Here is a 54,378-nt window from a genome sequence, read left to right as displayed (position 1 = left end):
AAGAACGCCAATGGAAACTCTGATAGATGGCAAAGAGATCTGGAAGGAAAAATTTGTAGCCTGAATTTGACCTGACAGACACCCTCTGAAAAATCGGTGACTGTCAGATCAGGTCTGAACTACTACAATTTAAAGGAGGCGGATCAAATCTGTATTCCATACTCACTTGCCAGCTTTATAATAGCTTCCAGAGCTGATTCAAACACCTCAACATAGGTTTGAGCCACGCCTTCTGCTTTATTAGCAAACTCTTGCTTTTCATTGGCAGCATCAAATAGCCTGACCATCAATACTTTATCCATAAAGACAAGCTTGTTTAGAAAATCGTACAAATAGGGATATGCCTCCAAAAAATCATCTAAACTCATGGCCATGTCCCAACATGAAGTACTGCAGCCCATTTACTAAACAACAATAAGCTACACATGTTTAATAAAAGATCGCCAAAAATGGCGCCAGAATGCCGTTTCCTGGAGAATAGGTGGAAACAAATGCCTGTCAAGGCATGCACAGGATTACTGAAAAAAGGTGGGTGGAGCGGAATCGAACCGATGTACTCTCATGTGTTTCGTTCGGTTTGATGAATCAGCAAACCCTTTTTCACAAAACATACATTTATAAGGCCTCTCACCGGTGTGCTGCCTGATATGTATAGTCACACCCTCAGCGCGGGTGAGCGTCTTTTCACACCCTTCCCATGGGCACTCAAATTTACCATCAGCGGTTTTCTGGTATTTAACCACGGGTCTCCCCCTGTCTTTGATCGGGGTTGACGGAAATGACTCAGAAGGCCTGCCGATTGAGTTCCAAATGTCCTTATCCAAATATTCAGCAGCCTCTGCAAGCTTGAGCAGCCTCTGGGAAAAGAGTGACTCCTTAGGGGACATTGATACCGGCTCATCAGAACGGGCAGAACCCCGTGCTTTAGTACTTAAAACCAAAGGCTGGTATTCTGGTGTCTGAGTGGCACTGGCTGTCGATACGGATAGGGGCTGCATAGCTTTTTGGGATCCTCAGTCAATGACCAATAACAAGTCTGAACTGCTTAGAGCTCAGGCTTTCCCAATAGTTCCCCTGGCCGGGTCATGATTGCCCCCAGAAGACCAGACCGTGCATTCCCGGGCTCTCTAAGGTATTGTCCTGATGCAATATGCTAGGACGCTTTTACACTATTTCCTGTAAGCCTCCCTCCCCTTACAACAACATCTTTAATTTTCAGGGCAAATTTACATGAAAATCAGAAAATTGCCCTCCCTGAAGCACTTTCCCAAGATCAAATTCACCGATACCTTCAGGCACTGGCTCAGCGTTTCCCATTTCATTGGCTGGAAGCGGTCTTTGAAGATCATCTTTAAACGGACAAAGAACCAGCATTTTTCTCTTCAGTCGAACATCAGCACCATCACTTTCATGCTCTTCAAGAAAATAAACCACTCTTTTCAAAAAGAAATCAGGCTTCATAAAATAGACAGCCCCTACCTCATCCCCCAAAACATCTATTATTCTTTGACTGTTCTGTAAAGCTGACCAGTCCAGCACCAACCGGTTTCGATATTTTTTTTCGTAATTCGGGCTTCGGTAAACCTCAGGGTTAAAGGGAGTTGTCATATCCTGAAGAGCGTAGACATACTCCATAACCGCAGCAACATTATGCTCAGTCGTTGAGGAATGAATGTCACGCACCTGTTGGAATTGATATTGATGGGGCTTCAACCATTGATCAATCTTTTTATACATATTCCAATTAGTCATTATTGAAACATCCAGTGTAAAAATCACAACCTCAGTATTCTCAGCAGCAAACTCCATACTCTTTTTAAATCCTTGACTGCCTGTTCCGCCGAGATCATGAATACTTTGCCTTCCATTTTCCACTTGACTGAAGGTATTCATTGTCCTAAATTTTTGATATTTCCGATAAGATAAGTGATTTTCCCACAACTCATTCAAAGCTTCCTCATTTTTCAGGTAATAGACGCACTGATCTCTGGTATTCCATGCCTCTGATACACCAGCCAATAACAAACAGTAAACACCAACATATAATTTTACAGTAAATCCTGGTTGTTTCATCTGGAAATCACTCCCCAAAATATGGTGAGAGAGTAGACTATCCCAGAGCATTTTTCACAAATATTGCACCTGATCTTTTTTTTAGAAAGGTGATCAAGACAGAGTTAAGCTCATGCGTTATGTAACAGTCGATTGGCTGCACACTATTGTCAATTGACCCCCCTACTACACAGCCATGCCACCCAGCCGTCTCCTTTAATGGTTCCCCCGTCATCTTTTTGATAAACTGTAGTGGTTCAAACCAGGTGAAAGATCCATGCTCTACCGGAACGTCAATCTCAAGAATATTTTTATTTACTTAACCCTTCTTTTATTCAACCAACAGTCCCACTCAGAAACCGCTATTGAGAAAGACGAGACCACCCAACACAAACAGCATCATTTTTTTGCTATAAGTAAAAACGTTTGTTTATTTCCGAACACTTTAAAAATCATCACTCCAATTCAACTCTCACTGTCAGGGTATTTATTAGCCCATCGTCAACACAGAGGAATTGGGAAAGAGATAATAGTATCCGGTGTGTTTTTAATGTTATTATCGCCTGATGGTAAGGCCGCCTGGCAATGCTATAAATGCACCGTCGAGTCCCTTGCTCTTTTTTTTCTAATGTCCCATGTCCTTACTTATCTTACCCGTCACTTAAACATTCATATTGAAAACGAATAACAACAACCGGCCTTTCACAATAAAATACACCACCGGCTTTCCCCAGAAAAACTTGACTCGGCACGGTCAACTTCCCTGCTCCGTAACCAGTAATTCCTGCAGACCAGATACACTCCAAGCTGCTCAATAAGATACCAGTCGTCGTTTGTCACCAACTGGCTTACTATCCTTCCGCCAGCTTCATCCAATATATGGTCTTTTATATGATGGGCTAAAACCTTTCTGCAGGGGGCAATTAACTCCAGTTTCTGAATCAACGTCCATTGACCATCATTGATCAGTCGGCCAATAAAACTCATACCACTGCTATCCACCCATTCCACATTAGCATTGTGACCCAGCAAAAGTGACATTAGCTGGGTATTTCCCGCTTTATAAGCCTTTACCAGAGGGAGGATAGATTCATGTCTCATCATCAGGTTGGGCTTGGCACCGTGAAGCAAAAGCAGTTTTGCACAGGCCGTGTGCATTTCAGTATTATTCTCCGAACAATGCAGTAATGGAGTAGAAAAACCCCATCCCTTTGAAAAAACAGCATCCGGTAAAAAGACCTTTCTGTCCAGAAAGATCTGCAATATCTCAGGCCCTGCATCCAATACCCTTTTAATCAAACTGACATCCCTATGATCTGGAAACAGTTCTCTATCTAAATCAGGCTGAGTTAATAGTAACTGACGGACCGCTTCTGCATTCCTGGTATGAACGGAATAATGAGTCAGAGAGAAACGATTGTATTTTTTCATAGAATCAAACTGGGGATGGTGCAGCAGATAACCAAAAATATCGATTCTTTGGTGATGCAATGCCTGAAAAGCCATTGGTTTGGCTCCACCCCCTCCAAATAAAAATACTATTAACGAAAAAGACTCCATCCATTCAGGGGTAAAGTTGGGGCAGCCTCCAGATTCAATCAATGCCTTAAATGCTTTCAGCGGCATTCCCTGCTCTATCCCCAGATAAGCTGAAACTGATTTTTTCCTGATTTCCGCCTTATGGCGGTCCCGGGGGCTCATTTGTGTGGACGTTACTTCAGCCATGTCCCTGCCATCGGGCCATACCCCCATATCAGAGACAAAACGGCTATTAGCAATCTCAAGCTTTGCATCGCCTGGCATCCGTACAGATTCAATTTCATTGAAACTGATGCCTTTTTGAAACAGTAACTCATGAAGGTCCAATAGGGCGGGTCTGGAGCTGGCCCCGGGGTTCTCTCTGTAAAATTCATCAATCCGGTTCCTTACCCCCTCAGATAACTCACTGAGAGTATTGAACGAATAATTGTCTATTGAAAGACGGTGTATCTGGGGCGAGAAAGCTCCGTGATTATCCTGGAGAAGAATGGCCACATCCGTTCGCCTGAATACCTGAGGCTTCAGTATGACAGCATAATCCGGTAAATAGGTTGAATGGTCGGGGTTTACTGCAGCATAACAGCAGTCCCCTCCCCCCTCTGCCAATGCAGAATACCATTGACCGCTATTAACCCCAATCCTCAGGCGTTCAGCCATAGAACAGAGCACTTCACCGGAATGCATCAACGATAGCAGCAGGTCCAATCGCCCTCCGGCATAACCTGAATACTGCTCATCCATCATCACAAAGTTGGCTACATGGCAAAGTTTGAAAGGTAATGATTGTTCCATAAAGGTTTCAGGGGGGTAATACAGAATCAGCCGACCATTTTCCACACTATGATTATCCTCCCAGCGGGGAGTCATCCCTTCGAGCATCGTTTGCCTTTCACCGGGAAGGCGACTCACCTGATCCTGATAAAACGACTGAATCTCATGAAAACCCGGCCGGCGGATATCAATACCCAGCTGTGCCAGACAGGTCAGCAAACGTCCGGCCTGATATGCATCTCCGGTCATGGACAGCTTTAAAACATCCCTTACTCCTCCGGCTGAATACAACCGGGGTTTCCACTGAACCGTGATGCCCGTCTCTCCCTCATTGCCATAATGAACCCCAAGATCATCTGCCCTGCAGATCAGGCAGTTATCAATTTCCGGCACAGTCTTTTCAGGTAACTGCTCCGTTTCAAAGCCATAACCATAACGCTGATGTTTTTTTATCCAGAAACCACCCGCCTCTTCTTCCAGTTCATTCGTTGCCGATGAAACCCGGGGCGGGAATATTATCAGCCCCTTAAGAAAAGCATTCTCATTCCTGATGGACTGTGGCACTTTCAACCGGCAATCCGGGTTGCCCTGCTCACAAATCACCAGATCCTTATCAATATGTTCTGTTAATAAGCAAAGAGGTTCGCCGACAGTCATGCTCGCAACAGCCCCATAAAAGGCCTCAGCCTCTGATAAAAAAGCCAGCCGCGAATTCAATACGCCCGTGTTTTCCTCCACCAGCTGACCGCTTTTATGCATTCGCACTAAAGCGTGTCTTATTTCAGCACAAGCCTCTTTCTGCCTGTCAGCCTCTGACTGGATCGCCCTGGTCACCTGATCGAACTTGCATAATTTCTTTTCTGGCACCTGCAGAAAAACAAACTGGAGTATTTCATACAGCTTGTCAGACAAAGTATCAGGAACACCAAAGCGATCCGATAGCTGATTGCCCGCGTCCGGGTTCAAGGTCAATTGACAGGCAATTCTGGCAGCCCCATCCCGCCCCTGATACCCATAAAATCTCAAATCCCCTCCCTGGATACCCCTGAAACTGACTGGTACGGAATAGCCGTTCACCCCACAGGCGGCAATGGTCACCTGCTCCGCTAATGAGAGACATCCCTCCGCGCAGGATTCAGGAAATCGCCGGTTTAAATAAGCGAGCCGCAGACAAAGCGTTCTTCTCAGCCGATGACGATGAGCCATCTCATCGGGCCCAAAGCATTCCACCAGACTGGCTGTTTCCTGGATGACACTGGACTCACACAGCCAGCGTACGGAATCAATTTTATCCTGCCGGGTCAGGTCACTGAACAAAGGGTGGCTGTCGAAATCTTTCAGCTCCTCAACAGTGGCATTGAAACACGCCTGCTTCCGGTCTCCTTCCTCTGGTCCATTAAACTCACCGGCACTATGCCATTCCATGATGACCGGTTGCTGATCGGAATTCATGCCAATTGCACCCTGCTCACCAATACGATGGTGTCCTAACCAGGCACATACCACGTACAGTCGAGCCCGGAAAGCAGTGCTCAGACTCAACCCGGCAGAAGTAAAGCCAGTCCTATCACTGAACAGAAGCGCTCTTCCCCCCTGGGAGATAAGCCGAAGATCGGGCACCCTCAACCCAGAGAGACCCGCAAGCTTTGTCATCAGCACCTCGTTACGAGCCGCTGCCATATGATCACTGCAATCCCTGACCCTGTAGGACCTCCCTGAACGTTCATCGATATAAAAAAACGGAGGCTCCAACGAAATCGGCTCATGGCGCAATATGAAATAAAGGCGTTCATAGCAATCCTCGCGGACTAACAACGCTTCCGGTATCTCTCCGATGACATTGGCTATATGCTCATAGAGCGAAGGACTGTTGGCTTTTAACCAGGAGAGTTGTTTCAGAAATGGCCTGCCAGCCCGCTCAAAGCTACCTTTTATTGCCCTGGCCTCCCCCCCCATTGACGAAGAGCTCTGTCTTCTTTCCCCAGGAATTTGCTGCCCATGGTCAATAATCAGACAGTCCATATGCAAATCCGACTGCCTGGAAATCACATCTCTGACCTGGCTGGCGAGGTGATAGCACGTATCTCTGCCAAGAACCGTATACAGGTCAAGATAGCTTAGCTCGAACTCCTCCCTGACCCTCATCACTTCCAGGCAGTCCGCATCATGAAGCAGCCTGTCAAACAGCGTTTTATCGGCCCGGCGCCGGGTGTTTTTTTCAATAATGGCACCCCGGGCATAACCGGCTTGCAACATGTCATGCCCAATTGCCAGAAGATGCTGCTGACAAAGGTTACCGCTCTCAAGCTCCCATTCCGGCAGATCTTCACCCTCCCCTTCCCTGCCGGCATCATGAAGCAGCGCGGCCTTGATAAGGGCATCCAGCTGACCTGATGTAAAGGTCAGAGCGTCTTCATGGCCTTGTTGTTTCAACAGGTCCAGAAGCACCAGAGCCCACAGAACCGTTCGGTTTGAATGGCAGACACCATGATATTCCCTGGGTATACCCAGGGGACCCACCGGGAGCCCCGGAGGCGGTTTCAGCATATACCGCCTGCTCAGAGCATCACAGACCGAAACCCTGTGATAAAAGGGTTTCTGTGGTCGCTCAGCCTTCCGCCCTTGTTCGCCATCAAGGCCAATTTCAGGAACCACCTGACGTACATCCCGGAACCCCCGCTCCCCATGGTACTGGCAGGAAGAATCCTCTGATGTTTCGAGGCCCTGGGCCTGCTCAGGATGCTCAGGGACATTCAGGCCATTATCGGGTATCCCCAGCATCTTTTTCAGAGCCTCTCATGCACAAAACAATCAGCACACCGATTCCTGGTCCAAAGGGGCTTTAGACCTCCCTTAACAATCAGCTGCTCCCCTGATGGTGTGGTATCAAGTCATTTATGGAAGGGCCTTGCAGTTGGAGCAGGGATGAATTCTAGTAAATTCTAGGACAACCGACTTCAGCGATAGTTCCTGACAGGCACTGTCAACAGAAGCAGCCTTTATTGATGGGAGGCCCAGGGTGGGCCACTCTACAGTCAGCTCTCAAATATCCAAAAGGACGCTTTTCCGGTATCGGCATTTGTCGCTAAAATAGCCGCTTTTCGGTTTGCACCACCATCAGCGTCTGACGCTGACAATGACCAACACTATGCCTGACCAAGACGAAGAGAAAAGCTTTCAAGAAGCCATGAACGATGTTCAGCCCCTGAGCGGGAAAAAAAGCAGCAAGGTGCGTCACAACCAGCCACGCAACCCCAATGCCACTCTTCCTGAAAGCACCCTGAGGGCCAGACGGGAAGCCGCCCAGCGTGAAAAGCCTGGGGGAGGGGCCGCCTTATCGGAAGCCTGGGTGGAGCCCATTGATCCTGAACAGTTCATTGAGTTTTCCAGGCCCGGCCTTCAACAGACCCGGCTGCGCCAGCTCAGGCAGGGCACTCTGCCCATCCAGTACCAGGTGGATCTTCATGGATATAAGGTGGAAGAGGCCAGGGAGCTGGTGAATGAGTTCATTCAGGTTTCCAGGGATCAAAAATACACCTGTGTCCGGATCATTCACGGAAAATCCCACCGTTCAACAGAGCGCCAATCCACCCTGAAAAGCCACACCAACCATTGGCTGAAGCAAATACCGGAAGTGCTGGCCTTCTGCTCAGCTCCTCCCAGTGAGGGGGGGACCGGCTCAGTGCTGGTACTGTTAAAAAGAAAGCAGTCCTGACCACAGGCCCGCGGACAGACCGCTCTTTTGACCGATGACAGCTGACGGGGCTCTTATAAAATGATAATATCCCCTTATGACAAACGACTGATGTTGCTCAATAAAGGCTGTTAGAGATAAAGACAGCGCAACGCTTCCAATGACTCAATATAACCATACATTTTCTACAATTTTCCTCTCTTTCAGTTCTGAGCGCTACTGGCGGTCAGAGCTTTAGCGAACCTCATTCCCTTTTGCCGCCTTGCGGCTGACCTCGGCGGAATCCTGCTTTTTTTATTATTTTTTATCGATTGATGAGGTATTCCTGTGTATTACTGGATCATGCTCCTGCTGGCTATTGTCACCGAAGTAGCCAGCACGTCCTTTATGAAAATGGCATCGGACAACTCTCCGGAAACGGGTAATGCGTTGCTGACTCTGGCCATGGAATACGGCCTGATGGCCGTGCTGATTTCCATTTCTTACTTTTTCCTGTCCCAGGCCGTCCGGAAAATCCCCCTGGCCCTGGCCTATATCATGTGGGAAGGCATTGGACTGCTATTGATCAGCTTGATGTCCTGGCGGATGTTTGATGAAGCATTTTCCCCCACTAAGATGGCCGCCATTGCCGCACTGTTGACTGGCATGGTGTTGATGAACCTGGGGGAAAAACTGTCGGAGAAAAAGGAAGGGGTCAATCAGCCATCATTGGCAGGTGCTCATTAACTCCAGACTAACGATCGCCTGCCAACTTGCAATAAGGATGTAAACAATGACGGACTCTTTTCCCTATATCGCCATAGCCTGGGTGGTTGCAGCCTCCGGCTGTGACATCATTGGTAATGTGCTGACCAAGCTTTCTAACGGTTTTACCCGAAAACGCCTGGCAGTGGTGGTCATGCTGGTACAGATAACGGCCTTTGTGTTCCTCTCTTTTGCCCTGAAGAACATTGAGTTGAGCATTGCCTACGCCCTCTGGGGAGCCATTGGCATCATTGCCACTGCGTTCCTGGGTAAAATACTGTTTAATGAAAGCCTTCACCCGGTGAAAGTCCTCGGAATCGCCATTACTCTGGTATCCGTCGTCTTTCTGAAACTCTCCATTTAAAACCGCAAAGTGGCATGTCAGGGCATGCCACCCTCACCTGAACACCTGACCTTCAACCCTTGTAGGGGCTGACTTGACCGGATACCAAGTTCAGTTCCGTCTCCAGAGTCTCTTTCACTGACTCAAAATTACCGGCGGCGGGTCCGGCATACACCCGATGCAGAACTTTCTGGCCGGCACTGGTCCGGGTTTCAATGTAAGCGTCAATGCCCCGGGTTAACAGTTCCTGCCTGAGTTTTTCGGCATTATTGTATTTTTTAAAGGCCGCCACTTGCAGTTTCCATAGCTGCCGGGATTTCTCGACATTCTGGGCATTGTTACTCTTTATTGAGTCGCCAGAGCCTTCCTGAAGCGACTCTTCTTTTCCCATTTCAGCCACGGGCAAAGCTTCAGAAACACCTTCAGCGCCGGCCTCTACAGCGACTGGGGGTATATCAGCCAGCAAAACCTGTATGGGCTCATCAGACACCGGAGTTTCCAGGGGTACTTCGGTTTGGATTTCCTTTTTAATTTCGTCTTTTTCTGTCACGCTCTTTTCAACAACGCCCCCCGTGTCAGGCAAGAGCTGACTATTCTGTTCTGATACTTCTATCGCCGTTTCAGGAGCTTCTTTTTCCAGAGAGGCTTCTGTTGCGAGCCGGTCAGAGTTTTCATTATTCAGAGCAAGACTAACCCGGTCTGAAAAAGGGGACTCAATCACTTCCCTTAACTCAGTATCAACAATGTCAGCATCGGTTCTGGATTTCTGGTGATTATCAATGGGCTCCTCCCCCCCCTCAACACCTGAACCACTGGGCTCAGATTCAAAGGATATAAACATTGAGTCATCCAGGGGAAGCTGACTGGAGATTTCTGAATGAGATTCCATTTCTTCAGCCTGAAAAGTGACCTGTTCAGCGGGACCAGGATCCACGGAAATCCCGCTGATTTCAATCACAGAGTTCAAACCCGGCAAAGAAGCCAACTGAACGACGCTGGTTCTTTCAAAAAGAGCCAGAAGCATTCCCGCAGAAACCAGCTGGATCAGAAAAAGGCAGGCAGCCCCAACCAGCATATAACGGAACTTTGAAACGGAGCCAGGCCGGGGAAGCTCCCGGTGACTTCCTCCTCCCCCAACCTGATTCTCAGGGGCACTCTCATAACCGGGGGGAGGAAGCTCATCGGATTCGAAATTCGCTCCCAGTTTATCAGCCGCTACTCGATAACCAACATCCATGTTGCAGAATCTCCCTGAATTGGTTCATCCAGACAAGAGTGTTATTCCCTTCACTACTATCACATAACGGACAAATAAACTACCCCATCCACACTTTATCGAGATATCCGATGCAGCCGAATCTGGGTCAGTACCGCAGCCACAGCAAAAGCCAGAACAATCCCTGACCAGAAACCACTGACTCCCATTGGAGCCACCAGCCAGTCCGTTCTACCGAGAACGAAACCGACGGGAACCGCAATACCCCAGAGACAAAACAGCATAATCATCATAACCCTGCGGGTATCCTTGTAACCTCTCAGTGAAGAGGCAGATACCTGCTGCAAACCACTGAACACATGGTATACCACAACATAGAGAACCAGTTTTTCAGCCAGTTCAACGGCACTGACATCACTGCTGTACAATCGCACAATGACACTGGCTCCAGCCCAGATCAGAACAGCCATCAACAAACAAATCATCAGGCAGGTCATTGCTCCCACCCAGCCCCGGAACCGGGCATGTTCACGATCGCCTGCCCCCAGGGCTTGACCAATCAAAATCGTTGAAGCCCCACCAATCGCCGATGGAATAACAAAGGGCACCGTGGAAATATTAAAGGCAATCTGATGGGCGCCCACCATGGTTTCCCCGAGAGGGGTCACCATCAGGGTAATGGCGGTAAATACCAGAAACTGAACAAACAGGGTACTGCCAATGGGAAGACCAACAGCCACTAACTGCCGGATCTTGTCATAGTCGATTTTTGCCGGTTTCCTCCATGGCGTGGTCTGATGCAGAGAACGATCCAGCTTTATATACAGCGCCATCAACAACGGCGCCATCCACATGATCAGTGCAGTAGCATAACCACAACCGACCCCACCCATTTCAGGAAAGCCAAACTTGCCGTAGATCATTGCGTAGTTAAACGGAACATTAAAAGCCAGGCTAACCACCTGAATGATCATCACCGAACGGGTATATCCCTGTCCCTCCATATAACTGCGCAACACCTGGTTAATGGCCACCCCGGGCATCCCCCAGGCCACCGCGTGAAGGTAACCGGTGGCAATGGTTCTGGATTGGTCACTCATGCCGGTATATTCAAGCAGCCAGGGGCTGAAATAGAGGACAGCCAGCCCCGCTAACCCGGCAAACAACGCCAGCCTGAGCCCCTGGTGAACCAGGTCGGGAACATCCTCATGGCGATCAGCCCCGACCAATTGGGCAACAAATGCCGTTTTTCCCATCATTAACCCCACCAGAAACACATTGACAGGTATCCAGGTGGTATAAGCCACGGCAACGGCAGCCAGGTCGATGGAGCTGTATTGGCCGGCCATCACCGTGTCCACACAGCCAGCCAGCACCATCACCAGCTGGGCCCCCATCAACGGCAGGGCAAGTGAAAGCAGGGCGCGCTTTTCCCGAAAATAATCGTTTAATGTAAAAGACATACTTAAGCCTTCGGACATTTGTCCAAATTTATCACAGACCACAACAAAACACCGTCGTGGCATTTTTCAATTGTTTTTGGGTGACAGGGCTAAAGCAGCTAATAGACGGTGGGCTGGTTCCATCCGGTAACCACAAGCGCACAGACAACCGAAGCAGCCTGAAGCAGCCCTGAAAGGTTCTCTGTAATTTGAATGCTCATCATTGCATTACCGAAAAGTGTAAAACGGATAGACTCATAATAGTTGGCTTATCTTAAAACGGATTTCCGACCCGGTTTAATAAGGAAAAATACGCTAAAAATCGGTCAAATTCACAAAAAACACAGCCTTAACACCCCAGTTTCCCTCAGCAAGAAACGCTTTTCACAGGATATAACCCGTTCCCCTCCTGAATCATCCGAAAAGTGCTACGACAAACCGTTGAATGACTTTGAACGATCATTCTGATAGCATGAACGCCCGGCTCTATGGCTCCCTTGAACAGTAATTATCCCATGGACTTTCAGGCAGTCCCTTCTACCTTTGCTGCCTGAAACCGCAACCCAGACTCTCTGGGAATGATTGGAGAACCAATGTCGGAACACTCTCAGGATTATGCTCACTCCCCGGTACCTTGCCAGGCTCGCAAAGGTTTTCTTCCCATACTGGTGGTCATGGTAGGATTTACCTTCTTTTCCGCCAGCATGTGGTCTGGTGGCACCCTTGGCCAGGGATTGAACTTTTCCAGCTTTCTTTTGACCGTGATGGCCGGCAATCTGCTTCTGGGAGCCTACACATCCGGGCTCGCCTATATAGGCAGCAAAACCGGCCTTTCCACTCATCTGTTGTCCCAGTTTACTTTTGGACAGACTGGCGGAAAGCTGACCTCACTGATTCTTGCCTTTACCCAGGTGGGCTGGTTTGGAGTGGGCGTCGCCATGTTTGCCCTGCCCGTAAACAAGGCCACCGGCATCAGTATCAATACTCTGATACTGGTTTCCGGCTTTCTGATGACTGCCACCGCTTTCTTTGGTTTTAAGGCACTGACCATCCTCAGTTTTGTGGCTGTGCCGGCCATTGCATTGCTCGGAGGATTCTCCGTCAGGGAAGCTGTGATCAGTGCTGGCGGGCTTGAAGGGCTGTTTGCCATAGAGCCGTCTTCAACCATGGGCTTTGCCGCCGCCATCAGCATCTGCATAGGGTCGTTTATCAGCGGGGGTACACTGACTGCCGACTTCACCCGCTTTGCCCGCACGCCACGCATTGCCGTCAGCGCCACTCTGATTGCTTTTTTCCTTGGCAACAGCCTGATGTTTACCTTTGGTGCGGTGGGCTCCATGGTCACCGGCCAGGCTGATATTGCCGAGGTCATGTTTCTTCAGGGACTGATTCTCCCAGCGGTGCTGACTCTTGGACTGAACATATGGACCACCAATGACAATGCTCTCTACGTCTCCGGTCTTGGCTTTGCCAGCATCACCGGCAAGAACAAGAATTTGATTGTTATGATCAACGGTGCACTGGGCACCCTCTTCGCCCTGTGGTTGTATAACAACTTCGTTGGCTGGCTTGGCCTGCTCAGCTCAGCACTTCCCCCGGTTGGCGCAGTCCTGCTGGTGGATTATTTCCTGATTCGTAAAGGTCAGTACCCTCAATTCAATCCTTCCAGACTCCCCGCCATCAACCCGGCGGCCATGATCGCCTGGGCTGCCGGCATAACTGCCGCACTGACCCTGCCTGGCATCGCCCCGGTAAATGGGGTTGTGGTGGCCGCTGGCAGCCATCTGCTATTGAGTAAACTGGCTTTTTTTCAGGCAATACTGCCACAAGCTGAAGAGACTGCATCGTGAGAATTGAAAATGTTCGCCTGCATCAACAGCAGGGATTGTTCGATATTGAAATCAGGAACGGTGTGTTCAGTGCGATCAGCCCGGCAGGCTCTCAGCAGTCGGCAAACCTTCTTGATGAGCTGGAAGTTCTCGACGCAAAGGAACAACTGGCGTTGCCTCCCTTTATCGATCCCCATGTTCATCTTGATACCGTTCTGACAGCAGGCCAGCCCGTCTGGAATCGCAGTGGTACCCTGTTCGAGGGAATACAGAACTGGTCGGACCGCAAGCAAAGCCTGACCCGCCAGGACGTTCTACACAGGGCAGAAAAAGCACTGCACTGGTATATTGCTCAGGGTGTGCAGCATGTCCGAAGTCATGTGGACACCACGGATCCCTCCCTGACGGCCCTGCATGCACTGTTGGAGCTCCGTGAAAAAATGGCAGGCCTGATTGATATCCAGCTGGTTGCCTTTCCCCAGGAGGGCATTCCGTCCTTCCCGAAAGGGGCTGAGCTACTGGAAGAAGCCCTGAAGCTGGGTGCCGAAGCCGTTGGGGGCATCCCGCACTTTGAATATACCCGGGAATATGGCCTTCAATCGTTAACCTCCGTGTTTGAACTGGCTGAAAAATACGATCGTCTGATCGACATACACTGTGACGAAATTGATGACGAACAGTCCCGCTTTGTGGAAACCGTGGCCACCCTGGCACTGGAGCGCTCCATGGGCAACCGGGTCACTGCCAGTCACACCACCGCCATGCATTCCTATAACAGTGCCTATGTCTTCAAACTGATGCGGTTACTCAAGCACTCCGGCATTCACTTTATTGCCAATCCGGTCACCAACCTGAACCTCCAGGGGCGGATGGAGTCCTATCCGAAAAGGCGCGGTATTACCCGGATTCCAGAGTTGCTGGAGGCAGGAGTCAATGCCTGCTTCGGACAGGATGACATTGTCGACCAGTGGTTTCCCATGCAGGGCGGAAACATGCTTCTGGTGTTGTTTACGGGCCTGGTGGGCTGTCAGATGACCGGTTATGACCAGATCAACCAGGGCATCGACCTGATCACCCATAACAGCGCCAAGTGTCTCAATATTTCAGATCAATACGGCATAGAGGTGGGAAAACCGGCCAACCTGATACTGCTGGATTCTGAAACCGTGTTTGATGCGGTTCGCCGTCAGTCTGTGGTTACTCACTCAATCCGCCGTGGAAAGCTTATTGCCAGCACGGTGCCGGCGAAATCAACCATCATTCAGGGTGGACAGGCAAAAACCGTTGACCTTAGCTACACCTTCAATTAACTCTCTCAGGGCATGGACAATTCATCCGTGCCTTCATTTTTTCCCCTATAGCCTGCTATGATCGTTCCCTGTTCTGAGACTATAAAAACAACAACAAGTGACTCCTGTTATGTGGAAAAAACTGCTTATTGCTTTCGCCATTCTCCTTGGCTCGCTGTATATCATCCCCCCGGTGAATACTGTCTCTACCCCCTCCTTTTATGAGAGCTCTCCAACCTTCCGGGTCATTGCCCACGGCTCCGGCCAGGGCCTGAAACCAAATAACACCCGGGAAGCTGCAGAGCTTTCTCACTCACTGGGCGCCATCATTGAGCTGGACCTTCATGCCAGCAAAGATGGACAGCTGATTGTTCGCCACGATGATACCGTCAATGCGACCACCAACGGTTCAGGCATGATCCGGGAGAAAACACTGGTGGAATTGAAGACGCTGGATGCAGGCTTCAAACACGATCCTGAAGCGCAAGGCACATTCCGCTTTCGTGGGCAGGGCATTACCATCCCCACATTAAGCGAGCTTATAGAGGGGACCTCTGGTGCCCATTACCTGATGGAGATCAAACAGGCCAGTCCCAGTATTGCAGAGCAACTTTGCAAAACCCTGCGTCAGCACAAGATTGAACAGAAAACCATTGTCGCCTCTTTCAAGGACGAAACTCTGAAAGAATTCCGCTCCCTTTGTCCAGAGGTGGCGACGTCCATGTCAGCCCGTGAAATCAAACACTTTGTGATTCTTGAGAAACTCGGGCTCTCCCATCTGCTACCGGTCAAGGGCTACGCCATGCAGGTTCCCATGGAGGATTCCGGCATCCAGGTCGTCACCCCCTCCTTGCTGAAGGCCGCCAGGAGAAGAGGAATCCGGGTCGATGTCTGGACCATAAATGACACCGAAGTTATGAGCCAGTTAATAGAGATGGGCGTAGAAGGGATTATTACCGATTATCCTGACCGCCTGAACGCCCTGTTACCTGAGTCCTGACCACACCAAAAGTTTGACCCTCTCTCCCTTTGAGGCTGTCGCAAAAGGGCTGCACTTGACAATACGGCGTTAAAAAATGGCTCAAAATGCTCATTTACTACCTGTAAACTGCGCTTTTTCGCCATTTTTTGCCTTGTCTTGCCTGCGTTCGCTGCCTTTTGTGACAACCTCCTTTGGGAGAGGGCCGGGGTGAGGGAAAATGGGCAGAGACCTCAAGATCAACGACCAGGGCTTCGGTATAACCTGTCTTACTCCAGACCAAGGTGCCCGACCATCATATGAAACAGGTCGGGCTGGCTGACCAGGGCAGATATACGACTCTCCCCTTTTTCCGCCACCAGCGGCCGGTTGGCAAACAGCGGCACATTCACTCCGGTATGCTCTTCCCTGGGGAAACGGTTGGTGGCGTAATTTACCGCCATAATACCACCCTCCGGAGTTTTCACCCGAGCCAGGTGTCCCGGGGTAAAAACCGGTACCCGAAAGTCAGCGAACAAACTTTCATCCGGCACGATCTGTGCCGCCTGACCATGATCCGCAGTGACCAGCACCAGTGTCTCCGGATGGGACTTCGCAAAAGCAAGCACCCGCTCCACCGTATCCAGCAGCTGCTTCATTTCTCCCAATTGCCCACAGGGACGGCGCTTGTGTGACTCTTTATCAATGGAGGCAGATTCCACCATCAGAAAAAAGCCACGGGGGTTATTGCTGGACAGACGCTCCAAGGCAAGCCCGGTCATCTCACTGAGCGTCGGGGCATGACTGGCATCCGGGTTTGCCACACAAGCCAGAGGCTCCGGCAATTCAACACTGCCCAGGTATTTATGAAGGTGGTTCAACAGGCTGGGATCTGGCAACTCCGCTTCCCGGTCACCTTCCGCGATCATTTGCACCGGCAAGTGATCCTCAGCGAAAAGACCGAACAGGGGCTTATCCAGACTTTGGTCTTCCAGAGCATTGAATTCCGTATGCACTTGAAAACCATGGGCTTCAGCCTGCTCCAGAACCGTGCGACGATCGCCCTCTGCTGTTATTAAAAAATGGCTTTTCCCTCCCCCCATCAGTACATCAAGAGGGGATACCGCCAGTTGCTCAGCAATAGACCCCTTCCCCCCTTTGGCCCGGGTGTCCTGGGAGCAGTCCACCGGCACCCGGTTGTAATAGAGAGCATCTGCCATCATTTCAGGGTTTTCACAGTTTCGATGGCTGATGTGGGCCACAAAAGAGGCCGGTGATGCATCAGTAACACTGGCCGTTGTGACAATACCCGTCTTAAAGCCTCTTCCAGAGGCTAGCTCTACCAGCGTGGTCAAATCACGGTCTGTGTGTGCCGAGGTCGCTATGCGACCACGACTGGTTATTTCACCCGTCGCCATGGCCGTTGCACTGTTGGCAGAATCCGCAACATAAATGGTCTTATCAGGCTGGTGCTCAGACACACTGAGAACCTGGACGGCACTGCGCACCGGCATATGATCAAGAACAACCCGTCCCCGCGCTCCGGCAAAATAGTTACGGGCCATGGTGATCTGATGATCATCCATGCCGTCTCCGATCACGAGAACCACATTCCGCGGGGGCTCAATCTTTTTTGCAAAAGCCGGATTTGAGAAGGCAGAAAAAACCGTTGTCAGTATCAAAGCAATAAGGGTGAACAGGGAGGCCGAGACCGCAGAAACACGCAATAGAGAGAACTGCATAAATACACCTTTTTTTTCTTGTTATAGTGCGTTCGTTTTGTCCCATAAGGAGCCAGGCCTCCGGAAGGAGGCCTGCAGCCTGTCGAAAAGATTAAAACAACCGGTTCAGGCCATCCAGGGCAGCAACCCGGTAAGCCTCCGCCATGGTCGGATAGTTGAAGGTGGTGTTCAGGAAGTAGCGCAGGGTATTTGCTTCCCCCTTTTGCCGCATGACCGCCTGACCAATGTGGACAATCTCTGAAGCCTGGTCACCAAAACAGTGAATGCCCAGCACCTCAAGGGTGTCACGGTGAAACAGGATCTTGAGCATACCGACGACTTCACCGGTGATCTGGGCGCGGGCCAGCCGGGAGAAAAACGCCTTGCCCACTTCATAGGGAACGGCCTCAGCGGTCAACTCTTCTTCGGTTCGTCCCAGGGAACTGATCTCGGGAATGGTATAGATTCCGGTGGGTACTTCGTTGACATAATGCCAGTCAGGATGGTTGCTGAGGTGAGCGGCTGCAGAACGCCCCTGGTCATAGGCGGCACTGGCCAGACTGGGCCAGCCAACCACATCTCCAGCGGCGTATATGTGGGGAATACTGGTCTGGTAACTTTCATTCACTTCCAGCTGGCCACGGTTATTGGCCTTAAGACCAATGGACTCCAGCCCCATGGCCTGGGTGTTTCCGGTCCGGCCGTTGGCCCACAGCAACAAGTCAGCCTTAAGCTTTTTACCGGACTTAAGGTGCAGAACCACTCCATCATCCAGGGTTTCCACTTTCTGGAACTCTTCATTATGACGGATGATGACATTCATCTTACGCAGCTGATAACCCAGGGCATCGGAGATTTCCTTGTCCAGAAACGACAACAGCCGCTCACGGGTATCTACCAGATCCACCAGCACGCCCAGGCCTGAGAAGATGGAGGCGTATTCGGAACCTATGACACCGGCTCCATAGATGATCATTCGACGGGGCGTGGAAGCGAGTTCAAGGATGCTATCGCTGTCAAACACCCTCGGGTGTTGAAAGTCCACATCCGGGGGATGATAGGGGCGTGAACCTGTGGCAATCAGAAAACTGTCACCGTAAAGCCGTTCCGTATTACCACTGGATTCCACCACCTCCAGGGTGTGCTCATCCACAAAAGCCCCCCGCCCAAAGTACAGGTCAATCCGGTTCCGGGCATAATACATGGTCCGGGACTGAACCTGCTTCTGGATCACCGACTCAGCCCGCTTCAGTACTTTGGGAAAACTGAACCAGCGGGGCTCACCGATTTCCCGGAACATGGGGTTGGTATTGAAGTCCATGATCTGCTTGACGGAATGACGGAGAGCCTTGGAAGGGATAGTGCCCAGATGCGTGCAACTGCCCCCGACAAAGTTGAACTGCTCCACCACGGCCACTTTTTTTCCCAGCTTGACGGCATTCATGGCCGCCCCCTCACCCGCGGGACCCGACCCAAGGATGACGAGGTCGTATTTATTGAGACCCATCGATTAAGGAACCCCCGGTATAATGGTTATGGTTATTAAAAATAGAGTGCCCGCTTTTTATCGCGGGAGCTTTTCATAACATCAAGAACGCTTCCCTGAAACCCCGCTGCCCCCTCAGCGCTTTTAAAACCTATGCCTGTTTATGACCTGCCGCTGCAGCATCATAAAACAGGTCATCCGGCATTTCAGAGAGAGGGTCGGTTTTATCGCCGCCGCCACAAATCACACAGCCATCTTTCAACCCCAGGTTGCTCAGGCCACCACAGGACCCCTTGATCGGCTTGTTGGCAAAGATAACCCCCACAGCCATGGCGGCGATCAGCAACAGAAACGCACCAAATGTAATCAGCATGATGGTCATGACCGACCTCCTTAAACTCACTTTTCATCTTACTGGCCGCCCGGTGCCGTTTCAGATACTCCGGAACTGGCGGCGCAGTTTACACAAAACCAGACTCAGCAATTTGACCGCAATTATTTAACCAGATAGGGCTTGAAAGCCTCACTGGTCACCGTGGCAAAACCGCTCTCTGTATAATAGGCAAAGCGGGCAGCAATACCCAGGCGGTTGGCCAGTTCCAGGCCTTTTTCATCACCCAGTACCATCAACATCGTGGCCAGGGCATCAGAACGGGCAGAGGTATCCGCAATCACCGCCACTTCCGCCACCCGCTTGGCTTCAGGCCAACCCGTAGCAGGATTGATGGTATGGGAGTAGCGCTTGCCATCAATCTCAAAGAAATTCAGATAATCACCTGAGGTTGCCAGGGCTTTGTCTCCCGGTTCCACCAGAGCCGACACACCATTCTGCCCCATTTCCGGGCCTATGACCGCCAGTCGCCACGGCTGCTGGTTCGGCTTGACGCCCATGACCAGCACTTCTCCGCCCACCTCGACCATATAATCATTAATTCCCTGCTCCCTCAAGGCAGCCGCCGCCTGATCCACGCCGTAGCCTTTGGCAATGGAACTCAGATCCACAAACAGCGGTTTGAATCGTGTCAGGGTGGACTTCACCGGATCCGCTTTCAGGCTCTGATAACCCACTTTTGCCAGGGCCTCTGTGATAGCCTCTTCCGACGGCAACTGTCCCGGATAATGATTCACCATCCACTGGACAAACTCAGGGGCATTGGCCAGGGCACTGGCTTCAGAATCAGGGACTTCCTTACCCGGCTTGTCCCAGTGGGTAGGGCCAAAGCCCCAGAGGTTAACCAGCGGCCCCACGGTGATATCATAAGCACCGTCCGACATCCGGGAGATCTCTTCCGCCTCCATCACCAGCTGGACGATATCCGGGGAAACATTAAAAGGCTTGCCCACGGGAGCCCGGTTAAACTGCATCAGCTCTGAGTCCGCTTTATAAGTGGACATGCGCCGGTCCACATCGGCCAGAGCCTCATGCACCCGGGCCGACACTTTCTTCACCGGATGGTTAAACAACGTCGCCACATAACTGACATGGTAAGAAGTCCCCATGATCTGTCCCTGGAAACTGTACAGCCTTGGGCGGGTACTTAAAATATAAAACGCCACCAGCAGCAGAATACCGCCCAGCAGCAATGATCGTTTGTAGGACCGCGAAAGCAAAGACAACTCCTTGGGGCAACCGTCCAGGGCTCACTGACAACAACTGGAATAATGGTTGTCCAGGCCATAGCCCGGACAGACTGGCCAGAACACATCGTGTGGACAACCCGGCACAGCTCAAAGCAAGGCTGCTGGATAAAACGCCGTTTATAGCACCAGCTGCCATTTCGAAGGGGGAGTTTAACACCGGTATAAGGCATTATCATCAGGGATTAGACCCACGGTGACACACCCTGTTTCAACAGGCTGCAGGACTGGAGTGATACAGGCGGCCATACTCACCAGCAGAGCATACATGGGGCCGGTTCAGGGCTTCACGGGCTCTGAAACAACGCCAGGAAAAAGACTTTAAAAAAAAAGCAGACACTTTCTCCACGACTCAGGCCTTCCCCTGCTTCTACTGAAATACCTTCTATAGTGGTCATACATTGCATCCCACACAGAGGCTTAGTATGCGCCACAACCCTTACGCCTTTCCCCATAAAGGGCTTCGCCACGCCATGACTGGTTTACTGACCAGCCTTGATTGTACAGACCCTGACAACGAGGACAGCATCCATGCCATAAAAACACAATGGGATGAGTTCAGGTTTCTTTTCTTTAACCACTCCGAATCAGAAGATAATGTACTTCTACCGGCCATCATAGATAAATCAGGCCAGGCCTTTAATCAGCAGGAGGATATAGAGGAGCACCACAGGCTGGAACAGCAGGTGAAACAACTTGATCAGCAATTCCAGGCATTATTGGACACAGTTACTGCAGAACAGTATGAGCAGGTTCGAACCGAAGCTAACCAGGTGATCCCCCAGCTTTTGCTGCACATGCAAAGTGAAGAATCCCGGCTGCTTCCGGTTTTATGGGAGCATTTCAGTGATGATGAAATCAGTGCCCTGCACACCAGGGTGATGGACAGCTTTACTCCCGGGCAAACGCTGCTGTGGTTTAAATACATTGTCCCCTCACTGTCTCCCAACGAAAGGACCGTCTTAATTCAGCTATTAAAGCAAGGGTCACCCGGGCCTTTCTTCGAACAGCTGATCCAAGTCGCGCAAGGTGTCCTGGACGAAGACGAATACAACCGAATCGCGGCCTTGTAACCCTGTTTTTTCTTGGTTCCGCTTATGAAAAGCACCCCCCGTTTCACGCCGTCACCCACAGTATCACTGCATCAGCCTCACTGGTGGAGACCAGGGCATGCCCCATCTCGGCATCGTAGTAAGCGCTGTCCCCTTCAAACAGCTCAACAGGCTGATAATACTCGGTGTAAAGCAGCAAACTGCCACTGAGCACCAGCAAGAACTCATCGCCATCATGACGGACCCACTCCTGGTACTCATCAAACGTACGGGCTCGCACCGTTGTACGATAAGGGATCATTTTCTTGCCGGACAACTCTGTCGCCAGCAATTCATGCTCATAAGTGGTGGTGGGGTGAAGCTTGCCTTCTCCTTTGCGGGTAATATCCCGGCGGCCACCGGCACGGATCTGTTTAGTGGGCTGGGCGAACAGTTGGGGAATATCGATACCCAGGCCATTCACCAGCTTGCTCACTGCAGCAAAGGTGGGGGAAATCTGTTCATTCTCAATTTTGGACAGCGTGGAACGAGCCAGGCCGGTTTTCTTGCTGGCCTCATCGAGGGTCAGCTTCTGGCTGAGCCGGATCGCCCTGACCCGCTTGCCCAGCTGTAACGGCTCAACCGATGCCTCAGGCTGGCTGGCCGCAGGCTGGTCCGTACCAACACGACGGGTGATGACCACTGAGGGTTTGCTCTGCCTCTTCTGGTGTTTGAGAAATTCAGTCTGTTCCGACATAAGGCTCCCGGCACTCCCTTAATCGAGCACTTCCAGAAATCCTGCCTGATGATCCAGTCTTCACATTCAGTCACAGGGAAAGTGATTCATCATACACAGGTTTCACTGGAAAGTACGCGGATAGGAAACCTGTTTTCCTACAGGAAAGAATATTACTGCTACACCTATACGGGAATCCGGCAAATAAAACCCTGGCCTGAATCACTTTACCGGACAGGGGCAGCAAAAAAGACCTCTTTGAACAGCAGGGGATTTATCCGGCTCATCATCATCCCGCTGATGGTGCGGCTCCCTTTTTCCTTCCACTTGACAACTATTGGCTGTAGCCTCCTCTTTTACAGCATTCTTTTTTAACAATCGGCTAAATGCCATTTGCAAATCAGGACTCATGCTAAGCGCCACTTCACCTCCCTCCATGTCCTCCAGGGTTATAGTGCTCTGTGATGGCAAACGGCGACAACAGAAAATAGCTGCAACCTGCCCTCCAAGCTGCCTAAAAAAACCGGGCTCGACAGCCGCCGCATTTCCCGCACCTGCACCTCCCCGCCGCACCATATAAACAAGAACCCCCTGACCATCACAGCCAATCATTGAACGGTTGTAGCCTGCCATCCAGAAAGGAAAATGCCCTTCTGGATTATAAAGGCTCCCATCTAGCTCCCCTGCTGCACCCGAAGTATGGATTTCCCTGGAGGTGAATAGCGGTAACGGGTCATAGCCCCCCTCCATTACCGAGTGCAGAAACTTTACCCCCTGCAGCAGAACTTTTCTGGGCCAGAACTGTTTATCCATGCATGGCATCCGCTCAAATTGCTGATAGCCGTTCAACCCCTGTAAATCAGACACACCGGTTTTGCTACCCGTTGAAGCACCCTCCTTAGGCTCCACAAACCAGAGTATCAGGAAGCCCGAGTGGAAGGCATACAGGTTGAAGGTCTGAGCTCTATACTCAATCCCCTCCACATCACCCAGAGCCCCCTCTATAAAGGAACAAAGGCCGAGGAGCCCTGGCAGCAGAATACAGCGGTACAAAAAACGGGTCATCACTGGCCATCTCTAACAGCACGAAAGCACAAATCAGTCTAGTCCCTTCAGAAATTGGTCAGCCAATCAACCAAAGTTTCCTATTGGAAATTTTTCTATTGATGTGAAAGAAAGGTATTGATAGGCTTCTTCTTATACAAAAACGGCCATAAAAAAAGCAACACTCTACAGGAGCAGTTCACTGGCCTGACCGGTCGTTGATGTTGATAAAGCACACCTGGCAGTCTCAATGCGGCTAGCAGCTGACGGAGCCATCGCTATGGGCTTGAGTATTCTTGATCTTTTCAAAATCGGCGTAGGACCTTCTTCCTCCCACACCGTTGGCCCCATGGTGGCCGCCAACCGGTTTATTGCCGAGCTGGAGCAAAGGCACCAGCTGCCCCAGACGGCGGAGGTGCGTATTGAGCTCTACGGATCCCTGGCCATGACCGGAGAAGGACATGCCACAGATACCGCAGTGATGCTCGGACTGATGGGGGAACGACCGGATCAGCTTGACCCGGATCTGGCACCGGAACTGATCAACCATGTACGGACAACCGGCCAACTGTACCTGGCAAAACGGCACAGGATCCCTTTTCACGAACCCCGTCACCTGCTTTTTCTCCATGGCCAGTCCCTGCCCAAACACCCCAACGGTATGACACTGAGGGCGCTGGACAAAACCGGGCTGGAACTTTTTCACAACAGCTATTACTCCGTTGGCGGCGGCTTTGTCCTTTCCGAAGAAGAAACAGAACAGACCACTGAACCGTCCGCCACTTCTCCACAGATCCCCCACCCTTTCAATAACGCCCTGGATCTTCTTAAGATTGGAAATAAAACCGGTCTGAGCATTGCCGAAATCGTTCTGGAAAATGAACAGCACCTGGGCCGTACCCGAACCATCAGAAAAGACCTTCTGACCCTCTGGCAGGTTATGGAGCAGTGCATAGACCGGGGCTGTCAGCAAACCGGTACCTTACCCGGAGGATTGAACGTCCAGCGTCGTGCCCACCAGCTGCACCAGGAACTTCTCAACCAACCCGAAGACCAGAAAGATCACCTTGAGGTGATGGACTGGGTCAATCTGTTCGCCATCGCCGTCAATGAAGAAAATGCCGTGGGGGGCCGTGTGGTTACGGCGCCCACCAATGGGGCGGCGGGCGTGATTCCAGCGGTACTGGCTTACTACGTCCGATTTGTACCCGGAAGCAACGAAGAGGGTATTTGCACCTTCCTGGCCACCGCGGCGGCTATTGGCATGCTGTACAAAAAGAACGCCTCTATCTCGGCGGCGGAAGTGGGCTGCCAGGGCGAAATCGGAGTGGCCTGCTCCATGGCAGCCGGGGCTCTGTGTGCGGTTCAGGGTGGCAATAATGAGCAGATTGAAAATGCCGCTGAAATCGGCATGGAACACAACCTGGGCCTGACCTGTGACCCCATCGCAGGCCTGGTGCAGGTGCCCTGTATCGAAAGAAATACCATGGGGGCGATCAAAGCCATCAATGCCGCCCGTCTGGCGTTAAAAGGAGATGGTCAGCACCGGGTCTCCCTGGATGATGTGATAGAAACCATGCGCCAGACCGGCCTGGATATGCAGGATAAATACAAGGAAACCGCAACCGGTGGGTTAGCGGTGAACGTGGTGATGTGCTGATTGCTTCCCGGCAGGGTGCATCCCTTCTTTTTTTAGACCCAACAATAGAACAGGTATGTTGGTAATGGAAAACACTGATCAATACAGATTTACACCTTCTCACGAATGGTTAATCAACCATGGTGATGGTACTGCCACCGTAGGTATTACAGACCACGCCCAGGAGCAGCTGGGCGATGTTGTGTTTGTGGAACTGCCGGAGGTTGACAGAGACTTCAAAGCCGGTGATGAGTTTTCCCTGGTGGAATCCGTCAAGGCCGCTTCCGATATTTATGCACCGGTCGGTGGTCGTGTACTCGCCATCAATGAAGCATTGAACGATGCCCCGGAAACCATCAACGAATCCCCTTTAACCGAAGGCTGGATTGCCCGGATCCAACTGGATAATCCTCAGGAACTGAACTCCCTGCTGAGTACTGAACAGTACCAGGCATCACTGGCAGAAACCGCTTAAAAGACCGACAGTGGTTCGGGCTTTGATCATTGCCCATGGCCACTGGATAAAAGCCACTTTCTTCTCCCCGGACAGTGGCATGCAAGTGTGAAACAGAACGAATACAGGAAAAAAACATGGCCGTTGAGTCACCCGTGAGTACCCGCCAGCCCCCCCTGGCAGAGCTGGAGAATAAGGACGCCTTTACCCATCGCCACATAGGCCCTGATCAGGCACAGCAGCAGGCAATGCTCAATGAGCTGGGGCTGGATTCCCTGGAGGACATGATCCAGGAAACCGTACCCGGCAGCATTCGCCTGAACCGCGAACTTGAGCTGAAACCGGGCCAGAGTGAAACACAGGCGTTGGACTATCTGCGCTCTCTGGCCCGACAGAACACCGTAAACAAATCCTACATTGGTATGGGTTACCACAATACCGAAGTGCCCGCAGTCATCCTGCGCAATGTTCTGGAAAACCCCGGCTGGTATACCGCCTACACCCCCTACCAGCCGGAAATTTCCCAGGGTCGCCTGGAAATGCTGTTGAACTACCAGCAGATGGTGATGGATCTGACCGGCATGGAAATCGCCAACGCCTCCCTGCTGGATGAAGCTACAGCAGCAGCAGAGGCAATGGCGCTTTGCCGCCGTTCCAACCGCAGCAAAAGCAACGTTTTCTTTGTAGCGGATGATGTTCACCCCCAGACCATTGATGTAATCAAGACCCGCGCGGCCCATATGGACATTGAAGTGGTAGTGGGTAACCCTCACACCGGGCTTGGTCAGCATGAAGTCTTTGGGGTCCAGCTCCAGTACCCCGGAACCTATGGCAACATTACCGATATTGGCTCCGTGATCCAGGCGGCCAGGGGACAAAAAGCCATGGTCTCCGTAGCCACCGATCTACTGGCCCTCGTGCTCTTGAAGTCACCCGGTGAACTGGGGGCGGATATTGTCCTTGGCAACAGCCAGCGGTTTGGTGTTCCCATGGGCTTTGGCGGCCCCCATGCCGCTTTCTTTGCCACCACGGAAAAACTGAAGCGCTCGGTTCCCGGACGGATCATTGGTGTGTCGGTGGACAGCCGGGGAAAACCTGCCCTGCGAATGGCCATGCAAACCCGGGAACAACACATACGACGGGAGAAGGCCACCTCCAATATCTGTACCGCCCAGGCTCTGCTGGCCAACATGGCGGCCAGCTTTGCGGTGTATCATGGCCCTCAGGGTCTGAAAACCATTGCCGAGCGGGTGCATCGATTGACCCGTATTCTGCACCACGGCCTGACGGAGATGGGCTTCCAGTGCAATGACCGCTTTTTCGACACCCTCACCTTCAAGGTCGGCAGCCAACAGCAAACCATTTACCAGCGGGCCCTGAAACTGGGCTGCAACCTCCGCCGGATCGGAATTGACCGTCTGGGGGTCAGCCTGGATGAAACCACCCGTCAGGAAGATATTGTTGAACTGTTCAATATCTTTATGGGCGAGGGCAAAGAGCTGAATGTTGACTCCATTGACCGACAGATCTGTGCTGACAACAGCCAGAATTGTCACTCCCGCCAGGTCGTCGGGCTGTCAGATGACCAGCGTCGTACGGATGAGATTCTGGGCCACCCGGTATTCAACAGCCACCATTCCGAAACCGCCCTGCTCCGTTATCTGAAGCAGCTGGAAAACAAAGACTACTCCCTGGTGCATGGCATGATTCCTCTGGGCTCCTGCACCATGAAGTTGAATGCCACCTCGGAAATGCTGCCGGTTTCCTGGCCGGAATTTGCCAATATCCACCCCTTTGTGCCCCGGGACCAGGTTCCAGGGTATACCACCATGATTCAGGAACTTGAAAAAGCCCTGGAGGAAATCACCGGCTACGATGCCATTTCCATGCAGCCGAATTCAGGGGCCCAGGGCGAGTATGCCGGTCTGCTGGCCATTCGCAATTATCAGGAGGCCAACGGTCAGGCCCATCGCAATATCTGCCTGATTCCCTCTTCGGCCCATGGCACCAACCCGGCCTCCGCCGCCATGCTGGGGATGAAAATTGTTATTGTGGAGTGCGACGCCAACGGTAATGTGGATGTGGAAGACCTCAAAGCCAAGGCTGCGCAACACAGTGAACACCTGTCGGCATTGATGGTGACTTATCCATCCACCCACGGCGTTTATGAAGAAGAGATCCGCACCCTCTGCCAGATCGTACACGACCATGGTGGTCAGGTGTATATGGACGGCGCCAATATGAATGCCCAGGTGGGTGTAGCCCGTCCCGGTGACATCGGCTCCGATGTCTCTCACCTGAACCTTCACAAGACCTTTGCCATCCCCCATGGTGGCGGTGGGCCGGGCATGGGCCCTATCGGAGTGAAAAGCCATCTGGCGCCCTACCTGCCCAATCATTGCGTCAGCCCCATCGAAGGCGGCCATGAAGGTGTCGGCGCCGTGTCTGCCGCCCCCTTTGGCAGCTCCTCCATCCTGCCCATCAGCTGGATGTACATTGTTATGCTGGGCGCAAAAGGATTAAGACAATCCACTGAAGTGGCCATCCTCAGCGCCAACTATATGGCTGAAAAACTCGCCGGACACTACCCGGTGCTTTATCGGGGGCGCAACAACCGGGTCGCCCATGAGTGCATTATCGACATCCGTCCCCTCAAAGAGTCCACCGGCATCTCCGAAGAGGACATTGCCAAACGACTGATGGATTACGGCTTCCATGCCCCTACCATGTCATTCCCGGTGGCCGGTACTCTGATGATTGAACCCACCGAGTCCGAGTCCAAAGAAGAGATCGACCGGTTTATTGAGGCGATGATCGCCATCCGGGGTGAAATTGACAAAGTAGCCAGTGGTGAATGGCCCCAGGACAACAATCCGCTCTGTCAGGCTCCCCACACCATGACAGACCTGGCCGACAGTGACTGGAACCGTCCCTACAGCCGGGAACTGGCGGCCTTCCCTTCTGCCACCAGCCGTCTTGCCAAGTACTGGCCCGCCAGCAACCGGATTGACAACGTATACGGCGATCGAAACTTTGTCTGTTCCTGCCCGGATATTGACTGCTATCGGTAATCACCGGACTAGGGTGTTTATTTAAAAAGAGAAAGGGTCGTGATGCCCTTTCCCTCACAAACAACAGGCCACTGTCCTGGATAAAAGGCAGTGGCTCTTACGGAAAATGGAGATTACGGATGTCGGTGACTGAACTGAAAAAGACACCACTGTATGACCTGCACCTCTCAAACAACGCCAGAATGGTGCCCTTTGCCGGCTACGAAATGCCTGTGCAATACCCTCTGGGGGTAAAAAACGAACATCTGCACACCCGTGAAAAAGCAGGTCTGTTTGATGTATCCCATATGGGCCAGGTGAAACTCACCGGTGAAGCCGCCGGAGCCATGATGGAATCCCTGACCCCTGTGGACATTATTGATCTGCCAGAGGGCAAACAGCGGTACGCCCTGTTCACCAACCCTGAGGGAGGCATTCTGGATGACCTGATGGTCACCCGCTACGACGACTGTCTGTATGTGGTGGTCAATGCTGCCTGCAAAGACCAGGACATAGCCCATATGAGGGCACACTTGCTACCGGGCGTTGAGCTGGAAGTGCTGGATGACCGGGCCCTGATCGCCCTGCAGGGACCACAGGCCGCAACCGTGATGCAACGGTTGGCCCCGGAAACCGCGGACATGGTGTTTATGGATTCCCGGAGGCTGACCATTGAAGGGGCTCACTGCTTTATCAGCCGTTCCGGCTACACCGGAGAGGACGGTTTTGAAATCTCCATTCCCGCCAGTGACGCAGAACGGATTACCCGCCTGTTGAGCGACCAGCCGGAAGTGGAGCTGATTGGCCTGGGTGCCCGGGACTCACTCCGGCTGGAGTCCGGCCTCTGCCTGTACGGCCATGATATTGATACCAGCACAACCCCGGTTGAAGGCAGCCTGATCTGGGCCATCAGCAAAGTGCGTCGCAAAGAGGGTGCCCGGGCCAATGGCTTCCCCGGTGCAGACAAGATTCTTGAACAGGTTGAGAGCAAACAGATAACGTTCAAGCGTATCGGCCTGATTGGCAGCAGCCGTGCTCCCGTGCGCGAGGGAACGGAGCTGGTCAATAAAGATGACAAGGTCATTGGCCGCGTCACATCCGGCACCTTTGGCCCCACCATTGGAGCCCCCGTTGCCATGGCCCTGGTGGAAGCAGAGTACGCCGGACTGGATACCGAAGTCTTTGCCATGGTCCGTGGAAAACCCCTGCCCATGACCGTCAGCCGAATGCCGTTTATTGAGCAGCGGTATTACCGCGGTTAATGCCTTATCCTGCTTCTGCCCGGCACTTTGGCTGGGCAGTCAGGCCCTGAAAAAAACGATTTAATTCACTTCTTTTATCGATTCAACGCACTGTTGGGCATGTTCATGTGGAAATGGTCTACATTTTCCCCCTGAAACCTGACGAGGCGTTTACACATGAAAAAAAGTCGTTTCGGAATCCTTCTTTTTTCTTCTATAAGTTGCAGCTCAAGTTACGCCGCACATGCCTGGCTCACTCCACTGGAACTCGATATTCTGCTAAAGCCCACCAAGATAGAATCTCACTACGGAATTGTGCCTGACACCCAATTCCTGGCTTATCCCCTTTTCGGTACAACGAAAGGAGCAGAAGGTGGCGGGGATAACCAGCCCCCTCCTGACAGAGAGGAATTTGAGCCGCTCAACCCGGAGCCTCATCAGGAAGACGAAGCTCTGGTAAGTCTTAATTTTTATAGTGTGCAATCATCCCTTGCCGGGCAGCCAGTGCAGCACTCGAGAAGCGACGAAATAACCATGGAACAGCTTCACGAGAGATATCCAGAGCTTTATGGAATGATCAACGACATTTATAAACATAAACCTTCACTCTATGGAGACTTTCACCCTTCAAGGCTAGCCCAAGGTGAGCCCCTTTTTATTCTGACTCACAGGGTACTCAGAGCTCTGAATGCTGCGATTAAGGGTCTGAAAGATAGAAAAAAATATAACCCTCAAAAAAAAGGGTTTGGAAAAGAACTTTTCAGCTTATTTACCACACTTCATATCAATTTACTGACTCCCATTTCAGATTTTTCGACATTAACAACAATCCTGTCAATGTACTTTGAGCAGCCAGCTACAATGGTTCAACTGGTTGAGAGAGTGCAGAATACTGTAGCTTCTCTTCATCACCAGGAACTATTGCAGGACATAAGCCAGAGACAGCTGGTTACCCACTTTATACAGCAAATACCGTCATGGTCATCATCACAATTGGTTGCAACCTCTCTTGGCAATGGAAACCCTAACCTCCCCTGGCTGATCATTGTATTTACCGATAATCAATTTCAAAATGCAGTAGGCCGACAGATAATAGCTGGCCACCACTTTTCGGAATCAAGAATCTCTGTATTTCAAAATAGAATTCAAATCTACTCGCAACTGATCACAGCTATTACAAACTATTTTCATAGAAATGGACTTAACGAGGAACAGTCCGCAGACATCGCAAATTATCTAGTCCATATCCTTCGTCGGAATCCAGCGCTCTTTTATACCATGATGACGGGTGAAAGCAGCCCCCCCGCCTGGATTACTGAAAATAGAGGTGCAGACACTCAACCGCTTCTGCAAGGGCTCAACACTCTGGCTGGGGTAGATCCAAATACAATTACAAATATACTGCGACTGTTATCTTCACCACATCTGGTACAGGCCGCCTCCGCATGGTTAGCTGAACTGGACAATCAGCCAGGAATATCCAGGGACTCCCATCAAACATTTCTGCGCTTCCTGACCTCCCACCTGCCCCAGCGCATAAACCAGGAAACTGCGATCCCATGGATTGTCCATGGCATGTCTTCTCTTCTTCTCCGAGAGGATCACCCCGTTCAAGATGATGATATCCCTGTCATCATCACAGCGCTTATTGCCACCACTCGTGAGCCAATAGAGACCGAAATCAATAATGCTGCACAAGTTTTAAACTACCTGTTAACACATGGCGGTTCAGTTCGCTTTTCGGGAATATCTCTCAAAATGAAGCAACGTGAAATCAACGATCGCCTTAAAAGGGTTTCATTTCCTGACACGTAAATCAAACCAGGAAAAAGACCTTGGGCTCGAATGATTCATTTATGACGAAGAAAGCTGAGAGACGCGATCACAACTTATCATTTAATGACTCATATCAACATTCACTATAGGAAAATCATGAATACTATCGGGGAAGTAACCGTAAACCAACAGGCCAAGAATGCTGTGCCACTGAGCAGTATGTGAGCAATTTACCCAACCCTCTGATGGGTTGAGCCGAGGTTATCCAGCAGCTAAAGCCTTTTGGGAGAAATGGTCTGCAGCAATGCGACCAAAGGATTCTTTCGAACTTACGACAGAGTCCTGGTGAGGATCCCTCTGAAGCCCATTCCGCTTCAGGTCCGTTTTTTCATAATAGTGCAGTCGTTCATTTTAAAGATGTCGACCGTAATGATGCCCTTTGGCTGAAAAAAGGAAAATGGCCTTGGATACCAGCTTGATGATCACCAGCGCCACGGTTTTTATGGCGCTTCTTGGCGGGCTTCTGGCCCTGATGCTGATTATCGCCAATAAACGGCTCTATGTTTATGAAGACCCCAGAATCGATCTGATAGAGAACCTTCTTCCCCGTGCCAACTGCGGTGCCTGTGGTTCACCGGGTTGCCGCGCCTTTGCCCAGGGATTGGTGACGGGCAGCTACGAGCCCGGTCAGTGCACTGCCAATTCCAGCGAAATGAATCAGCGTATCGCCACAAGCCTTGGTGTCGCTCTCAATCAACAGGAACAGCAGTTGCCTCGAATAGCCTGTGCCGGAGGGAACCATGTGGCCTGGCTGAGAGCCCGGTACCAGGGAATGGATGGATGCCGCGCGGCCGACCTGGTCGCAGGAGGCGGTAAAGGCTGCACCTGGGGCTGCCTTGGCCTGGGAGACTGTGCTGTCAGCTGCCAGTTTGATGCTATCTCACTGGATCGAAACGGTTTACCCCATGTGGATGCTGAAAAATGCACCGCCTGCGGTGACTGCGTCGATGCCTGCCCCCGCCTGCTTCTCTCTCTTCACCCCGTCAGCCACCGTCTCTGGGTGGCCTGCAATAACCGCGATTTTGGTGACAAGGCCGAGTCCGACTGTGGCGTTGCCTGCACAGCCTGCGGACGCTGTGTTATGGATGCTGCAGACAACCTGATTGCCCTGAGTAACAACCTTGCCACCATTGATTATTCCCATAATAACAAGGCTGAGAAAACAGCCATCGAGCGATGCCCTACCGGAGCCATTGTCTGGTTCGAAAGAACCGGCCATGAAAAAGACGACACCATCCGCAAGGGCAGACAGGCACGCAAGGTCATCCGCAAGGAAGCCCTGCCAGTAGCCTGAGTGTAAACGGTTTCCGGTTCCGTACCGGAAACCGGCGAATGAGGAAGTGGCGGTAATATCCACATACCGCCGAAGGTCTGTGAGCATTTTTGCAGTTTTCTGCAAGCTATTCCTTAAAATAAGGAGCATCCCCTTGGCAACTCAGCAAAAAAAGCAGTTCAAATACCCTGGCAGTCGTATGGCCATTGATGGCAACACCGCTGTCATCCTTTGTGAGCGGGAAGCATCGGATGCCGCAGGTGCCTACCCCATTACTCCCTCCACCCAGATGGGGGAATACTGGGCGGAACAGGCATCCGCCGGCCATATCAATGTATCGGGCAAGCCTCTTATATTTGTTGAGCCAGAATCAGAACACGCCGCTGCTGCGGTGACCGCCGGCATGTCAATGAGTGGGCTGCGGGCCACCAACTTCAGCTCCGCCCAGGGCATCGCCTTTATGCATGAGTCTCTGTACGCGGCCGTTGGCAAGCGCCTGCCCTATGTGCTGAATGTCGGTGCCCGGGCCATCACCAAAGCGTCATTAAATGTTCACTGCGGCCATGACGACTACCACTGCATAGACGACACAGGTTTTTTCCAGATGTTCGCAGCCAATGCCCAACAGGCTGCGGATCTGAACCTGATCGGCCGCAAGATAGCCGAACTCTCCCTGACCCCCGCTGCCGTTGCCCAGGATGGATTCCTGACCACCCACCTGATCGAGCCGGTGATGGTACCGGAGCGCGAACTGATTGAAGAGTTCTGTGGCAAGCCCGACGACATTATTGAGTGCCCCACCCCGGCCCAGAAAATGATCTACGGTGAAAAACGACGCCGGGTTCCTGAACTCTGGGATGTGGACAATCCGGTGGTGGCAGGAAGTGTCCAGAACCAGGATGCCTACATGCAGTCCGTGGCAGCCCAGCGCCCCTATTTCTTCGAGCATATTTCAAACATTACCGATGAGTGCATGGAAGAGTACTACCAGCTCACGGGACGCCGGTATCAGCGTATTATCGAATACTCCATGAGCGATGCAGAGTATGTCATCCTGGCCCAGGGCTCCCTGGCCGAGCAGGCCTGTGCCGTTGCTGACTACCTGAGAAGCAGCCGCCAGCTGAAAGTGGGTGTGATCAACCTGACCATGTACCGTCCTTTCCCCGGCGACCTGATCAGCAAAGCCCTGAAAGGCCGTAAAGGGGTTGCTGTGCTGGAAAGAACCGACCAGCCCCTGGCAGAAGACCTGCCCATTATCCGTGAAGTCCGTGCAGCATTGACCAAATGCCAGGAAAATGGGCTGGCCCGGGGAGAGAAACCCTACCCTTCTTACGACAGTTATGAGTTCCGGGACATGCCCCGGCTCTATTCTGGCTGCTACGGCCTGGGTTCAAGGGATCTCCAGCCAGAAGGGGTCATTGCCGCCATTGAAAACATGCTGCCCGAGGGGGAACAGAAAACCTTCTTCTACCTGGGCATTGACTTTTACCGGGAAGAATCCCAGAACCCGAAAGAAGAAATCCGTCAACAGGCATTGCTTGACGCTTATCCCGATATCCGTTCCCTGAGCCTCAAGGGCTCCGAAAACCCGGACCTGCTGCCTGAGGGTGCCATCACCGCCCGTCTGCACTCCATTGGCGGCTGGGGCATGATCACCACCGGCAAAAATCTGGCTGTCACCCTTTACGACCTACTGGGCTATGACATCCGGGCCAATCCAAAATACGGTTCAGAAAAGAAAGGGCAGCCCACCACGTATTATCTCTCCGCGGCACCGGAACCCATTCGGCTCAATTGCGAATACCATTACGTGGATGTGGTCATGTCGCCGGACGCCAAAGTCTTCAACCACTCCAACCCGCTGTTTGGACTCAAGCCGGAAGGTGTGTTCATTATCCAGAGCGCCCTGAAATCCCCGGAAGAGGTCTGGGCCACCATCCCACTGCAGCACCAGCAGTACATTGTGGATCACAACATCCGCATCTTTTACCTGGATGGTTTCAAAATTGCCCGGGAAGAAGCCTCTAATCCTGAGCTGCAATACCGCATGCAGGGAAATGCCTTCCAGGGTGCCTTCTTTAAAGCTTCACCGCTGTTGTCCAGGGGAGAGTTGACCGAAGAGGAGCTGTTTGAGGCCATTCACACCCAGCTGGAGCACAAGTTTGGTCATAAAGGGGCCCATGTGGTCGAGGACAATATCCGGGTGGTTCGCCGGGGCTTCGACGAGCTGGTTGAAATCACAGAAAAAACCGTAGGGGCCTCCCTGCCGGAAGTACGCAGTGAAGAAAAACTGCCAGTGATGCTGAAGCAGGTGCCCGTCAGCAGCAACCCCCAGGCCGACCTGCACAAATTCTGGGACCAGACCGCGGCTTTCTATGCCAAAGGCCAGGGCGACAGTAACCCTGCCGACCCGGACATGGCCTTAAGCCTGATGCCAGCCGGTACCGGTGCCTACCGGGATATGACCAATATCCGGTTTGAATACCCCCAGTGGCTACCAGAGAACTGCACCGCCTGCGGCGACTGTTTCACTATCTGCCCTGACAGTGCTCTGCCCGCTTTGGTCAACACCTTTGGCGAAGTGTTCGAAACGGCCATCAACCGGATTGAAACCAGTGGTACTCCCACCCGCTTCCTCCGGAGGGATTGCCGCAACCTGGAAAAACGGATCCGGGAACTGGTGGACACCCAGGGTGAACAGGCTGACGTCAGCCGTCTTATTGATCAGGCGGTGCTGGAACACCTGAGCCAGTCTGAACTGGAGGGCAGCCAGAAAGCCGCCCAGGAACTGGAGTTCACCCTGCTGCTGGATCAGCTGGGCCAGTTTGACTTCGCCATTACCAAACCCTATTACACCAGCCGTGAAAAGAAAGCGAAAGGCTCTGGCGGGCTTCTGTCCATCACCGTGAACCCCAACACCTGTAAAGGGTGTATGGAGTGTATCCAGGTGTGCAGTGATAACGCCCTGGTGGCGAAGCCTCAAACCGATGAGGTGGTGGATACCCTGCGGAAAAACTGGGATTTCTGGATGGACCTGCCCACCACCAGCCACCAGTTCAGCCGGATTGATGACCTGGATGAAAAGGTCGGCGCCCTGGAAACCCTGTTGATGGACAAAGGCAACTACCTGTCCACGGTCTGCGGCGATGGTGCCTGCCTGGGTTGTGGTGAAAAGAGCATCATCCACCTGTTTACCGGTACCGTCACGGCCCTGATGCAACCCCGGGTCAAACGTCACCTTGAAGAAATCGACAGCCTGATCAAACAACTGGAAACCCATATCCGCATGAAACTGGCCGGGGGGGTCGACATCACCAATGTCGACGCTATTGAGCAGGCCATCGATGCCCACCAAAACGATGATCTGACCCTGGCCAACCTCACTGAAAGTCTTTCTACCTCCGGGGCCAGTACCCCCATCGATCCGAAATGGCTGCGCTGGGTGACCCAGTTGATGGAGAAGCTGAAGCACCTGAGGTGGTGCTATACCGAGGGAACCACAGGTCGCGGCCGTGCGGCCATGGGCATCACCAATGCTACAGGCTGTACTTCCGTATGGGGCGCAACCTATCCCTACCACCCCTACCCGTTCCCATGGGCCAACCACCTGTTCCAGGACAGCACCTCTCTGGCCATGGGTATCTTTGAAGGGCATATGGCGAAAATGGCCGAAGGGTTCAAGGCCATACGACAGGTGAAGCTGGAGCTGGCAGGCCAGTACGAATCGGAAACCCACGACAATTTCTTTACCTACTTCGACTGGAAACAGTTCTCGGACGATGAATATCGCCTGTGCCCACCGGTGGTGGCCATTGGTGGCGATGGCGCCATGTACGACATTGGTTTCCAGAACCTGTCCCGGGCCATGGCTTCAGGCACGCCGTTGAAAGTGCTGGTGCTGGATACTCAAGTCTATTCCAACACCGGCGGCCAGGCCTGTACCTCCAGTTTTGTCAGCCAGGTGGCGGATATGAGCCCCTACGGCAAGGCCAAGCACGGTAAAACCGAGATGCGCAAGGAGATCAGCCTGATCGGAATGGCCCACCGGACCAGCTTTGTCCTCCAGAGTTCCACGGCCCATACCACCCACCTGCTGGAAGGCTTTATCGATGGTCTGAACAGCCGCCACCCGGCCCTGTTCAACCTCTATGCAGCCTGCCCGGTAGAACATGGTATTGGCGACGATATGGCCCGCCACCAGTCCCGGCTGGCCGTGGACTCCAGGGCATACCCTCTGTTCCGGTATGATCCTGATGCCGGTTCCAGCTATCAGGACTGCGCTTCCATTGAAGGCAACACCAGCATTCAGGAAGACTGGGTCTCCTATCCGGTGAAGTATCTGGATGAGGAGGGTAACCAGCAAACCCTGCAGCTACCCCTGACATTTGCGGACTTCGCTCTGACCGAGGGACGGTTCAGCAAACACTTCCGGCGGGTACCTGCAGAGAACTGGAATGACCAGATGGTACCGCTCCACGAATTTCTGGATATGGACAACAGCGATCGTGAAGGCCTCTATCCCTATATTATGGCGACGGATAAGGACAACCATCTGACCCGGGTTCTGGTGGCTGCAGAGATGGTCAACTCCTGCGACGAACGTCGTCATTTCTGGCGTCAGCTGCGAAGCCTGACCGGTATTGATCATCAGGCTGTCACCCGGGAAGCCGCTGAACAGGCCAGGGTTGAACTGGCCAGTTCCCTGACCGCCAGGATTCAGGAGTTGATGGGCGGCGTCGAGGTGGCACCGTCAATCATCACCACAGAGGCGGACAACCGGATACCGGCAATGGAAGTGGGCGGCTCAGAAGGGGTCTGGCTGGAAAGTCCGGAGTGTACGGCCTGTGATGAATGCATCAACATTGCCCCGGGGGTGTTTGCCTATGGGGAAGATGGCAAGGCCTATATCAAGGACCCCAGGGGGGCTTCCTTCAAGGATATTGTCAAGGCGGCAGAAAAATGCACCGCAGGCAGCATCCATCCGGGAGTTCCCTGGGACCAGGGCGAAAAAGACCTGGATAAGCTGATCAAGCGGGCAGAGAAATATCAGTAATGCCCTGAAGTGGACTCACTGGTGGTTCCGGAGCATCAAGGAGTGCCCCGGAACCTTTCTCTGCCCCTTGAAGGACGTGCCATGCAATCATCAGCACATGCAACCGAACCTTCCTGGACGTGGTTACGGCGGTTTCGCCCCAAAGGCTTTGGCAGCGGTATCCACCCGGAAGATCATAAAAACCTCACAGAGCACCGTTCCATACGACGAATGCCTTTTGCCCGGCAGATCATCCTGCCCCTGGCACAAAGTATTGGAGCCCCTGCGGAGGCCATTGTATCCCGAGGCCAGCAGGTGGTCAGGGGTGAACCTGTGGCCAGGGCGGGCGGATACGTCTCTGCCCCCATTCACGCCCCTGTCACAGGCATCGTCACCGCCATTGATGAGCTGGTGTCCATGCCCAATGGGCGCAAGACACCCGCCATCGTCATTCAAACCTGCCCCCATTCCGATCAGGTCATCCGTTACCGGAAAAACCGGAGCATCGATGCCATGGGCATTGACGAACTGATTCAGGCGGTTCAGGACGCAGGCGTTGTCGGGCTGGGGGGAGCCGCCTTTCCCACCCATGTGAAAATGAAAGCCCCCAGGGACAAACCGGTTCATACCCTGGTAGCCAACGGCTGTGAATGTGAACCCTACCTCACCTGTGATCATCGGATCATGCTGGAGCAACCGGAGAACATTCTGGCCGGTATTCGCCTGGCCATGGCCACCACCGGTGCCCAACGGGCCATTATCGGTATAGAAGACAACAAGATGGACGCCGTGGAGCGTCTGAAGGAAGCCATTAGCCAGCAGCAGGAAAAGACCATCACCTGCGAGGCAGTACCCACCTGCTACCCCCAGGGCGCTGAAAAAATGCTGCTGAAAAGTTTGCTGAGCCAGGAGGTTCCTGCCGGTGGTATCCCTGCGGATATCGGCTGTGCCGTATTCAATGTCGGCACACTGGCCCAGATCGGTGAACTGGTCCCTTCAGGCCGGGGGTTAATAGAGAGGATCGTCACGGTCAGTGGCCCGGGAGTCAGTAAACCCGGTAACTACCTGATCCCTCTTGGTACGCCTCTCCCCTTTATTCTGGAGCAGGCCGGTGCCATGACCGATCCGGGTATGATTGTGCTCGGTGGCCCCATGATGGGAACCAGTATCGCCACCCGGGACATTGCCACCACCAAGGGCATCACGGGCATTCTGGTGTTTCCCCCGGAGCGGCTCCCCAAAAACAGCACCCGGGAGATGCCCTGCATTGGCTGCCGCGCCTGCCTGGAAGCCTGCCCCATGCATCTGAACCCGTCCACTCTCGGTAAGCTGGCGGCAGTGGACCGATATCAGGAAATGGCCGACGACTATCACCTGATGAACTGCTTTGAGTGTGGTTGCTGCAGCCATGTGTGTCCGGCCAGCATTCCACTGACCCAGAAAATCCGGATCGCCAAAAGCGCCCTTAGACAGAGGAAGCATTGAAAATGTCCGGCCCCTCACAACCATTGACGATTCAGACGTCCCCCCATCTGAAAAAACCATTGAGTGTCCAGCAGATTATGGGGCATGTCATACTGGCCCTGCTGCCGGTCTGCGCCTGGTCTGCCTGGCAATTTGGCCTGAGTGCTCTGGCCCTGCTTCTGGTCACCACCTTGTCCTGTGTTGCCACGGAGCATCTGTTCAACCGACTTTCCGGGCAACGACTGCCGTTTCATCAGGGCTCGCTGTCGGACCTCAGCGCCATCATTACCGGGTTGCTGCTGGCATTAACCCTGCCACCGGGCTTTCCCCTGTGGATGGCAGCGGTAGCCGGCTTTATGGCCATCGCCCTGGGGAAGATGCTGTTCGGAGGTCTTGGCCAGAACCCGTTTAACCCCGCCCTGGTGGGAAGGGCTTTTGTTCAGGCGGCTTTTCCGGTATCCATCACCACCTGGACGCCGGGCTTTCTGCCAGAACGATTTGCGTCGTTTATTCCCTCCAGCCTGGCAATGCCCTTCATGTCTCCTGCGGACAGCGCCACCTGGATCAGCAACCAGGTGGACGGCGTTTCCAGCGCCACCGCCCTGTCCCTGTTCAAATTTGATCAGGTGACCACGTCCACCAGCGACCTGGTGCTGGGGATGGCTCACGGTTCTACTGGAGAAACCTCGGCTCTGCTGATTCTCCTGGGAGGCGCCTTTTTGATCGCCCGGGGAATCATCAGCTACAAGATTCCCCTGGCCGTGATGGCAGGAGCACTGATCACCAGCCTTCCTTTCTGGCTGATGGACACCACTCAATACCCCTCACCTCTGTTTATGCTGTTCTCCGGAGGATTGATGTTTGCGGCGGTGTTTATGGCCACGGATATGGTAGGCACCCCGCTGACACCGGTGGGCATCTGGATTTTCGGTCTGTTTATCGGCGCCATGACGGTCATCATCCGGCTCTTTGGCGGGCTGCCGGAAGGCGCCATGTATGCGGTCCTTCTGGCCAACGCCCTGGCACCTCTGATTGACTCAGTGACCCAGCCCCGGGCCTTTGGAACCCGCCTTAAACCCGTTTCACCGGCAGCAAACAACAATAAGGAGGAAGTGTGATGACGGAGACAACACCGGACATTCCTCTGCAACCACTGGACTCTGGCACCGAACCAACCGCCATGAAACCCGCTGATCAGCCCGCGCCCCCGGCCCTGGCCATGCTTCGGACACTGGTGATTACCGCTCTGCTTTCCGGGTTTCTGGTGGTGCTGGTGGTTCAGTGGGCCAGCCCAAGGATTGAACAGAACCAGAAAGCCGCCACAGAAGCCGCGGTATTTAATGTGATCAAAGGGGCCACCGTCAGCCGGACGTTTCGAATCAGTAAGCAGGGTGTTCAACCAGCCGATACCCCGAATGCATCAGGATTCATCCTGTATGGCGGATATGACGACAGTGGGCGTTTACTGGGACTGGCCATCCCCGGGGTGGCCACGGGTTACGCCGGCCCGGTTTATATTCTGTTTGGCTACCAGCCCCGGCAGCAGGTCATCAATGCCTATCAGGTGCTGACCATGACCGAAACGCCCGGACTGGGTGATAAAGTGCTGACCGACCCGGACTTCCTGGCCAATTTCAAGGCTCTGGACGCCCGGTTGAATGACGATGGCAAAGCCCTGGCCAATGCCATTGTCACGGTCAAGAACGGCACCAAAAACCATCCCTGGGAAGTGGATGCCATCAGCGGTGCCACCATTACCTCAACCGCCATCGGCAAAGCGATCAACGACAGTGCCCGGCAATGGCTGCCTCTGGTACAGCGCTATCTCGACCAGTTTCAACTCAGTGACCGTTCCAATGAAAAAGAGCACAGCGGAGGCCAGTCATGAGTGAGCCATCCGAATATGAACCCATCCGCCCGGACACCTTTTTGCGGGGACTCTGGAAAGAGAACCCGGTGTTTGTCATGTTATTGGGCATGTGTCCGGTACTGGCGGTAACGAACTCCGCCATTAACGCCATCAGCATGGGGCTGGCCACCACCTTTGTGCTGGTGATGTCCACAGTGCTGATCTCCCTGGTGCGGAACTGGATTCCCGGACAGGTGCGCATCGTCACTTACATTGTGATTATTGCGTCGTTTGTCACCATCGTGGATTACCTGATCCAGGCCATCAGCCTTGACCTGTACAATGCCCTCGGCGCTTTCATTCAGCTGATCGTTGCCAACTGTGTCATTCTCGGCCGGGCTGAGTCTTACGCCTCCCGGCAGAAACCGGCTACCACCCTGGTGAACAGCCTGGGTACCGGGCTCGGGTTTACCCTGGCCCTGTTGAGCCTGGGGTCGGTTCGGGAGCTGCTGGGGGCGGGCGCCCTTTTCGGGCTGCCGGTTATGCCCTCCGGATTCGAACCCTGGGTGGTCATGCTGCTGCCACCCGGCGGTTTTTTTGTCCTGGGCTGCTGGCTGCTGCTGTTCGCCTTTATTGAAGTCCGCCAACAAACTTCCACGGTTTCTGCTCAGGAATCAAGTCATGGAGAATGTCATGGACAATGAAAGCCTGATCAGCATTTTTCTCAACGCCTCCATTGTCAGTAACTTTGTTCTGGCCATGTTCCTGGGCATCTGCCCTTTCCTGGGGGTCTCCGGCAAAAAAGACACGGCCTTGAATATGGGGCTGGCCACCACCTTTGTGATGGTGGTCAGTTCTGCCAGTGCCTATGCCATTAATCTCCTGCTGGCCTGGCTGAACATTGAGTTTCTGCGGCTGATCTGTTTTATCGCCGTGATTGCCTCATCGGTTCAGCTGGTGGAAATGTTTGTGAAAAAATTCAGCCCGGCCCTGTTCCAGGCCCTGGGTATTTTTCTGCCCCTGATTACCACCAACTGCGCCATTCTGGGTCTGGCACTGTTCCAGACCAGTCGGGAGTATAACTTCTTCCAGAGCATCACCTTCGCCCTGGGCGCTGGAGCTGGATTCAGCCTGGCCCTGCTGCTGATGGCGGGAATCCGGGAAAAGCTGGAGCTGGCAAATACTCCCGCCGTCGTACGGTCAGGAAAGGGGGCAGCTGCATTGACCCTGATGATCGGCGGCAGCCTCTCCCTGATTTTCATGGGCTTTGCGGGGCTGGGCGGGTAATGCTATCCAAAGCATTGCTCAGTGCACTGGTGCTGTTTACCGCCATGGCTCTGTGGCTGGGGGTACAGCACCTTTACCGCCGGTTTGCCAAAGCGCACCCGGAGTGTGGACCTTTTCGACAGGACGGCGGTAACTCAACCTGCGAATGTTGTGCTTCCAGGCAGAGTTGTCTTCAAAAACGAATCTGAACGCTTAACGATTGCCAGGCACTAACGATTGCATCCTTGCTGGGCCAGGAATGGGTTTAATTGGCCGACCATCCAGGTAATTCACACCTTGGAGGGTTAAACCGTCTTCTGCCTCAAAAAGCAGCAGGCCCGTTAAATAACCGGTTTGAAGCCAGGTGTTGCCATCTGGGCCACTGGGAGTTACCGGCCCTTCGATCAACTTCAGATGCCCCTCCTTAATGGCCAGGAATCGAACCATTTTAAAAGAGGCCTCCTGTTTTCGGTCATCTAACTTCAGTGCTAATGTCCCCTCCTGTTCTGCACCAACCAGGAAACGATCGCGAATGCCTCTTCTGATCAGCTGAGCCATAGGCCAGAGCAATAAATTGAGCCGTTCCCGGTTCACAAAAAACAACAGTGTTGGCAGATAATCCACATACTCTTCAGGATCAACTGCCAGCCCCGGGAAAAAGCCTGGTAAGCCATACTCCCTGAACCGGCTGGCGAAATAACCGGGCTTTCCTTCCCTCAGATCAAGAAGGGGCCCTCTGGTTCTATAACAAAGTTCGGACAGCGTCCGGTTACCCACGACTCCACATAAGCTGACCAGTTTGAGAAAGTGGCTGGATGGAATACCAAAAGAGATCGGGTAGGCTTTCTGATAGCTGCTGATGATTAATTGAAACTCATCCCGGGTTAGCTCTTCCAGAGAAATCAGCCGGGTAGACGTCATCGCCAGAACAGCTTCCTCCCGTTTTTTCAGTCTCTTCAGGTAGCGCCCTGTATGCTGTTGATCCCTGTCAAGATACACTTCCTGAAGCTCTTGATTGACAGCCAGCAACTCATAACGGGGAAACTGGACCACGGGCTTGAGGTTCGCAAGATCCGAGAACATCAGCGCTGTGTTCGGATCAACGCCCAGAAGCTCAAGACACACGTCACTCATACCCGCCGAAGCCAGCCCCAGACATTCCCTCCGGGCCATTTGATATACATGAACATCATTACCATCCCGTGGGCTGGCCTCGGGTAGCGGCTTGCTGTTATGGAGCATAAAATACTGGAACTTTCCCCCGGTCAAGCCAAACCTCAACGCCAGGTTTTTATAATTGGCCAGCTGCCTGATCAGTTTCAGCTCCTGCTCATACCACCTGAGATCACCCGTGAATATTTCAACCTTTGACGCATCAGGGGGAACCGGTATCTCTGCCATTGTTTTAGTGGTAGTGGCTGGAGTCAGATAGTCAAGGCGGCTTCCTCTGGTAACGGCAGGAACCCTCAGAGGCCGGGAGGCAAGCGATGCTCTTCCGTTGATTTCCCAGGCAGGTAACGACAGCCATCGATGCTCAGTATGAGAAAAGGTTTTCTGGATATAATGGCTGTAAATCTTCCGGTTCTCCTCTGCGTTTAACCACTCAGTATCTTTCATTAAGTCAGAGGCCCTTCGATAACAATTCAAACTGGCCACTTCCTGAACGGGTAACCCACACAACAACATCAGCCAGTTAAAGGCTTCCCCAGTGGGTATAGAGGTTTGATTATGAATCTTTACAACCCAGGGATTCATTTTCTGAAGTAGCTGCTGTCTGGTATCGCAACTCAATTGAGAAAATTTTGTGACCTTGTTTCCAAAAGGCAGATAGGTCAGCCTTTTATACTGATTTTTATAATCTTTCTTTTTGTAGGAAGCGGTAACCGATTGAAATTCGCGTGCAGCAAAGAAATCTTCTTCTTTGTTTTTCAGCCGGAATATCAGGGGATAGGAAACAATCGGGTCACGTTCGAACACATCATACACCCACTCTTTCATCCCAGGCTCAACAAAAAGATCAGACAACGCCATAAGACAGTTTTTGGGTTCTCTTTTGTCACGCTCAATGGGCTTAATATCCATAAGCTGCTGACCATCCGCCTGGTCTTCAGGTATCTCCTTTTCCTGGTCACCGATATCCAGTATCTCCTTCCCAGTTAACGGCTCCTCCCGGTCACCTGTTTGACTGCCCGGATTCATACTCTGGTAGATATAAGTGGCTACCAGAACAGCCAGACTACCGCCAGCATAGTAGCGCCAGGATTCAACCAGGGCTTCATAAAAGCGACGGCTTACTTCCACATTGATGCTTGCCTTAATGGCGACCCGGCCCTTCCCGGGTCCCGGCACTACTTTTTTTATCTGCGACCTGGAACAACCAGGTTCCGAAACAGCCTTCTCCGAAGGGAGAGTACGGTGAGACGGCTTATTATTGACTGGCAAAACGGTATTTTCAGCCTGTTTACCAACGGATTTACCAGGCTGTGAGGTTGACGCCACCTTTGCCAGTGGATTGCGATCAATGGCAGCATTGGTACTGTCTGCGTCCTCAGAAAGAGGCCTGAACTTCTCTGCAGTGCTCTTTTCCCCGAACGGCATGCCGGGATGTTTTTTGCGCTTCCCTCCCTTTTTTTTCCCGCCGGCTTTACTCTTCACAACCGTTTTCCATTCATCCTGGTCACTCGTTCCAGAGCGACAGGAACAGGCTGACACCCTGTGGGATTGTTCCGTTGCCAGAGGTATCTGGCCGTTTTCCAGACTTTCCGCTGACTCTGAAGTAACAGCATCCGCCATGGCGTGGCCATTGAGGCTCTTTTGTTCCTGTTCCTTTTCTGGTTGTATCTGCCCAGTGGCAACCGGGTCACTTTCATCAACATCACTCTCAGAGGTACTGTTTTCAGCCAGATTAATCACTATGGGAGAAATGAGTGGAACGGAATAAGAAAGGTTACTAAGCCCATTTGAAGAGTTTGAATTCTGGACAGAATCGCCAGGGGTCAGAGGGGAATCATTAGCAGTGACAAGCTCAGTCAATGACGCCGGAGGAGGAAGAAAAGTAAACAGAGGAATAAACGTCGACTGGATATTTGCTGGAAAAATGGGCTGTCCCTGGGAAAAGGCTGTCGGGTGTCCTGCCCAAAGATAATCCTCAGGATCCATTCCGGCTTCCTGGAGGTTAAGATCATATAGCTGACGATACCATTCGATGATTTCCGGACTGTTGCTGGCCCCCTCTGGGAACTTTATGACACCGCCATAAACAACAATAAGCCCCTTGCTGAGCAGCCTTTCAATCAGACCTGAAAATAACACGGTTGCCGTAAACAGTTTTTTCGCTGAAATGTACTGAAGGGTGGCCGTCCCACTCTTTTCCAGATTTGATTTACCAGCACCCGCGTAATCAGAATCAGCCGGGTTCACCCAGTCACAGCCACCATTATTGACTTTTACCAACACCCAGATATCCCTGAGATTGTGGTTGTTTGTCAGGAAAACATCGGGCAGCTGCCCATTATATTCTTCACCTGGGGGGAAAAAAATAAAGTTGCCATAAATCACGGTATAACCGTGAGCTCTCAACAGGTTTGTCAAATACCAATGACGCGGCTCTGAATCCAGCAGGAAACTTTCACGGGAATGAGGATTATCCTGGTCACCACGCCGAAGATTGCGGCGCTCCAACCTCTTTTGCTGACGGCTTTCAGATGAGGTGGCTGCTGATACCCCAGGCTGCCCCCTGTTAAGTTCATGGGGGCTGAAGTCCGTATCGCCGGATAAGAAATCCATGACCAGGCCCTCTTCCGCCCCGCCAATAGCACCAGAGTCGCCAGTGATGCCTTCCTCATGCACCTCAGAATCTGCTGCTAACTGACTTGAAGATGGATTGCCATGGTCGTCCAGTTGGATAGAAGACAAATGCATACCCGAAGGCGCTCCGCCAGGGCCCTGATACTCTGGAATGAATACCACTGGTTGATCTTCATCCCCATCAGGAAGATGGCGTTCAATCCAACCTGGCAGCGACTGAGATTCAGCCAGATTTTGATAAAAAACAAACCCCTGATAGATAATGATATGCCCCTGGTTATAGCGCTTCCTGCAAGCTTGCAACGTTTTTTTCTGACCATTGAGCAAATCACTTAACTTTCTCCAGTCCCCCACTTGCCAGTCATCGTCTGAACCCAGTGCGGGGAATGACAGAAAAAGGCCCCCTAATAACAGACAACCTGCCTGACGGATTATTGCACTGACCCTGCAGTCCATAACGGTCCTATTTTATGACTTGTGCTTTGGGAAGACTGCTCAAAAACTAGCTGGCTTGAACCCATCCAGCCAGAACAGGGCTATTTGCAGGTCACCGATAGAGAGCAGTCAGGCCTCCGGGACGGGACAAGAACCTCTTTGCGCCCTGAATGCCTATAAGCAATCCCCGGATAAATATTTATTTTTATTCAAAAAACATGCATAATCCGTCGCATCAACTTCAGTGAGAGACTGACGACTCCAGTGCCTGGGGATCGCCTCCCACCCACTTTCCGTCCCCTTTCAAAGAAAGTTGGTAGCCCTGCAGGGACTTTGCAGGACAACCCCTTCCCATTGACCCATACTTTCCCCTATGACTGACTCAAGGGCTGAATCGAGGAAACCCAGGCTAGATATGAAGCAGTACACAGCCTTGAAAACCCGGCAGGTGGCCAGCCTGTCTAACTGGTTGACGTTTTTAATCCCCTCATTGTTGGGCGTACTCCTGTTTGTGACCCCGGTCAGTGTGGACGGCAATTTCACCATTCCCGTCGCCCTTCTGGCCAGCGCCCTTAAATCAGCCATTGGTGAAAATCTCACCGCCCTCATCACTGCGGTGGTCACTTTTACCGGGCTGGTCACACTGGTGACTAAACTGTTCAGCCCCGGAATCATTCTGGATCGTCCTTTTCTGGTCACACTGTTCGATGTCAGCCCTCTTTGGTGTGGCGTCCGACTGGCGGGCATGGTGTTTATTCTGCTGAGCTTTTTCCAGGTGGGTCCTGAGTTAATCTGGTCTGGTGCCACGGGGGGAATGGTATTGAATGACCTGCTGCCTACCCTTTTTGCCGTCTTTATTTTTGCCGGGCTGCTGCTCCCCCTGTTGATGAACTTTGGCCTGCTGGAACTGCTGGGAACACTGATGACCCGGGTTATGCGCCCAGCCTTTAACCTGCCAGGCCGCTCCGCTATTGACTGCATTGCCTCCTGGCTTGGAGATGGCAGTGTGGGCATTCTGATGACCAGTAAACAGTATGAAACCTCCTATTACACCCAGAGAGAAGCAGCGGTAATTGGCACCACATTTTCCATTGTCTCCATTACTTTCTCACTGGTAGTGATTGCCCAAGTCGGCCTGGAACACCTCTTTGCCCCGTTTTACCTGACGGTTTGCCTGGCAGGGATAGTGGCCGCTTTTATTGTTCCCAAGCTACCACCTCTGTCCAGAAAGAAAGATGTCTTTATCTGCGGGCGGGTTCGCAGCGACGACGATGAAGTCATTCCAGCTGGCACCAGTGCCTTTGCCTGGGGAGTTGACCAGGCCCTGACCAAGGCCGCCCGAATCAGCAATCCCCTGCATGTATTAAAAGACGGTGCCAAAAACGCCGTTGACATGGTGTTTGGTGTACTGCCGGTGGTCATGGGGATCGGAACCATCGCCCTGGTTATTGCGGAATACACGCCCGTGTTCAACTATATGGGCATCCCGTTTGTGCCACTGCTTGAACTGCTGCAAATACCCCAGGCGGAGGCGGCATCCACAACCATGATGGTGGGCTTTGCGGATATGTTTGTGCCTTCCATACTGGCAGCCTCGATCGACAATGAGATGACCCGGTTTGTTATTGCAGCGCTCTCCCTGACTCAATTGATCTACCTTTCAGAAGTGGGTGCGCTGCTGCTGGGCAGTAAAATACCGGTCACACTGGTTGAGCTGTTTATCATTTTTATTCTTCGTACTCTGGTCACTCTGCCTGTTATTGCAGGCGTTGCCCATCTGATTTTCTGACCCTTCCTGTCCGCCCCAACCGGGCGGACTGCCAAGCTACTTAATTATACGAGCAACCGCCCTGAACTCAGGAGCCTCGGCCGTTTTCATCAGCTCAAAAAGCGCCATTTCAACACTGGTCAGGTCAGCTCCAGCGGCCGCCATTTTATCCAGAGCGACTTCCTTATTCTGAAGCGTTCTGGAGGAAACGGCATCCACCACTACTTCCACCTCATAACCGGCATCCAGCAAATCCCGAGCGGTCTGGTAGACACAAATATGGGCTTCAATCCCCATCAGCAACACCTGCCGACAACCGCTCTTTTCCAGAGCCTTGAGAAAATCCGGCTCACCCAGACAGCTGAATGAGGATTTGTGGATAGGTTCAATCCCCCCCAGCTCCTTTGCCAGGGGTTCAATGGTCGCCCCCAGTTTTTCAGGAATCTGTTCCATCCAGATGATAGGCAGCTGCAGCTCCCGGGCTCCCCTGGTCATGGCTACCAGTTGATTAAAGAGTGCTTCGTGTTCATGCATTAACCTGGCCAGCTTGCCCTGAACATCCACAATCACCAGAGCTGTATTTTCAACCGTAAGCATTATGAACTCCCTTTATGAGATGACACTTTCATGGGTGTATTAGCCATCATCATATCAGATCCTTACTTGAATCCATGTTGTCATATTTTGTTGCATCTCGTTATCTTTTGATCTGAGTCCATTTTTTTCATTCTTCGGCAGGATATAGTCCTTTTACAGCCTGAAGGAGATAGTGGCCACAGGAGACGCAAGGGAAAGTGGGATAAAAAACCGGATGTGGAGAGCACTTCATGACAAGCGTCACCAATATACACGACACTGTAGTAGATATGGATATTCATGGAGCTGGTATGGAGCAAGCCATGAGCCGCTTCCAGAAGCTGCGTTCACTGGCCCATCAAATAGAGACTGAGCCCTGCCTGATCTGTTGCGAAACAGAACATGACAGTAATAATACGGTCATTCATGCCCAATTCGACTTCTGCTGCGCTGCAGAAAAAATTATTTTTCAATTGAACTGCGCCTTTAACAGCCGGTACCACCATAGTCACTGATAAACCAATACCCATAACGCAAGAAACCGCTTGCCCCCTCACCCTGCAGAGCTCAACAGTAAAAAGCCCCGAGACAGGGGTTTTTTACTTTATCTGAAGACTGGCGTCATATAATGACGGGCGCCAGAAGAAAAGCGAAAACCACGCACAGAGAGATACACACAACCCCGGGAATAAAAAACGGATGATTGAACACAAATCGGCCAATACGTGTTGATCCGGTATCATCCATTTCCACCGCGGCCAGAAGCGTCGGGTAGGTTGGAAGCACAAACAGCGCACTGACTGCTGAGAATGAAGCAATGGCCGTCACAGGATCAACCAGAGCCAACGCGGCAGGCATCAGGGCACGGGTCGTCGCTGCCTGGGAATAAAGCAACATCGAAGCAAAGAATAAGGTCACTGCCAACAGCCATGGATAACTGTCGAGCACTCCGCCGGCAACCCGCTGGATACTTTCAATATGAGCCCCTACAAAGGTGTTACCAAGCCAGGCCACACCCAGAACACAGATACAGGCGCTCATGCCAGACTTGAAGGTCTGGGCATTGAGAATACGGTTGGGATCAATCCTGGTCACCAGGGTAATCAGACAGGCCGCCGTTAGCATAAACACCATAATGGCGCTGTTTCTGGGTAGAACCGGGTTTTCAATGATCCCTACTTTGTCACTGATTAAGGTGGCATAAACCACCACAGCCAGTATCGTCAGGCCAAAAATCCCCACAGACAATCTGGCTCCCTTTTTAATGCCCTGTTCGTGATGTTCACGGTGACGAATTAACCCTTTGGCCAGCCGTTCCTGGTAAACCGGGTCTTTCTTCAGATCCATCCCCAGAAAGTTGCAAATAACCGCCGTCAGCATGACCGCCAGGAAGGACGTTGGGATACTGATCATCAACAGATCCAGATAGCCAATATCAAAGGGCTCAAGGAACCCACTGAATACCACTACCGCAGCCGATACAGGAGAAGCGGTAATGGCCACCTGGGATGCAATAACCGCAATACTCAGAGGCCGGGATGGCCGAACCCCATTCTCCTTGGCCACCTCAGCAATAACCGGCAATGTTGAGTAGGCAGTATGCCCTGTTCCTGCCAACAGGGTCATAATATAAGTGACCGCCGGGGCCAGAAAGGTAATGTATCTCGGCTGGCTTCTAAGCATTTTTTCTGCCAGCTGAACCAGATAGTCGAGCCCTCCGGCCACCTGCATGGCGGCCACGGCACCAATAACGGCCATGATGATCAAAATGACATCAACGGGAATTCCCCCGGGAGCCATGCCAAGGCCCAGGGTCAGCACCCCCACACCCACCGCACCGGCAAACCCGATACCAATGCTGCCAATTCGGGCTCCCAGAAAAATAAAGGCCAGAACCACCGCCAGCTGAAGCCAGATCATAGCGTCTCCTCAAGGGTTCAGCGTAGGATTTGCTATAACTCAACCGCTCAAGAAGCTGAGATGACCTTTGCAAATCCAGCACCTCAAAATAAACAGCAACAACCGGAAGCAGTTATAAAGATGGATCAGAAACAGGAACATCCTTCGTATCTGAACCTGAACAGCAGGAAGCCAACGGTTCTATCTTTACATTCGACAATTACCGCAGGCAATTGAGCACTCACTGACTAAATACTAACCACTAAAAAGCGATAAATAAATGTGCCGGTTAAACGCGCCTTTCCTCCGTTTTAGCTGAAAGCCACCCTGACAATTATTTGCAGTTAGCGGAACCTGGTATAGAGTTTGAGGAACCGCCCATGATACAACCCTGAAACTCAGGATTTGCAGAATAATGACCCACAATACCGGTGCAGACATCATCATCATTGGAGCAGGTATCGCTGGCACGGGCCTTGCCGCCATGCTGGATTCCCGCCTGAAGGTCATTATTCTGGAGGCAGAGGAATACCCCGGCTATCACTCCACGGGACGTTCAGCAGCCGTACTCATACAAAACTATGGCAACCCGGTCATTCGCCAGCTTACCCGCCTGAGCAGGCCTTATCTTGAGTCCCCTCCCCAGGAGCTGAGTCAACGCAGCCTGTTGCACAGAAGAGGGTGCCTTTTCCTGGGAACTGAAACCACCTGTGGTGATATTGATGAGCTCCTCAGGCAGGCTGAAGGGTTGGTGGAAGTCAGTGTCGAAAAAGCACTTGAACTCATTCCCGCTCTAAAACAGGAAAAAATACTCAAAGCCGCCTATGAAGCCTCAGCTTCTGACATAGATGTTGCTGCGCTCCACCAGGGGTGGCTGGCAATGGCCAAAGCCCAGGGAGTCCTCCTTGAACTTCGTCAACCGGTTGACAGGATTGAGAAAACAGGCAAGAGTTGGGTAGTGACAACGGCATCAGAAGAATTTTCCGCTCCCATCATTGTCAACGCATCAGGAGCCTGGGCTGATACCATAGCCAGCATGGCTGGAATTCGTGCCCTTGGCATCACCCCCAAAAGAAGAACAATTGCGGTGCTGCCTGAACCTCCATCGTACACCGTTGATCATTGGCCTATGTTTGGCAACATCAATAACACCTGGTATGGAAAGCCAGAAACCGGAAAACTACTTGTTTCTCCAGCGGATGAAGACCCTGTTGCTCCCCAGGACGTGTATGTGGATGACAGGGTTCTCGCAGAAGGGCTTTATCGATTTGAACAGGCAGTCAATTTTCCGGTTACCCGGGTTGAAAGGAGCTGGGCCGGTTTACGCTGCTTTGCGCCAGACGATACTCCTGTAGTGGGATTTGCTCTTGAGAAGGAAGGTTTTTTCTGGCTGGCCGGACAGGGTGGCTATGGCATTCAGACCGCCCCGGCGTTATCGGCTCTAGCTGCAGCGTTAGTCACGGATACTCAACCAGATAGCCAATACCCACCGGAATTGGTGGCAGGTCTTTCTCCCTCCCGTTTTAACTCCCTTTAAAGGGGTCAGTCAGAGATCATTTCAGCCAACCCCCTGATAACGGGGCTATCTGTTTTTTACGATTTTTTTCTTATGTCGGGTTTCTTGCGTGATAACCATTTCATGAATCGTATCAGGCAGTTCACCAGGATCAAACGAAGGCGTCGTGTTGATATTGACCTCACTGGCAGTAAGAAGAGCATCCTCTGCAAAATTGCATCCAGTATTATCGTATACTGCGTATTCATTGATATTAGGTACCGCTGTCATAGCATCCTTGCCCTTTTTCCTCGCTGAGGATTTGGCACCCGCTTTCGGGTCAGTATCCGATGACTTTCCCTCCAGCCTGACCATTTTATTGCCACCTTCGTGTAATAATACCGTGCAATAATTCCAGACAAACGGCCCCGCCAAACCTCGACCTTCACGGGTTACACCGACGATCAGGCCTGACTTAACAACATTTGCCAGCAACCAGCCCTGATTCCAAACATAGGTAAAATAGCTGTTTTTATAGTGATTACCCACTTTCTCATAGGATTCTGTTTTCTTAAAATCTCGATCAATGGTTGACACACTGCTGGCTAAGAGCCCACTACCATATTGGTATGCATATGCCCCCGTCGGGTCAGAGGGCTCAACATAACGGACCGCAAAAGGAGTACTGTTTGAATACTTCATTAGCTCATCATGTATCCTGTAATCATCCGATTTAAATGAAAGCCTATCTGTGTGGCGAAAATATTTATCTTCCTGAACATCCAGGGCTTTGATTCCACCCGCCCGAAGAAGGTCAAAAGCATAGACAGAAAAAAAGAAACTTTCATCTAACATTCTTCCCCTGGTTCCTAACGCAATGCCTTCCTTATAATACGATGTTTTCTTTTGAACCGGATCAGGCATATTTTGAACAACGGTTTCGAAACCGTATTTTGCAACAGGAATGGCAACATCGGTAAGTACATAGGAAAAAAGCCCATATCCCTGACCCGCCACATACGAAAAAGCATTCCAGGTTTTAGAACCAATATAAACTGCACTAGACACAGTTCCAGAGCCAAAATTATAGGCTCCTGATAAAGCTCCAGAGCCTAGATTATAGGCTGCTGACATAGACTCAGAAGTCAAATAAGATAAGCCCATTATACCTTTTTTTAGAACGGCCGAGACCTCCTCTAGATTTATATTACCTCCATTCACTGGAGTACTGGGCAATCTCGGACTTCCAGGCACTTCATCAAATTCAATAAAACTTCCACTCTCACCTGGATTCAAAGGATCCACTTCAATTGAAGAGGGTTGAGCCGATGAAATTTCTGAAAAAAAAGTCAGAATAACTAACACAAAGGTTATTTTATTATTCACTATGAACTCCTTAACACCTTCCTAAGGCATCTCTGTTATCATTGATAACCTCATACATCCATTTTTTTAAATGCATTTTATTGAACTGATCCTGCCATCACCTTCAAACCCTGTCATAGATATGAAGGGAGGTATTAAGCCAACAAAACACTCTAACTTATTGGATTACCTGCTTTGACAAAAAAAATAAACGAACGTTCAGAATTTAAACAAAAACAATAGAAAGAGTTTTCTAAATAAGAAGCCATGGCGCTGTTCAAATTAAGTGTTGCTCTACCCAATGTATAGAAACTTGATCTAAAAAAGCCTCCTCTGAGAAGAGTTGAGTTTTAAGAAACCTTTTCCACCCGAGGTAACGAGACAGGTATTTTGTTG

Annotated in this window: 39 protein-coding genes; 24 read left to right on the top strand and 15 right to left on the bottom strand. The window is 51.9% G+C overall.

Translation table 11 applies throughout. The annotated features are described in order from the left end of the window. Positions 1-143: 143 nt before the first annotated feature. On the bottom strand, positions 144-368 hold the full coding sequence (locus ACNRUY_RS10820) for a hypothetical protein (protein WP_488111644.1): 225 nt from the start codon (positions 366-368) through the stop codon (positions 144-146). 847 nt (positions 369-1,215) lie between these two features. Next, positions 1,216-2,073, bottom strand: a complete 858-nt coding sequence (locus ACNRUY_RS10815) for a hypothetical protein (RefSeq protein WP_488111643.1) — start codon at positions 2,071-2,073, stop codon at positions 1,216-1,218. A gap of 256 nt (positions 2,074-2,329) precedes the next feature. Between ACNRUY_RS10815 and ACNRUY_RS10810 the strand changes: the two genes are divergently transcribed. Next, on the top strand, positions 2,330-2,740 hold the full coding sequence (locus tag ACNRUY_RS10810; RefSeq protein ID WP_488111642.1) for a hypothetical protein: 411 nt from the start codon (positions 2,330-2,332) through the stop codon (positions 2,738-2,740). A 14-nt stretch (positions 2,741-2,754) separates the two neighbouring features. Here ACNRUY_RS10810 and ACNRUY_RS10805 read toward each other — a convergent pair whose 3' ends face one another. Beyond that, on the bottom strand, positions 2,755-7,143 hold the full coding sequence (locus ACNRUY_RS10805) for an ankyrin repeat domain-containing protein (RefSeq protein ID WP_488111641.1): 4,389 nt from the start codon (positions 7,141-7,143) through the stop codon (positions 2,755-2,757). A 355-nt stretch (positions 7,144-7,498) separates the two neighbouring features. Between ACNRUY_RS10805 and ACNRUY_RS10800 the strand changes: the two genes are divergently transcribed. The 3 genes from ACNRUY_RS10800 (at position 7,499) to ACNRUY_RS10790 (ending at position 9,164) form a co-directional block, all read left to right on the top strand. Next, on the top strand, positions 7,499-8,077 hold the full coding sequence (locus ACNRUY_RS10800; protein ID WP_488111640.1) for a Smr/MutS family protein: 579 nt from the start codon (positions 7,499-7,501) through the stop codon (positions 8,075-8,077). A 306-nt stretch (positions 8,078-8,383) separates the two neighbouring features. Beyond that, the gene (locus tag ACNRUY_RS10795) at positions 8,384-8,782 is read left to right on the top strand and encodes an SMR family transporter (RefSeq protein ID WP_488111639.1); all 399 of its coding nucleotides are present in this window, start codon (positions 8,384-8,386) and stop codon (positions 8,780-8,782) included. A 46-nt stretch (positions 8,783-8,828) separates the two neighbouring features. After that, positions 8,829-9,164, top strand: coding sequence for an SMR family transporter (locus ACNRUY_RS10790; protein ID WP_488111638.1), 336 nt, complete (start codon positions 8,829-8,831; stop codon positions 9,162-9,164). A gap of 52 nt (positions 9,165-9,216) precedes the next feature. Here the strand turns inward: ACNRUY_RS10790 and ACNRUY_RS10785 are convergent, their stop codons facing one another. Further along, positions 9,217-10,380, bottom strand: coding sequence for an SPOR domain-containing protein (locus tag ACNRUY_RS10785; protein ID WP_488111637.1), 1,164 nt, complete (start codon positions 10,378-10,380; stop codon positions 9,217-9,219). A 95-nt stretch (positions 10,381-10,475) separates the two neighbouring features. Next, positions 10,476-11,822, bottom strand: a complete 1,347-nt coding sequence (locus ACNRUY_RS10780; protein WP_488111636.1) for an MATE family efflux transporter — start codon at positions 11,820-11,822, stop codon at positions 10,476-10,478. Between the two features lie 572 nt (positions 11,823-12,394). Here ACNRUY_RS10780 and codB point away from each other — a divergent pair. From codB to ACNRUY_RS10765, 3 genes are all read left to right on the top strand, one after another. Further along, the gene (gene codB / locus ACNRUY_RS10775; protein WP_488111635.1) at positions 12,395-13,651 is read left to right on the top strand and encodes a cytosine permease; all 1,257 of its coding nucleotides are present in this window, start codon (positions 12,395-12,397) and stop codon (positions 13,649-13,651) included. Next, on the top strand, positions 13,648-14,940 hold the full coding sequence (gene codA / locus ACNRUY_RS10770) for a cytosine deaminase (protein ID WP_488111634.1): 1,293 nt from the start codon (positions 13,648-13,650) through the stop codon (positions 14,938-14,940). Before codB ends, codA begins: the two co-directional genes overlap by 4 nt. 109 nt (positions 14,941-15,049) lie before the next feature. Beyond that, positions 15,050-15,919, top strand: coding sequence for a glycerophosphodiester phosphodiesterase family protein (locus ACNRUY_RS10765; protein ID WP_488111633.1), 870 nt, complete (start codon positions 15,050-15,052; stop codon positions 15,917-15,919). Positions 15,920-16,167: 248 nt separating this feature from the next. Here the strand turns inward: ACNRUY_RS10765 and ACNRUY_RS10760 are convergent, their stop codons facing one another. The 4 genes from ACNRUY_RS10760 to ACNRUY_RS10745 all read right to left on the bottom strand — a co-directional run bounded on the left by ACNRUY_RS10760 (position 16,168) and on the right by ACNRUY_RS10745 (position 20,695). Continuing rightward, positions 16,168-17,619 (bottom strand): alkaline phosphatase, encoded by a 1,452-nt coding sequence (locus ACNRUY_RS10760; RefSeq protein ID WP_488111632.1) that lies wholly within the window; start codon positions 17,617-17,619, stop codon positions 16,168-16,170. Positions 17,620-17,710: 91 nt separating this feature from the next. Further along, positions 17,711-19,105 carry a Si-specific NAD(P)(+) transhydrogenase gene (gene sthA / locus ACNRUY_RS10755; protein ID WP_488111631.1) on the bottom strand — a complete coding sequence of 465 codons (1,395 nt, stop codon included), beginning with the start codon at positions 19,103-19,105 and terminating at the stop codon, positions 17,711-17,713. 130 nt (positions 19,106-19,235) lie between these two features. Then, a complete protein-coding gene (nqrM, locus tag ACNRUY_RS10750; protein WP_488111630.1) occupies positions 19,236-19,466 on the bottom strand; it encodes a (Na+)-NQR maturation NqrM in 231 nt (76 codons plus the stop codon). A gap of 113 nt (positions 19,467-19,579) precedes the next feature. Next, on the bottom strand, positions 19,580-20,695 hold the full coding sequence (locus ACNRUY_RS10745; RefSeq protein ID WP_488111629.1) for an FAD:protein FMN transferase: 1,116 nt from the start codon (positions 20,693-20,695) through the stop codon (positions 19,580-19,582). A gap of 452 nt (positions 20,696-21,147) precedes the next feature. Here ACNRUY_RS10745 and ACNRUY_RS10740 point away from each other — a divergent pair, with 452 nt between their 5' ends. After that, positions 21,148-21,795, top strand: a complete 648-nt coding sequence (locus tag ACNRUY_RS10740) for a hemerythrin domain-containing protein (RefSeq protein ID WP_488111628.1) — start codon at positions 21,148-21,150, stop codon at positions 21,793-21,795. A 43-nt stretch (positions 21,796-21,838) separates the two neighbouring features. Here the strand turns inward: ACNRUY_RS10740 and ACNRUY_RS10735 are convergent, their stop codons facing one another. Beyond that, entirely contained in the window at positions 21,839-22,510 is a 672-nt protein-coding gene (locus ACNRUY_RS10735; RefSeq protein WP_488111627.1) for a helix-turn-helix domain-containing protein, read from the bottom strand. Positions 22,511-22,711: 201 nt separating this feature from the next. After that, a complete protein-coding gene (locus ACNRUY_RS10730; RefSeq protein WP_488111626.1) occupies positions 22,712-23,554 on the bottom strand; it encodes a hypothetical protein in 843 nt (280 codons plus the stop codon). Positions 23,555-23,813: 259 nt separating this feature from the next. Here ACNRUY_RS10730 and ACNRUY_RS10725 point away from each other — a divergent pair, with 259 nt between their 5' ends. The 13 genes from ACNRUY_RS10725 (at position 23,814) to ACNRUY_RS10665 (ending at position 42,846) form a co-directional block, all read left to right on the top strand. Beyond that, positions 23,814-25,193, top strand: coding sequence for an L-serine ammonia-lyase (locus ACNRUY_RS10725; RefSeq protein ID WP_488111646.1), 1,380 nt, complete (start codon positions 23,814-23,816; stop codon positions 25,191-25,193). 64 nt (positions 25,194-25,257) lie between these two features. Continuing rightward, positions 25,258-25,647 carry a glycine cleavage system protein GcvH gene (gene gcvH, locus ACNRUY_RS10720; RefSeq protein WP_488111625.1) on the top strand — a complete coding sequence of 130 codons (390 nt, stop codon included), beginning with the start codon at positions 25,258-25,260 and terminating at the stop codon, positions 25,645-25,647. 116 nt (positions 25,648-25,763) lie between these two features. Then, a complete protein-coding gene (gene gcvP / locus ACNRUY_RS10715; RefSeq protein WP_488111624.1) occupies positions 25,764-28,697 on the top strand; it encodes an aminomethyl-transferring glycine dehydrogenase in 2,934 nt (977 codons plus the stop codon). A gap of 125 nt (positions 28,698-28,822) precedes the next feature. Beyond that, on the top strand, positions 28,823-29,938 hold the full coding sequence (gene gcvT, locus ACNRUY_RS10710) for a glycine cleavage system aminomethyltransferase GcvT (protein ID WP_488111645.1): 1,116 nt from the start codon (positions 28,823-28,825) through the stop codon (positions 29,936-29,938). Between the two features lie 156 nt (positions 29,939-30,094). Next, positions 30,095-31,732: a hypothetical protein gene (locus ACNRUY_RS10705; protein ID WP_488111623.1), complete on the top strand. Its 1,638-nt coding sequence runs from the start codon at positions 30,095-30,097 to the stop codon at positions 31,730-31,732. Between the two features lie 424 nt (positions 31,733-32,156). Then, positions 32,157-33,047: an RnfABCDGE type electron transport complex subunit B gene (locus ACNRUY_RS10700; protein ID WP_488111622.1), complete on the top strand. Its 891-nt coding sequence runs from the start codon at positions 32,157-32,159 to the stop codon at positions 33,045-33,047. A 133-nt stretch (positions 33,048-33,180) separates the two neighbouring features. Next, complete coding sequence (locus tag ACNRUY_RS10695) at positions 33,181-38,079, top strand: 2-oxoacid:acceptor oxidoreductase family protein (RefSeq protein ID WP_488111621.1); 4,899 nt, start codon at positions 33,181-33,183, stop codon at positions 38,077-38,079. An 81-nt stretch (positions 38,080-38,160) separates the two neighbouring features. Then, positions 38,161-39,543 carry an electron transport complex subunit RsxC gene (rsxC, locus tag ACNRUY_RS10690; protein WP_488111620.1) on the top strand — a complete coding sequence of 461 codons (1,383 nt, stop codon included), beginning with the start codon at positions 38,161-38,163 and terminating at the stop codon, positions 39,541-39,543. A 2-nt stretch (positions 39,544-39,545) separates the two neighbouring features. After that, positions 39,546-40,640 (top strand): RnfABCDGE type electron transport complex subunit D, encoded by a 1,095-nt coding sequence (locus ACNRUY_RS10685; protein ID WP_488111619.1) that lies wholly within the window; start codon positions 39,546-39,548, stop codon positions 40,638-40,640. Continuing rightward, entirely contained in the window at positions 40,640-41,410 is a 771-nt protein-coding gene (locus ACNRUY_RS10680) for an RnfABCDGE type electron transport complex subunit G (RefSeq protein ID WP_488111618.1), read from the top strand. The genes ACNRUY_RS10685 and ACNRUY_RS10680 overlap by 1 nt, the downstream gene beginning before the upstream one ends. After that, positions 41,407-42,075: an electron transport complex subunit RsxE gene (rsxE, locus tag ACNRUY_RS10675; protein ID WP_488111617.1), complete on the top strand. Its 669-nt coding sequence runs from the start codon at positions 41,407-41,409 to the stop codon at positions 42,073-42,075. The genes ACNRUY_RS10680 and rsxE overlap by 4 nt, the downstream gene beginning before the upstream one ends. Next, the gene (locus tag ACNRUY_RS10670) at positions 42,053-42,658 is read left to right on the top strand and encodes an electron transport complex protein RnfA (protein ID WP_488111616.1); all 606 of its coding nucleotides are present in this window, start codon (positions 42,053-42,055) and stop codon (positions 42,656-42,658) included. The genes rsxE and ACNRUY_RS10670 overlap by 23 nt, the downstream gene beginning before the upstream one ends. Next, a complete protein-coding gene (locus ACNRUY_RS10665) occupies positions 42,658-42,846 on the top strand; it encodes a hypothetical protein (RefSeq protein WP_488111615.1) in 189 nt (62 codons plus the stop codon). Before ACNRUY_RS10670 ends, ACNRUY_RS10665 begins: the two co-directional genes overlap by 1 nt. A 4-nt stretch (positions 42,847-42,850) precedes the next feature. Here ACNRUY_RS10665 and ACNRUY_RS10660 read toward each other — a convergent pair whose 3' ends face one another. Then, complete coding sequence (locus tag ACNRUY_RS10660) at positions 42,851-46,900, bottom strand: hypothetical protein (RefSeq protein ID WP_488111614.1); 4,050 nt, start codon at positions 46,898-46,900, stop codon at positions 42,851-42,853. Positions 46,901-47,294: 394 nt separating this feature from the next. Between ACNRUY_RS10660 and ACNRUY_RS10655 the strand changes: the two genes are divergently transcribed. After that, positions 47,295-48,668, top strand: a complete 1,374-nt coding sequence (locus tag ACNRUY_RS10655) for a YjiH family protein (RefSeq protein ID WP_488111613.1) — start codon at positions 47,295-47,297, stop codon at positions 48,666-48,668. Between the two features lie 36 nt (positions 48,669-48,704). On the opposite strand, the gene ACNRUY_RS10650 is transcribed toward ACNRUY_RS10655, so the two are convergent. Then, on the bottom strand, positions 48,705-49,244 hold the full coding sequence (locus tag ACNRUY_RS10650) for a hydrolase (protein ID WP_488111612.1): 540 nt from the start codon (positions 49,242-49,244) through the stop codon (positions 48,705-48,707). Between the two features lie 230 nt (positions 49,245-49,474). On the opposite strand from ACNRUY_RS10650, the gene ACNRUY_RS10645 reads away from it, so the two are divergent. Then, on the top strand, positions 49,475-49,738 hold the full coding sequence (locus tag ACNRUY_RS10645; protein ID WP_488111611.1) for a DUF406 family protein: 264 nt from the start codon (positions 49,475-49,477) through the stop codon (positions 49,736-49,738). Positions 49,739-49,844: 106 nt separating this feature from the next. Here ACNRUY_RS10645 and ACNRUY_RS10640 read toward each other — a convergent pair whose 3' ends face one another. Further along, on the bottom strand, positions 49,845-51,143 hold the full coding sequence (locus ACNRUY_RS10640; RefSeq protein WP_488111610.1) for an anaerobic C4-dicarboxylate transporter: 1,299 nt from the start codon (positions 51,141-51,143) through the stop codon (positions 49,845-49,847). A gap of 394 nt (positions 51,144-51,537) precedes the next feature. On the opposite strand from ACNRUY_RS10640, the gene ACNRUY_RS10635 reads away from it, so the two are divergent. Beyond that, a complete protein-coding gene (locus tag ACNRUY_RS10635; RefSeq protein WP_488111609.1) occupies positions 51,538-52,659 on the top strand; it encodes an NAD(P)/FAD-dependent oxidoreductase in 1,122 nt (373 codons plus the stop codon). 45 nt (positions 52,660-52,704) lie between these two features. Here the strand turns inward: ACNRUY_RS10635 and ACNRUY_RS10630 are convergent, their stop codons facing one another. Next, positions 52,705-54,003, bottom strand: a complete 1,299-nt coding sequence (locus tag ACNRUY_RS10630; protein WP_488111608.1) for a hypothetical protein — start codon at positions 54,001-54,003, stop codon at positions 52,705-52,707. Between the last annotated feature and the right edge of the window lie 375 nt (positions 54,004-54,378).

The sequence above is a fragment of the Endozoicomonas sp. Z74 genome (assembly GCF_057680865.1).
Note: the sequence above shows the minus strand (reverse complement) of the source record. Positions and strands in the feature narration are given on the sequence as shown.

Bases quoted from the DNA above. Each gene is read 5' to 3' on its own strand.
- ACNRUY_RS10820 (WP_488111644.1), bottom strand. From the start codon at position 368: ATGAGTTTAGATGATTTTTTGGAGGCATATCCCTATTTGTACGATTTT.
- ACNRUY_RS10815 (WP_488111643.1), bottom strand. From the start codon at position 2,073: ATGAAACAACCAGGATTTACTGTAAAATTATATGTTGGTGTTTACTGT.
- ACNRUY_RS10810 (WP_488111642.1), top strand. From the start codon at position 2,330: ATGCTCTACCGGAACGTCAATCTCAAGAATATTTTTATTTACTTAACC.
- ACNRUY_RS10805 (WP_488111641.1), bottom strand. From the start codon at position 7,143: ATGCTGGGGATACCCGATAATGGCCTGAATGTCCCTGAGCATCCTGAG.
- ACNRUY_RS10800 (WP_488111640.1), top strand. From the start codon at position 7,499: ATGACCAACACTATGCCTGACCAAGACGAAGAGAAAAGCTTTCAAGAA.
- ACNRUY_RS10790 (WP_488111638.1), top strand. From the start codon at position 8,829: ATGACGGACTCTTTTCCCTATATCGCCATAGCCTGGGTGGTTGCAGCC.
- ACNRUY_RS10785 (WP_488111637.1), bottom strand. From the start codon at position 10,380: ATGGATGTTGGTTATCGAGTAGCGGCTGATAAACTGGGAGCGAATTTC.
- ACNRUY_RS10780 (WP_488111636.1), bottom strand. From the start codon at position 11,822: ATGTCTTTTACATTAAACGATTATTTTCGGGAAAAGCGCGCCCTGCTT.
- codB (WP_488111635.1), top strand. From the start codon at position 12,395: ATGTCGGAACACTCTCAGGATTATGCTCACTCCCCGGTACCTTGCCAG.
- ACNRUY_RS10765 (WP_488111633.1), top strand. From the start codon at position 15,050: ATGTGGAAAAAACTGCTTATTGCTTTCGCCATTCTCCTTGGCTCGCTG.
- ACNRUY_RS10760 (WP_488111632.1), bottom strand. From the start codon at position 17,619: ATGCAGTTCTCTCTATTGCGTGTTTCTGCGGTCTCGGCCTCCCTGTTC.
- sthA (WP_488111631.1), bottom strand. From the start codon at position 19,105: ATGGGTCTCAATAAATACGACCTCGTCATCCTTGGGTCGGGTCCCGCG.
- nqrM (WP_488111630.1), bottom strand. From the start codon at position 19,466: ATGACCATCATGCTGATTACATTTGGTGCGTTTCTGTTGCTGATCGCC.
- ACNRUY_RS10740 (WP_488111628.1), top strand. From the start codon at position 21,148: ATGCGCCACAACCCTTACGCCTTTCCCCATAAAGGGCTTCGCCACGCC.
- ACNRUY_RS10735 (WP_488111627.1), bottom strand. From the start codon at position 22,510: ATGTCGGAACAGACTGAATTTCTCAAACACCAGAAGAGGCAGAGCAAA.
- ACNRUY_RS10730 (WP_488111626.1), bottom strand. From the start codon at position 23,554: ATGACCCGTTTTTTGTACCGCTGTATTCTGCTGCCAGGGCTCCTCGGC.
- ACNRUY_RS10725 (WP_488111646.1), top strand. From the start codon at position 23,814: ATGGGCTTGAGTATTCTTGATCTTTTCAAAATCGGCGTAGGACCTTCT.
- gcvH (WP_488111625.1), top strand. From the start codon at position 25,258: ATGGAAAACACTGATCAATACAGATTTACACCTTCTCACGAATGGTTA.
- gcvP (WP_488111624.1), top strand. From the start codon at position 25,764: ATGGCCGTTGAGTCACCCGTGAGTACCCGCCAGCCCCCCCTGGCAGAG.
- ACNRUY_RS10705 (WP_488111623.1), top strand. From the start codon at position 30,095: ATGAAAAAAAGTCGTTTCGGAATCCTTCTTTTTTCTTCTATAAGTTGC.
- rsxC (WP_488111620.1), top strand. From the start codon at position 38,161: ATGCAATCATCAGCACATGCAACCGAACCTTCCTGGACGTGGTTACGG.
- ACNRUY_RS10685 (WP_488111619.1), top strand. From the start codon at position 39,546: ATGTCCGGCCCCTCACAACCATTGACGATTCAGACGTCCCCCCATCTG.
- ACNRUY_RS10680 (WP_488111618.1), top strand. From the start codon at position 40,640: ATGACGGAGACAACACCGGACATTCCTCTGCAACCACTGGACTCTGGC.
- rsxE (WP_488111617.1), top strand. From the start codon at position 41,407: ATGAGTGAGCCATCCGAATATGAACCCATCCGCCCGGACACCTTTTTG.
- ACNRUY_RS10670 (WP_488111616.1), top strand. From the start codon at position 42,053: ATGGAGAATGTCATGGACAATGAAAGCCTGATCAGCATTTTTCTCAAC.
- ACNRUY_RS10665 (WP_488111615.1), top strand. From the start codon at position 42,658: ATGCTATCCAAAGCATTGCTCAGTGCACTGGTGCTGTTTACCGCCATG.
- ACNRUY_RS10660 (WP_488111614.1), bottom strand. From the start codon at position 46,900: ATGGACTGCAGGGTCAGTGCAATAATCCGTCAGGCAGGTTGTCTGTTA.
- ACNRUY_RS10655 (WP_488111613.1), top strand. From the start codon at position 47,295: ATGAAGCAGTACACAGCCTTGAAAACCCGGCAGGTGGCCAGCCTGTCT.
- ACNRUY_RS10650 (WP_488111612.1), bottom strand. From the start codon at position 49,244: ATGCTTACGGTTGAAAATACAGCTCTGGTGATTGTGGATGTTCAGGGC.
- ACNRUY_RS10645 (WP_488111611.1), top strand. From the start codon at position 49,475: ATGACAAGCGTCACCAATATACACGACACTGTAGTAGATATGGATATT.
- ACNRUY_RS10640 (WP_488111610.1), bottom strand. From the start codon at position 51,143: ATGATCTGGCTTCAGCTGGCGGTGGTTCTGGCCTTTATTTTTCTGGGA.
- ACNRUY_RS10635 (WP_488111609.1), top strand. From the start codon at position 51,538: ATGACCCACAATACCGGTGCAGACATCATCATCATTGGAGCAGGTATC.